The sequence below is a fragment of the Virgibacillus natechei genome (genome assembly GCF_026013645.1).
Lineage (GTDB): Bacteria > Bacillota > Bacilli > Bacillales > Amphibacillaceae > Virgibacillus_L > Virgibacillus_L natechei.
Map to the genome: position 1 here is coordinate 1,153,429 of NZ_CP110224.1, position 57,671 is coordinate 1,211,099.

The 57,671-nt window shown below is 39.2% G+C and carries 51 protein-coding genes, 3 pseudogenes and 1 riboswitch (2 of these 55 only partly in view); of the genes and pseudogenes, 40 read left to right on the plus strand and 14 right to left on the minus strand.

The window, feature by feature from the left end; translation table 11 throughout:
- Together OLD84_RS06215 and manA are read left to right on the plus strand one after the other, a co-directional pair.
- Window positions 1-1,258, plus strand: partial view of a PTS fructose transporter subunit IIABC gene (locus tag OLD84_RS06215; RefSeq protein WP_209463613.1) — the 3' portion only. The gene continues 731 nt to the left of window position 1, outside the view; the window shows 1,258 of its 1,989 coding nt (coding positions 732-1,989); the start codon falls outside the window, past its left edge; the stop codon is at window positions 1,256-1,258.
- 77 nt (window positions 1,259-1,335) lie between these two features.
- Window positions 1,336-2,292 carry a mannose-6-phosphate isomerase, class I gene (manA, locus tag OLD84_RS06220; protein WP_209463612.1) on the plus strand — a complete coding sequence of 319 codons (957 nt, stop codon included), beginning with the start codon at window positions 1,336-1,338 and terminating at the stop codon, window positions 2,290-2,292.
- Between the two features lie 790 nt (window positions 2,293-3,082).
- Here the strand turns inward: manA and OLD84_RS06225 are convergent.
- On the minus strand, window positions 3,083-4,312 hold the full coding sequence (locus OLD84_RS06225; RefSeq protein ID WP_264917220.1) for an IS4 family transposase: 1,230 nt from the start codon (window positions 4,310-4,312) through the stop codon (window positions 3,083-3,085).
- A 178-nt stretch (window positions 4,313-4,490) separates the two neighbouring features.
- On the opposite strand from OLD84_RS06225, the gene OLD84_RS06230 reads away from it, so the two are divergent.
- From OLD84_RS06230 to OLD84_RS06270, 9 genes are all read left to right on the plus strand, one after another.
- A complete protein-coding gene (locus OLD84_RS06230; RefSeq protein WP_209463191.1) occupies window positions 4,491-4,928 on the plus strand; it encodes a transposase in 438 nt (145 codons plus the stop codon).
- Window positions 4,929-6,122: 1,194 nt separating this feature from the next.
- Window positions 6,123-6,521, plus strand: coding sequence for a malonate transporter subunit MadL (gene madL / locus OLD84_RS06235; protein WP_209463192.1), 399 nt, complete (start codon window positions 6,123-6,125; stop codon window positions 6,519-6,521).
- The gene (gene madM / locus OLD84_RS06240; RefSeq protein WP_209463193.1) at window positions 6,518-7,285 is read left to right on the plus strand and encodes a malonate transporter subunit MadM; all 768 of its coding nucleotides are present in this window, start codon (window positions 6,518-6,520) and stop codon (window positions 7,283-7,285) included. Before madL ends, madM begins: the two co-directional genes overlap by 4 nt.
- Window positions 7,286-7,353: 68 nt before the next feature.
- Entirely contained in the window at window positions 7,354-8,271 is a 918-nt protein-coding gene (locus tag OLD84_RS06245) for an ACP S-malonyltransferase (protein ID WP_209463194.1), read from the plus strand.
- A gap of 2 nt (window positions 8,272-8,273) precedes the next feature.
- Entirely contained in the window at window positions 8,274-9,932 is a 1,659-nt protein-coding gene (gene mdcA / locus OLD84_RS06250; RefSeq protein ID WP_209463195.1) for a malonate decarboxylase subunit alpha, read from the plus strand.
- Window positions 9,929-10,765, plus strand: a complete 837-nt coding sequence (locus tag OLD84_RS06255; protein WP_209463196.1) for a triphosphoribosyl-dephospho-CoA synthase — start codon at window positions 9,929-9,931, stop codon at window positions 10,763-10,765. The genes mdcA and OLD84_RS06255 overlap by 4 nt, the downstream gene beginning before the upstream one ends.
- Before the next feature lie 15 nt (window positions 10,766-10,780).
- Window positions 10,781-11,080 (plus strand): malonate decarboxylase subunit delta, encoded by a 300-nt coding sequence (locus OLD84_RS06260; RefSeq protein WP_209463197.1) that lies wholly within the window; start codon window positions 10,781-10,783, stop codon window positions 11,078-11,080.
- The gene (locus OLD84_RS06265) at window positions 11,073-12,761 is read left to right on the plus strand and encodes a biotin-independent malonate decarboxylase subunit beta (RefSeq protein ID WP_209463198.1); all 1,689 of its coding nucleotides are present in this window, start codon (window positions 11,073-11,075) and stop codon (window positions 12,759-12,761) included. The genes OLD84_RS06260 and OLD84_RS06265 overlap by 8 nt, the downstream gene beginning before the upstream one ends.
- A gap of 73 nt (window positions 12,762-12,834) precedes the next feature.
- Window positions 12,835-13,470: a GntR family transcriptional regulator gene (locus OLD84_RS06270; protein ID WP_209463199.1), complete on the plus strand. Its 636-nt coding sequence runs from the start codon at window positions 12,835-12,837 to the stop codon at window positions 13,468-13,470.
- A 346-nt stretch (window positions 13,471-13,816) separates the two neighbouring features.
- On the opposite strand, the gene OLD84_RS06275 is transcribed toward OLD84_RS06270, so the two are convergent.
- Complete coding sequence (locus OLD84_RS06275; RefSeq protein ID WP_209463200.1) at window positions 13,817-14,425, minus strand: malonate decarboxylase holo-ACP synthase; 609 nt, start codon at window positions 14,423-14,425, stop codon at window positions 13,817-13,819.
- Window positions 14,426-14,523: 98 nt separating this feature from the next.
- A complete protein-coding gene (locus OLD84_RS06280) occupies window positions 14,524-15,531 on the minus strand; it encodes a LacI family DNA-binding transcriptional regulator (RefSeq protein ID WP_209463201.1) in 1,008 nt (335 codons plus the stop codon).
- A 218-nt stretch (window positions 15,532-15,749) separates the two neighbouring features.
- Between OLD84_RS06280 and hisD the strand changes: the two genes are divergently transcribed.
- On the plus strand, window positions 15,750-17,024 hold the full coding sequence (gene hisD, locus OLD84_RS06285) for a histidinol dehydrogenase (RefSeq protein WP_209463202.1): 1,275 nt from the start codon (window positions 15,750-15,752) through the stop codon (window positions 17,022-17,024).
- Window positions 17,025-17,131: 107 nt separating this feature from the next.
- Window positions 17,132-18,451 carry a GntP family permease gene (locus OLD84_RS06290; protein ID WP_209463203.1) on the plus strand — a complete coding sequence of 440 codons (1,320 nt, stop codon included), beginning with the start codon at window positions 17,132-17,134 and terminating at the stop codon, window positions 18,449-18,451.
- A gap of 274 nt (window positions 18,452-18,725) precedes the next feature.
- Here OLD84_RS06290 and OLD84_RS06295 read toward each other — a convergent pair.
- A pseudogene (locus tag OLD84_RS06295) lies at window positions 18,726-19,043 on the minus strand (FAD-binding protein); the annotation flags it as partial.
- Window positions 19,044-19,124: 81 nt separating this feature from the next.
- Between OLD84_RS06295 and OLD84_RS06300 the strand changes: the two are divergent.
- The 10 genes from OLD84_RS06300 (at window position 19,125) to OLD84_RS06345 (ending at window position 29,275) form a co-directional block, all read left to right on the plus strand.
- Complete coding sequence (locus OLD84_RS06300; RefSeq protein ID WP_209463204.1) at window positions 19,125-19,283, plus strand: transketolase-like TK C-terminal-containing protein; 159 nt, start codon at window positions 19,125-19,127, stop codon at window positions 19,281-19,283.
- A gap of 625 nt (window positions 19,284-19,908) precedes the next feature.
- Window positions 19,909-20,205 carry a YhdT family protein gene (locus tag OLD84_RS06305; RefSeq protein WP_209463205.1) on the plus strand — a complete coding sequence of 99 codons (297 nt, stop codon included), beginning with the start codon at window positions 19,909-19,911 and terminating at the stop codon, window positions 20,203-20,205.
- Window positions 20,202-21,671: a sodium/pantothenate symporter gene (gene panF / locus OLD84_RS06310; protein ID WP_209463206.1), complete on the plus strand. Its 1,470-nt coding sequence runs from the start codon at window positions 20,202-20,204 to the stop codon at window positions 21,669-21,671. The genes OLD84_RS06305 and panF overlap by 4 nt, the downstream gene beginning before the upstream one ends.
- 14 nt (window positions 21,672-21,685) lie before the next feature.
- A complete protein-coding gene (locus OLD84_RS06315; protein ID WP_209463207.1) occupies window positions 21,686-22,921 on the plus strand; it encodes a M20 family metallopeptidase in 1,236 nt (411 codons plus the stop codon).
- Between the two features lie 117 nt (window positions 22,922-23,038).
- Entirely contained in the window at window positions 23,039-24,100 is a 1,062-nt protein-coding gene (locus OLD84_RS06320; RefSeq protein WP_209463208.1) for a tartrate dehydrogenase, read from the plus strand.
- A 13-nt stretch (window positions 24,101-24,113) separates the two neighbouring features.
- Entirely contained in the window at window positions 24,114-24,863 is a 750-nt protein-coding gene (locus OLD84_RS06325; protein ID WP_209463209.1) for an SDR family NAD(P)-dependent oxidoreductase, read from the plus strand.
- A gap of 38 nt (window positions 24,864-24,901) precedes the next feature.
- A complete protein-coding gene (locus OLD84_RS06330; RefSeq protein WP_209463210.1) occupies window positions 24,902-26,344 on the plus strand; it encodes an aldehyde dehydrogenase family protein in 1,443 nt (480 codons plus the stop codon).
- Window positions 26,345-26,901: 557 nt separating this feature from the next.
- Window positions 26,902-27,027, plus strand: a complete 126-nt coding sequence (locus OLD84_RS06335; RefSeq protein WP_264917313.1) for a hypothetical protein — start codon at window positions 26,902-26,904, stop codon at window positions 27,025-27,027.
- A gap of 87 nt (window positions 27,028-27,114) precedes the next feature.
- Window positions 27,115-28,785 carry a sodium/proline symporter gene (locus tag OLD84_RS06340; protein ID WP_209463211.1) on the plus strand — a complete coding sequence of 557 codons (1,671 nt, stop codon included), beginning with the start codon at window positions 27,115-27,117 and terminating at the stop codon, window positions 28,783-28,785.
- Between the two features lie 4 nt (window positions 28,786-28,789).
- Window positions 28,790-29,275 (plus strand): hypothetical protein, encoded by a 486-nt coding sequence (locus OLD84_RS06345; protein WP_209463212.1) that lies wholly within the window; start codon window positions 28,790-28,792, stop codon window positions 29,273-29,275.
- A gap of 92 nt (window positions 29,276-29,367) precedes the next feature.
- On the opposite strand, the gene OLD84_RS06350 is transcribed toward OLD84_RS06345, so the two are convergent.
- On the minus strand, window positions 29,368-31,029 hold the full coding sequence (locus tag OLD84_RS06350) for a PucR family transcriptional regulator ligand-binding domain-containing protein (RefSeq protein WP_209463213.1): 1,662 nt from the start codon (window positions 31,027-31,029) through the stop codon (window positions 29,368-29,370).
- A gap of 253 nt (window positions 31,030-31,282) precedes the next feature.
- Here OLD84_RS06350 and OLD84_RS06355 point away from each other — a divergent pair, with 253 nt between their 5' ends.
- From OLD84_RS06355 to OLD84_RS06365, 3 genes are read left to right on the plus strand one after another with little or no spacing between them, the layout of a single operon-like run.
- Window positions 31,283-32,644, plus strand: a complete 1,362-nt coding sequence (locus OLD84_RS06355) for an aspartate aminotransferase family protein (RefSeq protein WP_209463214.1) — start codon at window positions 31,283-31,285, stop codon at window positions 32,642-32,644.
- 57 nt (window positions 32,645-32,701) lie between these two features.
- Window positions 32,702-33,844 carry an alanine dehydrogenase gene (gene ald, locus OLD84_RS06360; protein WP_209463215.1) on the plus strand — a complete coding sequence of 381 codons (1,143 nt, stop codon included), beginning with the start codon at window positions 32,702-32,704 and terminating at the stop codon, window positions 33,842-33,844.
- Window positions 33,845-33,862: 18 nt separating this feature from the next.
- The gene (locus tag OLD84_RS06365; protein WP_209463216.1) at window positions 33,863-35,323 is read left to right on the plus strand and encodes a CoA-acylating methylmalonate-semialdehyde dehydrogenase; all 1,461 of its coding nucleotides are present in this window, start codon (window positions 33,863-33,865) and stop codon (window positions 35,321-35,323) included.
- A gap of 338 nt (window positions 35,324-35,661) precedes the next feature.
- On the opposite strand, the gene OLD84_RS06370 is transcribed toward OLD84_RS06365, so the two are convergent.
- Window positions 35,662-35,778 (minus strand): putative holin-like toxin, encoded by a 117-nt coding sequence (locus OLD84_RS06370; RefSeq protein ID WP_245301570.1) that lies wholly within the window; start codon window positions 35,776-35,778, stop codon window positions 35,662-35,664.
- Window positions 35,779-36,120: 342 nt separating this feature from the next.
- Here OLD84_RS06370 and OLD84_RS06380 point away from each other — a divergent pair, with 342 nt between their 5' ends.
- Window positions 36,121-36,297 carry a hypothetical protein gene (locus OLD84_RS06380; protein WP_209463218.1) on the plus strand — a complete coding sequence of 59 codons (177 nt, stop codon included), beginning with the start codon at window positions 36,121-36,123 and terminating at the stop codon, window positions 36,295-36,297.
- A 152-nt stretch (window positions 36,298-36,449) separates the two neighbouring features.
- Here the strand turns inward: OLD84_RS06380 and OLD84_RS06385 are convergent, their stop codons facing one another.
- Window positions 36,450-37,334, minus strand: coding sequence for a LysR substrate-binding domain-containing protein (locus OLD84_RS06385; RefSeq protein WP_209463219.1), 885 nt, complete (start codon window positions 37,332-37,334; stop codon window positions 36,450-36,452).
- 156 nt (window positions 37,335-37,490) lie between these two features.
- Here OLD84_RS06385 and OLD84_RS06390 point away from each other — a divergent pair, with 156 nt between their 5' ends.
- Together OLD84_RS06390 and OLD84_RS06395 are read left to right on the plus strand one after the other, a co-directional pair.
- On the plus strand, window positions 37,491-39,668 hold the full coding sequence (locus tag OLD84_RS06390; protein ID WP_209463220.1) for a malate synthase G: 2,178 nt from the start codon (window positions 37,491-37,493) through the stop codon (window positions 39,666-39,668).
- Window positions 39,669-39,900: 232 nt separating this feature from the next.
- Window positions 39,901-40,059 carry a hypothetical protein gene (locus OLD84_RS06395; protein WP_209463221.1) on the plus strand — a complete coding sequence of 53 codons (159 nt, stop codon included), beginning with the start codon at window positions 39,901-39,903 and terminating at the stop codon, window positions 40,057-40,059.
- 77 nt (window positions 40,060-40,136) lie between these two features.
- Here the strand turns inward: OLD84_RS06395 and OLD84_RS06400 are convergent.
- The 3 genes and pseudogenes from OLD84_RS06400 to OLD84_RS06410 form a co-directional block, all read right to left on the minus strand.
- Window positions 40,137-40,385, minus strand: a pseudogene (locus OLD84_RS06400) (MFS transporter); the annotation flags it as partial.
- Window positions 40,360-41,207, minus strand: a pseudogene (locus tag OLD84_RS06405) (arsenic resistance protein); the annotation flags it as partial. The pseudogenes OLD84_RS06400 and OLD84_RS06405, both read right to left, overlap by 26 nt.
- 390 nt (window positions 41,208-41,597) lie before the next feature.
- Complete coding sequence (locus OLD84_RS06410; protein ID WP_209463222.1) at window positions 41,598-42,386, minus strand: HAD family hydrolase; 789 nt, start codon at window positions 42,384-42,386, stop codon at window positions 41,598-41,600.
- Between the two features lie 231 nt (window positions 42,387-42,617).
- On the opposite strand from OLD84_RS06410, the gene OLD84_RS06415 reads away from it, so the two are divergent.
- Window positions 42,618-42,836, plus strand: coding sequence for a hypothetical protein (locus OLD84_RS06415; protein WP_209463223.1), 219 nt, complete (start codon window positions 42,618-42,620; stop codon window positions 42,834-42,836).
- 173 nt (window positions 42,837-43,009) lie between these two features.
- On the opposite strand, the gene OLD84_RS06420 is transcribed toward OLD84_RS06415, so the two are convergent.
- A complete protein-coding gene (locus tag OLD84_RS06420) occupies window positions 43,010-43,690 on the minus strand; it encodes a peptidylprolyl isomerase (protein ID WP_209463224.1) in 681 nt (226 codons plus the stop codon).
- Between the two features lie 207 nt (window positions 43,691-43,897).
- Between OLD84_RS06420 and OLD84_RS06425 the strand changes: the two genes are divergently transcribed.
- The gene (locus OLD84_RS06425; RefSeq protein ID WP_209463225.1) at window positions 43,898-44,083 is read left to right on the plus strand and encodes a hypothetical protein; all 186 of its coding nucleotides are present in this window, start codon (window positions 43,898-43,900) and stop codon (window positions 44,081-44,083) included.
- A 135-nt stretch (window positions 44,084-44,218) separates the two neighbouring features.
- Here OLD84_RS06425 and OLD84_RS06430 read toward each other — a convergent pair whose 3' ends face one another.
- On the minus strand, window positions 44,219-45,832 hold the full coding sequence (locus OLD84_RS06430) for a sodium:solute symporter family protein (protein ID WP_209463226.1): 1,614 nt from the start codon (window positions 45,830-45,832) through the stop codon (window positions 44,219-44,221).
- A gap of 163 nt (window positions 45,833-45,995) precedes the next feature.
- Window positions 45,996-46,110, minus strand: a riboswitch (SAM riboswitch).
- Window positions 46,111-46,448: 338 nt separating this feature from the next.
- Between OLD84_RS06430 and OLD84_RS06435 the strand changes: the two genes are divergently transcribed.
- The 3 genes from OLD84_RS06435 to OLD84_RS06445 all read left to right on the plus strand — a co-directional run bounded on the left by OLD84_RS06435 (window position 46,449) and on the right by OLD84_RS06445 (window position 50,056).
- Window positions 46,449-47,033, plus strand: a complete 585-nt coding sequence (locus tag OLD84_RS06435) for a TetR/AcrR family transcriptional regulator (RefSeq protein WP_209463227.1) — start codon at window positions 46,449-46,451, stop codon at window positions 47,031-47,033.
- Window positions 47,034-47,100: 67 nt separating this feature from the next.
- Entirely contained in the window at window positions 47,101-49,551 is a 2,451-nt protein-coding gene (locus tag OLD84_RS06440) for a YhgE/Pip domain-containing protein (RefSeq protein WP_209463228.1), read from the plus strand.
- Between the two features lie 73 nt (window positions 49,552-49,624).
- Entirely contained in the window at window positions 49,625-50,056 is a 432-nt protein-coding gene (locus tag OLD84_RS06445) for a universal stress protein (protein WP_209463229.1), read from the plus strand.
- A gap of 52 nt (window positions 50,057-50,108) precedes the next feature.
- On the opposite strand, the gene OLD84_RS06450 is transcribed toward OLD84_RS06445, so the two are convergent.
- Complete coding sequence (locus OLD84_RS06450) at window positions 50,109-50,651, minus strand: M48 family metallopeptidase (RefSeq protein ID WP_209463230.1); 543 nt, start codon at window positions 50,649-50,651, stop codon at window positions 50,109-50,111.
- 261 nt (window positions 50,652-50,912) lie between these two features.
- On the opposite strand from OLD84_RS06450, the gene OLD84_RS06455 reads away from it, so the two are divergent.
- From OLD84_RS06455 to OLD84_RS06475, 5 genes are all read left to right on the plus strand, one after another.
- Window positions 50,913-52,103 carry a 3D domain-containing protein gene (locus tag OLD84_RS06455; RefSeq protein WP_209463231.1) on the plus strand — a complete coding sequence of 397 codons (1,191 nt, stop codon included), beginning with the start codon at window positions 50,913-50,915 and terminating at the stop codon, window positions 52,101-52,103.
- Window positions 52,104-52,265: 162 nt separating this feature from the next.
- A complete protein-coding gene (locus tag OLD84_RS06460) occupies window positions 52,266-52,409 on the plus strand; it encodes a nitroreductase family protein (protein ID WP_209463232.1) in 144 nt (47 codons plus the stop codon).
- A 24-nt stretch (window positions 52,410-52,433) separates the two neighbouring features.
- Complete coding sequence (locus OLD84_RS06465; protein WP_209463233.1) at window positions 52,434-53,087, plus strand: carboxymuconolactone decarboxylase family protein; 654 nt, start codon at window positions 52,434-52,436, stop codon at window positions 53,085-53,087.
- A gap of 387 nt (window positions 53,088-53,474) precedes the next feature.
- A complete protein-coding gene (locus OLD84_RS06470) occupies window positions 53,475-54,257 on the plus strand; it encodes an HAD family hydrolase (RefSeq protein ID WP_209463234.1) in 783 nt (260 codons plus the stop codon).
- A gap of 106 nt (window positions 54,258-54,363) precedes the next feature.
- The gene (locus tag OLD84_RS06475) at window positions 54,364-54,945 is read left to right on the plus strand and encodes a CBO0543 family protein (RefSeq protein WP_209463235.1); all 582 of its coding nucleotides are present in this window, start codon (window positions 54,364-54,366) and stop codon (window positions 54,943-54,945) included.
- A gap of 179 nt (window positions 54,946-55,124) precedes the next feature.
- Here OLD84_RS06475 and serA read toward each other — a convergent pair whose 3' ends face one another.
- On the minus strand, window positions 55,125-56,711 hold the full coding sequence (gene serA / locus OLD84_RS06480; protein ID WP_209463236.1) for a phosphoglycerate dehydrogenase: 1,587 nt from the start codon (window positions 56,709-56,711) through the stop codon (window positions 55,125-55,127).
- A gap of 572 nt (window positions 56,712-57,283) precedes the next feature.
- On the opposite strand from serA, the gene proB reads away from it, so the two are divergent.
- A protein-coding gene (gene proB / locus OLD84_RS06485) for a glutamate 5-kinase (protein WP_209463237.1) crosses the window boundary here: on the plus strand, window positions 57,284-57,671 show its start. The gene runs 713 nt beyond the window's last position; only the first 388 of its 1,101 coding nucleotides appear in the window; it begins with the start codon at window positions 57,284-57,286; its stop codon lies off the right edge, out of view.

Genomic DNA, 57,671 nt, shown 5'->3' on the forward strand with positions numbered 1-57,671 from the left:
TATTAAGAAAGTGAAAGTGCCGAATGCGATACAGCCGGTTATGCCAATTATTTTTATACCTGTCCTTTCTACGTTAATTGTAGGAATGCTATTTATATTCGTTGTAGGTGCGCCTGTAGCGCAGGTTTTCGAATCATTAACAATCTGGTTAGAAGGAATGCAGGGTGCAAGCTCGATTTTCTTAGCACTCATACTGGGGGCTATGATTGCTGTTGATATGGGGGGACCTTTTAATAAAGTGGCCTTTCTATTTGGTGCTGCTATGATTGCAGAAGGTAATTTCTCAATCATGGGACCGATTGCGGTTGCTATTTGTATTCCACCAATTGGAATGGGACTAGCAACATTCCTCAGGAAACGGAAATACCAGTCAACGGAAAGAGAAGCTGGAAAAGCTACATTTACGATGGGTCTATTTGGTATTACAGAAGGAGCTATCCCGTTCGCAGCACAGGACCCGCTTCGTGTTATTCCAAGTATTATGGTTGGTTCTATGACTGGTTCTGTCATCGCAATGATGGCAAGTGTGGGAAATCAGGTAGCGCATGGTGGACCGATTGTTGCGGTACTGGGAGCTGTCAACAATGTGGTTATGTTCTTTGTTGCAGCAATTGTTGGTTCGATTGTTACTGCATTAATGGTAAATTTTTTGAAAAAAGACGTTTCATTGGAAAATTCAGCAGTCGTAGCTGGGGGTGCTGGCACTATGGATGACGAAGCGGATCAAGGTAAGTCTGATCAGGATCCGGATTCGGATTCGGATTCGGCGGAGTCAGTCTCCGAGCAAGAGCCGGTTGAGATTAATAAACTCACTGATATTACAACCATTGATTTGATAAACACCGATTTAACTGGAAGTAGTCGGGATGACGTAATTGAAGAGTTGATCAACAAACTGGACGGATCCAATCTATTAAAATCTGCACAAGCATTTAAACAAGCTATCATAGCGCGTGAAAATGAAGGCACGACCGGACTTGGAATGAACATTGCGATACCACATGGCAAGTCTTCAGCTGTCAAACGCCCAGCAGTTGCATTTGGTATCAAAAATGATGGCGTAGACTGGCAGAGTATGGACGGTACGGATGCAAAACTGATTTTTATGATTGCCGTACCAGAAGAAAGTGCAGGAGATGATCACTTGAAAATTTTACAAATGCTGTCACGACAATTGATGGACGAGGATTTTAGAGAAAAGCTATTACACGTTACTTCGAAAGAAGAAGCATATGAACTGTTGGATACGATTAAGTAGTGGGATTTGAGATTATATAAAAAGAGGGCAGTTCTTTTGCTCTCTTTTTTAAACGAAAGATGAATGGAGGAAAAAAGATGTACCATGAACCAATTTTTTTGCAACCGGTATTTCAGGAGCGTATATGGGGTGGGAAAAAGCTGCAAACCGAGTATGGTTATGATATCCCTTTTGAAAAAACAGGAGAAGCGTGGGTGATTTCGGCCCATCCAAATGGTGCAAGTGTGATTAAAAATGGCCCGTTGGAAGGTCGAACACTAGCTGATGCATGGAATGACCATGGCGAACTATTTCATAAACAAGCCGATAATCAGGAAGCCTATCCATTGCTGGTGAAAATTTTAGATGCGGACGATGATCTATCTGTACAAGTGCATCCGAATGATACATTTGCACGCGAAGTAGAGGATCACCCCTATGGAAAAACGGAGTGTTGGTATGTCCTAAGTGCCGAACCGGATTCAAAACTTGTTATAGGCCATCATGCCAGTAACCGCGAAGAATTGGAGAGCATGATGGACGCGGGAGAATGGGATGATTTATTGCAGTATGTAAACGTACAGGCAGGTGATTTCTTCTATGTACCAAGCGGCATGATTCATGCGATCGGAAAAGGAATCGTTATTCTGGAAACGCAGCAAAGCTCTGATATAACCTATCGCGTGTATGATTATGACCGAACCGATGTTGCAGGAAAAAAACGGGAATTGCATCTGGATCGAGCCAAGCAAGTGACGACAGTACCGCATCAGAAATCAAACGTGGGTCAACAGGAATCAATGGTGGAAGACCTCAAAATTAAAAAACTCGTGGAAGAGTCCTATTTCACGGTTTACCATTGGGAACTTAATGGCAAGGTTTCGCGGAAGCTAGAAGCGGATTTCTTGCAGGTTAGTGTGGTTGATGGACGCGCAGAGATTGTAGTTGACGGGAAGGCCTTTGCAATTGAGAAGGGAAGTAATTTTATTTTGCCGTATGGTGTAAAAACATATGAACTTTCTGGAGAAGCGGAATTTGTTGTTTCTCATATTTAAGAGAGATGTATGATGAATCAGGCCCTATTGTTGAATAGGGCCTGAGATATGGTGTAAGGAAAAGAAGCTGCATCTATAAAATTGTACATCTATGGCAGATATGGTTTAAAACTGCATAGTAGGGATATTACAAATATGGTACTTGTGGTATTTCTCATTGAAAGGATTCTGTAACTAACCTAATAATAGGCTTAAGCTTATAGTTTTTTGACAGTGGCTCTACAATATCCATGATCCATGTTTTCAAATTAAATCAGTATCATTCGTGTATAATAAAAAACTCAGTAGATATTAGTGGATAACCACTAACCAATAACTGTTATGAGAGAGCTAACGATTATTCAAGAATCTAATTAGGTGCCCAGTATGCCAATCGTATTTTCTCAAAAAGGATCTTGTCGTTTTGGATATTATGAATACGATTACACATTCTCGTTTTGTTTAACAAGAAGACTTGCTTGCTAATTAAGGATTTGGCGAGGACTTTGTCAAAGATCATCCGTTGGCTAACGAAATCGATACCCTGGCTGTGGACGGCGCTTATTATCGTCAGGAAACTATTCAACACGCGGAGGAGAAAGGCCTTGAAATCAACTTTCCCCAAATGACCGGCCGTTCTGTACCGCACTAGCGTTGCATAAAAAAGTTTTGAAAAAGTCAACTATTAAATTTCAGGCCCAATAACGGATATCTCAATTTTCTGATATATACTTTGTTTTATTTATGAAAAAAAGACAATAGGCGCTAAAGGTAGCCCTTCATCCATTTTCTGAATTTTATATACTATTCATTAAATAATTGGATCATATAGTTGATCATCTAAGTGCAAAACATCTCCAGATTCGTATTGTGCTAAGGTTTCTTCAAAGATTTTTTCGTGCTCTTGCCGTCGTCTTCCACTGGATGTGCGTTCAGGTGCCTTGAATACGTTGGAAATAAAAGTTGTCATTGATTTAGACCAGCAATCACTAATCCAGTGAAGCATTTGCATAAGTGTACCTTTATAGCCTATTTTGTTTTTCATCAAAAGCGTTAAGCAGAACACAATCATAGCTAAGTATAGTTGGTTATATACGGCATTTTCACTTTTTCCATACAACTTTTTGATAATGAGATGTTGCTTTACCCATTTGAAAAAAAGTTCAATTTGCCAGCGATTACGATAAATATCACTGATTTCCTGTGCACTCAGTTTCGCATCATTACACACAATTCTAATTTGATTTCCTTCACTGTCTCGTGTTTCTACTAATTGAACTGGTTTTTTCATGTTTCCCATTTTCACGATGGCATGACGGGTGATTGGAGAAGAACTGTCAACGGGTAATTCTTCGATTACATGTACCACCGTATTCTTTTTAATGCGTGTAGCAAAACGAATATTATTTTTCGAGTAATCGTCAAATTTATCAAAGTTGAAATAGCCTCGATCCCATACATGAAGCACGTTTTTATCCGGCACAATCAATGCATCCAGCTGTGTTTCATCTGCAGGTCTTGCCGGTGTAAGAATAACTTTATTTGGGTAAGAAAGATCATCGCAAAAGGAAATGGAGGTATGCATCTTCACCCCAGCTTTTGTATCTCGAAAATCTGCCCACTCATATTGACTCAGACACATTGAAATGGTTGATGAATCAATCAGATGAAGCTTTCCAAGTTCTTTGCTTACCATTCTCGGTCCAAGTGTATGATGCAGTTTTTGAATTAAATGATGGAGGATTACCTCAAACATTTCGTGTGGGATCTCCCTATTTTTTCGGGAAAGTTGTGATTTATTAATACTTTCTATGCCCACTAATCTTTGAACTGTTTTCTGACGTTTAATCGTGTCACTTACTCGCTGAAGATTATCTAGTTCTTTTAGTTGTGCATAGATAAAAGTTTTCGTATATGCCAGTACATCGAACTTTTTGACATACTTATCAAGCCCGACGTGGTCAATCATTTTTTGAATTACTTTTGAATCTAATGGATGAATGTATTCCTTGAATACAGTTTTTATGGTATTATTGTCCATGGTTGCTCCTTATAATTAGGGATTTGGACAGGACTACCATACCCTAATTATAAGGTTTTTTTATGCATTTTTAAAGTGAAAATTACCATTACTCTTAATTTTCAACTAAATAAATCGCTTGACTTTTGTATGAAAAGTTTATGCAACGCTAGTGTCTGTACCGGAGGACTACGTTGGTGTGGATAAGTTCGAAATTGATCCGGAAACGCGCGAGATCACAAGTTGTCCACAAGGGTATAAGCCAAGTGTGTCTATTTATGATGCCGAAAAAGAAATATACACAGCCAAATTCTACAAAGAACATTGCCAAGCATGCCCGCTCTTGAACCAGTGCCAAGTAAAAGAACAAAAGAAAGCCTACCACGTTTCATTCAGCGAAAAGAAAAGACGTACCGACCAAACACGTGCCAAGATTGGAACAGAAAGACATCGGGAACTTTCTAACTTTCGGGCAGGTGTGGAAGGTGTGCCATCTGTCTTAAAACGAGCGTGTCCATGGGAGCATTTGCCTGTCAGGGGACAAGTGCGTCAAAAAACATGGATATTTGCCTCCATCATCGCCCAAAACTTCAAAAGATGGCCCCAGCCACTATATAGGTGGTTAAGGGCTTTTTAACTTCATAAAAATTAGCAGATCGCTAAAAATGGCGCTAAATTTTTATGAAAAGGCCCTGAAACAAAATTAAAACATCGTAGTTTTTGGGTGCTAACCGTTCAATGAAATCATTCATTAGCTAACATAAAGGTTTTCTGTCTTATCCTTCCAACCCACCGATCTTATTAAGTATTAAGTATCATACTCCCACTTTTATCTCATCCTACTTTGTTTAATACTCTTATTATAGAGCGTGTTCAAAAAGGTACGGTACGGTGGTTACCCCCAAAGCACTCTATTTTAAAAAGGCTGAGTCTGAAATTGACATCCATATCTTCATAATTGGAAATGAAAGTAATTTATTAGAAAACTATTAAAGTAATTGAATATTCATATACTTATTAAAAAAGAACATACTTTCCCCTTGGCCATAAACAGATTTTTTAAAACTGTTCGATGAGGGTGAAAATCAGACAGCTAAAGTAAAGGTATTTGTTCAACCTGCTGTATTTGCAATTCCTTTATATTTTCAACATGATTGGTGGGAAAAACCGTTGCCCGGACATGCTTGATGATGGATAAGTGATTTTGATTCTCAAAGCCTTTCAAGCCTATGCCCATTTGAAAAACAATTCATTTGCCACCGTTTTCGCGATAGAGGTCACTGGTGTGCACTGATTTTCGCAATCAAAATTTTGTTCTCTTCGCTATCTAAAGCTTCTACCAATTGTAAGAGGCGATTCACATTTCCGGTTTTCACTATGCATCATTACCTATAAAAGCTCAGTCGGTATATCACCCAGATTTAGGAAAAGTTGGGGTTTACTAATACTTCTATTCGCCCAGAATTTTCTAATCCTTTGAGTTGGGTGTAAATAAAAGTAGTGATAAATGTTAGGCCATCAAGCTTTTTGACATACTTATCGATTCCTGGATGGTCATTCACTTTTTGTATAACTCTTGTGTCTGGTGGGAGTCTTTCAACCAATCACGAATGGTTTGATGAAGCTATCCCTTCGGTTATTATCTATTTCTGATCCAGCTCGAAGTAGCACTGACGCTAAATAAATTGTTGATAAATTATAGACGCAATTTATGGAATAATTAATATTATCAAAATATTGTTTGACTTCTCTTTTAATAATCAGTATCATATTCATTAGCAAATAGTCGACTGTATGCAATTTTGTAAGCGATTACCAAGGGGAGGGTTTTATGGTTATTTATGGTGTATCCTTGTTAGCTGTGTGTACAATTGTCGGTATCATTCTTGGAGAAGTGTTCGGATTTGTGATTGGTGTGCAAGCTAATGTTGGTGGAGTAGGGATCGCAATGCTCATTTTGGTTCTCGTTATAGATGCTTTTAAAAAACGAGGACGCTTAAGCATGCCGACCCAAGACGGGTTATCGTTCTGGGGAGCGATGTATATCCCAATTGTTGTAGCGATGGCTGCTAATCAAAATGTGGTAGGAGCAATAGAAGGTGGCCCGTTAGCGATAACCGCTGGTGTTTCTGCCGTAATTGCGGGATTCTTATTTGTTCCTCTCATTAGCAAAATTGGAAGAAACCGAAAGGATACTTATGATCCTGGAGAGGATAGAAGAATACTATGAGTGATGATTTATTTAATGTGTTTGTCGATAATGGCCTAGTATTCGCTTTTGCACTTATAGGTGCGATTATGTTTGTTGCATACCTTATCTCACGTTATTTAACACGCGGTCATGTCCATGGATCAGCGATTGCAATTGTTCTTGGACTCGTTCTAGCATACATTGGCGGAGTTCATTCCGGTGGCGACAGTGGGATAGCCGATGTTCAATTATTTACAGGAATAAGTCTATTGGGTGGTGCCATGATGCGCGATTTTGCCATTGTTGCCACTGCTTTCGGTGCAAGTATGAATGAACTAAAACGGGCAGGCTTAGTTGGGGTGATTTCTCTTTTCGTAGGAGTTATTCTATCGTTTGTCGTTGGAATAGTCATTGGATTGATGTTCGGATACACCGACGCAATTAGTTTAACAACCATCGGGGCTGGGGCAGCCACCTATATTGCCGGTCCTGTTACGGGCTCTGCTATTGGTGCTAGCTCTGAGGTAATCACCTTAAGTATTGCAGCTGGACTAATGAAATCTGTGCTTACAATGTCCGCAACACCTTTTGTAGCAAAATACATTGGTTTAAACAATCCTCGCTCTGCAATTGTTTTCGGCGGTTTATTGGGGACAACGAGCGGTGTTTCTGGAGGACTAGCGGCCACGAATCCAAAACTTGTTCCCTATGGGGCGTTGACTGCTACTTTTTATACGGGACTCAGCTGTTTGCTAGGCCCATCGGTTATATTTCTAATCATGAGAGCTACTTTCGGCGTTTAAATTTTTCCTTTATAAATAATCTAGGGTTAACTATATGGTTGATTACAATTGCTAGGAGGTGAGGTAAATTGGTTACATTTTTATTTCCAGGTCAAGGTTCACAATTCCCAAACATGTTGCACTCCCTTCCAAACCACACGAAAATATATGAAGTGATAGAAAGAGCTGGTGCTTGTTTAGATGAAAATCCTTATGATTGGTGTGTACCTAGTGCCCTTATATCAACCAGAAATATACAACTATCCATGCTTACCATGGGTGTAAGTTGTGCACGAGCACTCATGGCAGAAGGCGTTACACCTAAATTTGTTGCTGGGCATTCTGTGGGAGCATACGCTGCTGCAGTGATTTCAAATGTGCTCTCTTTCGAGGATGCACTTCAGGTTGTGAAGTACCGTGGAGAAGAGATGGAAGCAGCTTTCCCCGTAGGTTATGGTATGGGGGTTATTCAAGGATTGCCTTTTAACGTTGTTGATATCCTATTGAAAGAATGTCGTGATAAAGGCCATACTGTTTATATTGCTAACGAAAATTCCGCCAGTCAAATTGCTATTTCTGGGTATCGAGACAGTATTGAGTACGCTTTTAAAATAGCTAGTAAAAAGGGGGCAAGAGGGGTGCAATGGTTAGATGTTAGTATCCCTTCTCATTGTCCGTTATTCTCAGAATTAGGGAAAAGTCTCGATCAAAAACTAGATACTTTGGACATCGCAAGCCCCGAAGTACCTTATATCGCAAATAGGACAGCGAGAATGCTGAGTGATCCAGTATCTATCCAAAGAGATCTAGCATTTAATATTGAGGCGCCAGTGCGTTGGCATGATGGTATGACTATGTTATATGAACGTGGTGTTCGTCAATTTGTGCAACTTCCTCCTGGGGATGTTTACACAGACCTAATCAACCAAAATTTTGAAGAAGCACGTGCACTTTCAGTAGTAAATAATGTGGAATCATTAACAAATTTTCTTAGAAGGGATAGATAACAATGATTCAAAATTCTAATCTTAAACGTTCATGGACAACGAGAAGAGATGAAAAAAATGAGCGCATGCAAAAGGCTGATCCTCATTTAGAGGGGAAATATGTTGCGACTGATCATATTACTGAAGTACTAGAGACATTGATTCAGCCGAAAGATAGAGTTGTTTTAGAAGGAAATAACCAAAAACAAGCTTCATTTCTATCAACTGCACTTGCTAGTGTAAATTCAGATATAGTAAAAGAGCTTCATATGATTATGTCCAGTATTTCGAGGCCTGAACATCTTGATATCTTTGAAAAAGGAATCGCCAACCGAATAGATTTCGCCTTCGCAGGGCCACAAAGCTTACGTGTGGCTCAAATGATTGATGATGGTCAAATGGAAATGGGAAATATCCATACTTATTTAGAATTATACGGTCGCTTATTTATTGATTTAATTCCTTCTATTGCACTTGTAGCTGCTGACAAGGCAGATGAAGCTGGAAATCTTTATACAGGTGCAAATACGGAAGAGACCCCCACAATTATAGAAGCTACTGCTTTTCGTCAAGGCATCGTCATTGTTCAAGTGAATGAGCAAGTGGAAGAATTACCAAGAGTGGATATACCTGCTTCATGGGTTGATGTCATCGTTGTCGCTAAAGACCCCTACCAACTTGAAGCATTGTTTACACGAAACCCCCGTCATATTTCAGAGATTCAAATATTAATGGCAATGATCACGATACGAGGAGTCTATGAAAAGCATCAAGTTCAATCATTAAATCACGGAATCGGATTCAATACAGCCGCTATTGAGTTACTTCTGCCAACCTATGGTGAATCGCTCGGTTTACGAGGTAAGATTTGTCAGCATTGGGCTGTGAATCCACATCCCACGCTTATTCCTGCAATAGAAAGTGGTTGGATAGATAGCATTCACTGTTTCGGTGGAGAGCGAGGTATGGAAGAATATATTTCAGCTCGTTCAGATGTTTTTTTTCTCGGCCGAGATGGAACACTTAGGTCGAATCGGACACTCTCTCAAATGGCAGGCCAATATGCCGTTGACCTCTTTATAGGTTCTACTCTGCAAATGGATTACGAAGGGAACTCGTCCACAGTTACTAAGGGTCGTCTAGCAGGGTTTGGTGGTGCACCGAATATGGGGCATGACCCTAAAGGAAGACGTCACTCGACCCCCGCATGGCTTGATATGATGAAACCGGAAGAAACGTTGGTTCGGGGTAAAAAACTTGTTGTTCAAATGATGGAGACACATCAGCAAGGAAATAACCCAGTTTTCGTGGAACGGCTTGATGCTATTGATGTAGCGAAAGAGGCCAACTTAGATATACCTCCGGTTATGATATATGGTGAAGATGTGACTCATCTCGTTACCGAGGAGGGGGTTGCTTATCTCTATAAAACTAATAGTATCGCTGAGCGAAAAGAAGCAATTGCTGCCGTAGCAGGTGTTACTCCTGCTGGGCAAGAGCAAAGCTTGAAGCAAAAAGAACGGTTACGCTCACAGGGTATCGTGGCCTATCCTGAAGATCTAGGCATTCGTCGCTCTGATGCCAAGCGTTCTCTATTAGCTGCACAAAGCGTAGAAGACTTGGTAACTTGGTCTGACGACTTATATGACCCCCCACAACAATTCAGGAGCTATTGGTCATGAGTATTGTAAATACGTCAAATAATATCTCAGATGGTTTAAGAGGTAAACAAGCGACAGAATCTTTGCTTGCGGAAGTTCGATTAACTCCTAAACCAGGTTTAGTTGACCGTTGTGACAGTGGATCCCATAGTGATATGAATCTTGCGCTCATGGAAAGCTCCGCACTATCATTAGAATTAATGTTTAAACGAATCGCTAATATTTCAATGAATAAACATCCTTCCCAATATTTGCGGGAAAGGATAGCCGAAATTGGTCGTAAAGGCGAGGTAGAAATGCTTCATGCTACTGGAGGTGTAAATACACACAAGGGTGCAATATGGGCTCTTGGATTATTAACAGCTGCTTCTGTTTTCTTAACGCCGTTTGTTAAGAATAGTCGTGATGTTTGTCGTCTTGCGGCTGAACTTGCCCGCTTTCCAGACGATTGTTATCAGGGAAACAGAGATACAAATGGCATAAAAGTGCAAAAGCAATATAATGTAGATGGTGCTAAGGGCGAAGCAACAAATGGGTTCCCTCATATCATTAATATCGGTCTACCAATGCTCCAAAACACACGCATGCAAGGGTTTAGTGAAAATACAGCACAGCTTTATACCCTATTTGCTATTATGGCTGAACTTGATGATACGTGTATTCTTTATCGAGGTGGTTATTCGGCTTTGACAATCGTCAAGAAAAGGGCTAGTAAAATTATTGAACACAACAAGCTAAACTGGAATGAACTTAAACGTCTAAATAAAGAAATGATTGAAATGGGAGTATCCCCTGGTGGTAGTGCTGATCTATTAGCAGCTACATTATTTTTAGATAAGATAGAAAATCAATAAAAGGAGGTTTCCCAGATGGAAACAATAAAATTTTCTTATCAGGCTAAAACACCATTGAAAAAGCTCGTTCATGTAGGGGTAGTAGGATCTGGAGATTTGGAAATTCTAATGGAGCCACAGGATCTGCAAGAGACCCACGTGTATATTCGTACAGGAACAAAAGGATTTGCAGGAACATGGGAGGCGATTTTGGATCGTTTTTTTTCAACTCATGATCTTGCTGCTTCTATAGAGATTAATGATTTTGGAGCAACGCCAGGAGTAGTTAATCTCCGTTTGGAACAGGCATGGGAGGTGAGCCAACAACATGAATAATCTTGGAAAAAGAGTAAGTTTTGTAGAGTGTAATGCACGAGAAAGAGCGGAACAACTTCTAGATTCGAGTTCATTTCGCGAAATACTAGGTCCTTTTGATCGTATGGCTTCACCGCATTTGGAAAAACAAGGAATTGTTCCACAGAACGATGATGGCGTTATTGTAGCAAAGGGAGAAATGGATGGGGAATCAGCGGTAGTTATATCCATCGAAAGTGGATTTCAAGGAGGTGGAATTGGGGAAGTCTCCGGAGCTAAGATTGCAGCAGCTTTAGAGATGGTTTTAGAAGATTATTATAACGGTATTAAAACACGTCCAGTGATAATTCTTGACACTGGAGGAATCCGTCTTCAAGAGGCCAACTATGGATTGTTGGCCATCGCAGAGATCCAGGCATCGGTTGTCGCTCTAAGGAAATATGTATCTGTAATCGGTGTAATTCCGGGGAAAATAGGTAGCTTTGGTGGTATGTCTATCACTGCGGGCTTGTTTGATAAATTGATTATGACTACTGAAGGTCGTCTCGGTTTGAATGGACCAGAAGTCGTTGAACAAGAAGCAGGCATCTCCGAATTGGACAGTAAAGACCGTCCTCTTATTTGGAAAAGCATTGGAGGCGCACAGCGTGTGGCTACATCACTAGCAGATGAGCTCGTTGAAGACGATGTAAAGCAAATCGCCACTTCGGTAAGAAAGGCGTTCGCAAATCAACTATCTAAATCAAAATGTACTCAAATAGAACAAAACCTTTCTTTACTTAAACAAGTCGATCCTAATAAAGACATTACACCTAATAATTTTCGGCAGCTTGTTTCTACATCACGGAGGTTTGTTGAATTTGACGCAAAGCAATCTCCTCCAGAAGCTAGCAGCCGCGGGCAAAAATGGTTTTATGCTTTAACGTCACTTAAATGTCCTAAAACAAAAGGGGCACCAACTGTTTGGTATGGAGATGCCAATCTGGGGGACGAATCAGCACGTTACATTACCGTAGGGCCAGATCCCCATAATCCTTTTTCGCGAGTAAGAGAAGGAGAAATTGGATTAGAAGAAGGGTGGGCGCTTGCTCAAGCAATTAAAGAAGTTGTAGCTGCTGATGCGAGCAAAGATCAACGTCGCCCTATCATAGCGATCGTTGACGTTCCGAGTCAGGCATATGGCTATAAGGAGGAGTTATTGGGTATACACCAAGCTTTTGCGGCTGCCGTGAATGCATATGCAGAGGCGCGTATTGCAGGTCATCCGATTGTAGCTCTACTTGTAGGAAAAGCCATTTCGGGGGCATTCCTTAGCCATGGGTTGCAAGCCAACCGTTTAATCGCATTCGATAATGAAGAAGTCAATGTACACGTTATGTCTAAGGGATCAGCGGCAAGGGTGACGAAACGAACAATTGATGAGCTGGAGCGGGTCACTAAAGATGCACCTGCAATGGCATATGATATTCATTCCTTCCAAACACTAGGAGCATTACATGAACTTGTTGGTGGTATACATGCTGATCAACCTACTAAACAGGATGTGGATAGTGTTAGTAATAGGCTGCAACAAGCGGTTGATGATATCCTATCAAAAGAAAATCGTAGTTTAAAGAATAGACTACATTCATCACTAGCTAAGAAAAGTCGAGCTCTCTCTATCAAAGTAAGAGAAGAAATGTTGAAACAATGGTATGATTAACACGAGGGGATCCTTTCTTTGGGTCTTCTTATCATAATATCACTAGTAGACCATTGGTGGGGGTAAGTAGACTATGGCAAATCAAATTAATAAGGATGCACTTTCACATCAGATTGCTGCATATATCACTGAACAAATTATCTCTGGTGAGCTTAAGCCAGGTGATAAGCTTATAGAGAATAGCTATGCAGAGACTTATGGTATCAGTCGGGCACCTATTCGTGATGCTTTCTATATTTTAACGTTAGAGGGACTTGTGGAAAAACCTCCACGGAAGGCTGCGCTTGTACGTAAATATTCACAAACTGAAATCTTCGATCTTTTGGAAATCCGGAACTTTCTAGAGTCATTAGCAATGAAAAGAATTGTGACTGCTGGTATCGATGAAGGTGGTTTAAAATTGATGAATAAAAAGCTTGAGGAAATGCAAAATGAAAAAGCTCCTGGTAAGTATGCAAGGCTTAATCATTCTTTTCACCAACACATTATAGATATGAGTAGAAGTCAAATGATCAATGACATATATAATCGTCTCGGAACCCCATTATTAACTGTACAAAGCAATTCTTTCTCTAAGGAAGGGAAAATTACTAAATCTCTGAAAGAACATTTTTTACTCATACAATACCTGCAGTCCAATGAACTAAAAAAAGCACAACAATTATTGGAAAAACACAATGATGATGTACTAAAAGATTATATGAAATAGAGCAACAATGAAATGAACCATGAAATGATTTATCCCAAATTGAAATTTGGTAATTGTCCTAATCTATCAAGGTTGCTTTCTGTTCTTAGATTACCTCTCCCATTCTTTAGAATAGCCACTTGGCATTCGCCGAGTTAGATGGTATAAGAGATCCCTTGTACCATCTTTTTGATTCCCTTCCTATTGTGTAGAGGTTTTTATTTTAGCTAGGATTCCTAACTGGAAGTATGTATCAAAAATTGTTAAATAGAGAACTTATACTACAAATCGAAATCAAATGGTGGAATTTTCTGATTTAATAAGCGTTAGCAACATATTAAATACCCTTGCGTCGCACTTTAATTCATCAAATCCACCTCCAGGGGTCGTCTACAAGCTGCGGTAAATTTGCTGTTTTGAGCAATACCCCTCTACCCTTTGCCCACTCCCTTAGTGAAAAGGCTCCTACAGGTAATAGCACTTGTGCATCAATAAACATTGAAAAGGTGCTTAATTTTTCAAGTAAAGTTCGCGCCTCATCTATCCCCAAAGTTTCCTGCGGCGTTATCACAATATCAAAGTCACTATCTAACGTCGTAACTTTTTGCCCTGATACCATTTCAAAACCTACACTTCCAGCTGGCCCCCATTCTAAAGCATCATCAAACAATGATTTTAACCCCTTAAATGTTCTTTTTGCCTCGGATAAGTGTAAGTATTCGGGCCCTAACTTCGTAAGATCAGCTGGTCGATAATGAGCCTTCACGCTTGTTGGCATTATATAAGCCGCGTACCGCTGTGCTTTATTAGACCCTCGTATTCCAACTGGGATTTTTACTCCAGATGTTGTTCCCCATCTCACGACGACAATAGGCGAAGTTGATAAGGATGTTTTTACCCATTCAGGAATATCTTCATAATCACTAGTTTGTAGATCCCCCCAGCTAGATATTAGCAATAAGTCATGTGGTTTCATTATTAACACCTTCTTTCGTGATTTGTAGGATCGGTTGAACTTTAATATAATGCATTCTTTGAGCAGTTCGACTTCTTTGTTTTGCCCCCTCACATCCCTCATGAGTGGTTTGGCCCGGTTGTCCCACGGATGATCAGCTTCGGCTCCAGGGTCAGCTGCATAAATTTTCTCTTCTCTTCTGATTCTGTTTTCATCAAGTGTATTAGTTGTTCAATTGCATACATTCCCATTGGTTTATCAGATTCATGTGACAATGTCGTCATTTGAATCGCTTTATGTGCGGTTATACCAATATCGTCCATCCCGCAAATACTAAAATGTTCCGGTATTTGGTACCCCATTTGGAGTAAATAATTTTGACAATGAAGGGCAATTGAATCGGTAGCTGCAAAAATTGCCGTCGGTCTATCCTCTAGCAATAATAATTCCTTAACAGCTTGTACCACGGATTCTTCTGTCGTATTGGTTTCTTTCACCCACGCTTGATTCACCGGATGATTTGTTGTTTCCATTGCCTCTTGGTATCCTTCCAATCTACCCTGGAACGTTGACGCATAGGTTGGCCCTCCAATCCAGGCAATTTTTGAATGGCCCAGCTCTAATAAATGGTCTGCGGCGAGTTTGCCGGCCTTTTTATTATTTACTTCCACGTAATTTCCTTCTGATTGATAACGGCGGTTAAACATGACAAAAGGCACTTTCGAATTAACAAGTTCATCATAAATTGGATCGTCTACAAAAATGGATGATAAAATAATGCCATCTACCTGCTGTTTCAAAACTTCCTCATAAACGGAAAGATTATCCCCCTGATCTTCAAAATAAACAAGCGTGTGGTACCCTTGCTCTTTCGCATAGTTAACAATAGCCGTTGTGGAGTCAACAAAAAAAGGATTATGCAGGGGGCCGGATATCAAAGCGATATATTCCGTTTTTTGCTGCTTCAAACTGCGTGCGACCAAATTAGGGCGGTAGTTTAGCTTTTTCATTGCCTTTTGCACTTTATTTAGTGTTTCTTTATTTACTTTTGTCGGGCTATTCAATACACGGGAGACGGTTGGCTGTGAAACACCTGCCTCTTTTGCAACATCCTTTGAAGAAACCATGATTTTCCCTCCGGTTTTAAATACGTATTCATTATGAATTTTAATCGCTTTATATCAGGGTGTCAACGGGTGATAGGGTGATTTTATTGGTGTTAATTGCGTTTGGTAGATAGATATTTCAAAAATTAACCGTTTACAAAAATAACTTAATAAATTACAATGAATACGTATTCAAGAAAATAAATCATTCATCAACACACAAAGGAGCATATATATTTATGGCAACTTTTTTAAAAACAGGAAGAACCGATCAGGAAAAACAGGAAGCAGATTCTAAGGTACAGCAAGCGGTAAGTACTATTATCAAGGATGTAGAAGATAAAGGAGATGAGGCAGTCCGAGAGCTATCAGAGAAGTTCGATAAATGGTCTCCGGAAAGCTTTCTACTTTCGACAGAAACAATTGAAAAAGTGATAAATGATTTACCAGCTGAGGTAATTGATGATATCAAATTTGCACAGAACCAGATTCAAAATTTCGCGCAGCACCAGCGGGAAGCGTTGAAGGATATTGAGGTGGAGACACGGCCAGGAATCTTTCTTGGACATAAAAATAATCCTGTTAACAGTGTTGGCTGCTATATACCTGGAGGACGTTATCCAATGGTAGCTTCTTCCCACATGAGTATTTTGACAGCCAAAGTTGCAGGTGTTGAGCGTGTGATTGCATGTACACCTCCATCGAATGGCGAAATACCAGCCGCAACAGTAGCTGCTATGCATATGGCGGGTGCAGATGAAATTTACTTGCTCGGTGGTGTGCAGGCAATGGCAGCTATGGCTGTTGGAACCCAAAGCATCAATCATGTCGATATGATTGTTGGACCGGGAAATGCGTTTGTTGCGGAAGCAAAACGTCAACTTTATGGGCGTGTGGGAATTGATTTACTTGCAGGCCCTACGGAAACACTAGTGATTGCAGACCATACAGCCGATGTTGAAATGGTGGCAACAGATCTCCTTGGTCAGGCAGAGCACGGGCCGACTTCACCTGGTGCATTGATAACAACCTCCAAAGAGCTGGCTGAATCGCTGGAGGATGAAATTGCAAAACAGTTAAAAACATTATCAACAGCTGATGTGGCGGAAGTAGCATGGAGAGATAACGGTACGATTATCGTGGTTGACGATATAGAGGAAGCGGTGGAAGAAGCAGACAAGCTTGCCTACGAACATGTCGAAGTCCTTACCGAAGATCCGGATTACTTCTTAAATAATATGACGAATTATGGTGCGCTATTCCTTGGACCGGAAACAAATGTAGCCTATGGAGATAAGGTAATTGGCACAAATCATACACTTCCAACCAAACAAGCTGCTAAATATACTGGTGGTCTATGGGTAGGAAAATTCCTAAAAACTTGTACTTACCAGCGTGCTACACGTAAAGCCAGTGCAGAAATAGGAAAGTATGCGGAACGTTTATGTGAACTGGAAGGGTTTATGGGGCACAAAGAACAGGCTTCACTTCGTGTCCGTCGTTACGATAAATAGGTAAGCCAACTGGACGACTGGGGGAGATGGCAAATACTGCCGGATCCCACCTTGTTTTATACTGTAAAGGTGTAAAGCATATACTGTAAATGAAATGGGGAACTTTTATGCTTAGTATAATTGGTTTAATAGGGGGGTTAATTTTACTAATCACCCTTACCATGCGCGGTATGAACTTGTTGATTGCGGCACCTTTAAGTGCTTTATTTCTAGCTGTATTAAGTGGATTACCGATGTTCCCTCAGCTTGTAGCGGAAGGGGAAGCAAATTTCGTCGGAGACTATATGGATGGGTTCTCAGGTTTTGTAGCATCCTGGTTTTTAATGTTTCTACTTGGTTCGGTTTTTGGAAAAGTTATGGAAGACAGTCGATCGGCGGAGAGTGTCTCTAAATGGGTGATTGATCGCATTGGTATTAAATATGCCGTACTTGCTGTGGTTGCTGCCTGTGCTGTTTTAACGTACGGAGGAGTAAGTCTATTTATTGTTGGGTTCACCGTTTTTCCAATTGCTCTCAGCCTATTCAAACAGGCAAATTTGCCAAGGAGGTTTATTCCTGCGGCTCTTGCTTTTGGTTCCGTAACATTTACTATGACGTCAGCAGGGTCACCAGAAATACAAAATTGGATTCCTATCCCACATCTTGGGACAAGTCCTTATGCCGGGTGGGAAGTCAGCTTAATTGCTGCTATATTTATGATGATAACCGGTTATATCTGGTTAAAATGGATGATAAACCGAGCTACAAAAAATGGAGAAAAATTCGATGAACGAGAGGATGACCCGGAAGAAGTAGAACGTGATTTGCCAAATCCATTACTGTCCGGGGTACCATTACTAGTTGTTCTCATCATTGCTTTTATATTCCATGATACATTAGAAACTTCCGCTCTCATCATAGCCTTGGCAGGTGGTGTTTTTACCGCGTGGTTATTGAACCGCCGCTATCTCGAAAATGTATGGACATCAGCTTCCAACGGGACATTTGGAGCGTTGATGGCGATAGCAAACACTGCTGCGGTAGTAGGATTCGGTACGGTAGCCCGTTCAACACCAGCGTTTGAGACAGCTGTGGATACGATGACAAGTGTACCGGGAGATCCGTTAATTGGAGCCGCGATCGCTGTATTATCAATTGTAGGTCTTACAGGATCTGCTTCTGGTGGTATGGAAATCGCCTTGCCAATCCTTGGACCGGAATACTTAAGTCAGGGAGTTAATGCGGAGGCGCTACACCGTGTCTCTGCACTTTCTTCCGGAGCTTTGGATTCTTTACCACACGGTGGATACACGGTAACCACGATTCGTGTTATTTGTGGAGAAACACATAAATCAGCCTATCCAGCTGTTGCTGCCGTGACGGTGATTGTTCCAATGCTTGGTGTTATTCTGTCCCTTGTTCTTTTTTCTATGGGAGTTGGGATTTAATATAGAGATGTTATGAATCTGTTTTACAATGAAATCTAGTGTAAAAAATAGATCCAGTCATTTGGCTGGATCTATTTTTGTATAAACTAAGGGAGGCGCGGATTCAAAAGGGAGAAGTGCCAAAGGTATCAACTATTTTTGGGGCCGTTCCTTTCATCTGAACAACATTCATTTTTTCACAGCTGTAACGTAATATGCGCGATTATGCAATTGTGTGGTTCACTTATACTCCTTATGCTTTAACTGGCCGAACATACGAAGTTGCAGACTCTCCCTATAATTTTCCAAATACTGCACCTGACCCTGACATCAGACCAGAGCGACCTGGATAGTTATGGTAGAACAATCCACCAATCATTTCCCCCGCTGCAAACAACCCGGAATGGGTGTCTCTTGTTTATCCAACACTTCCCCGTTTTCATTTACATTGATGCCTCCAAAGGTGAAGGTAATACCGCGTGTTATTGGATATGCATATAAAGGTGCTTGTTCAAAACGTAAAGCCCAGTTACTTTTGGGAGGGTTCATCTTTTATACTTGGGTTATATGAGCCTTCTTGTACAGCTATATTATATTGATCAACTTTTACTAGGGAGGATTTATAATGAGTGAATTAAGCAAAGAATAAAGATGAAGTAATTCCACCACACGTAAAAAATGCCTTGCAATTGAAATGGCTTCCCCGTTTGGTTGGGAACGCTACATTGGTGATGAAGGTGAAGTACTTGGAATCAATACGTTCGGTGCTTCGGCAAAAGGTGAAAAAATAATGGAAGAGTATGGTTTTACGGTTGGGAATGTGGTTAGGCGTGTTGAGGGGTTAGTGGAGTAGTATCCAGTAGTGTGTTAGTTCTCGATTGTGTTTTACTATTTTAGTTGGAATTAAATTATAGTATGGATGAAACTGTTAGACCTGATGAGAATAAACTTTCTCTTGGGGCTAACAGCTTTTATTTACATAATACTTTTTTATATGCATAAGTGTGGGCTTGGCACTTTCAGATAATAAAGGGTACAGAGTTTCGATATTGTTGAGGGGTGAATCACTGCTACTCCCAACTTATTATAGAAGTGAAAATTTAGAATGATTATTGAATAGTTTTCCAAATGTCTGCTTAACGTTAATAATTAGTTTTAAGAATTAAAAAACGTGCGTTATCATGTTCCTTTTACTCTTCTTTCTTTTGGCATTCCAAAAAATCTACAATTTCCATGTTAACGTTATGTTGTATATAACGTAGTAGTGTTTTAACATTATGTCTAATGTGTTTTATTTATTAAATATATATAATAATAATCAATATATTTAATAAATTTGCTGTTTTGGAAAACTATTTACCTATGAAGATATAAAGTTACCTCCAATTCATAGCAAACGATAGTCTGTGCAACTAGTGCCCCTGCTATAGGAAAAAATTTGAATAAAACTATTTACATATTAAGGAGGAGTACATGGAATGAAAAACAAAAGGGAAGCGCAAGAGCCTCGTTTTGCAGTCGCTAACCGTGAAGCATTAATAGGTTGTGCTTTAGCTGCATTTAATATCATGTGGTGGTACGGATTCGCTTATGGTTTAGGATCAAAGCCCCCTGAGGAGTACACTTATGTATTAGGATTCCCAGCATGGTTCTTTTATAGCTGTATTGTGGGATTTCTAGTAATGGTTCTTCTAATTTCTTTAGTGGTTAAGTTTGTCTTAAAAGACGTGTCGCTTGAAGATGTGGAAGAAGAGGATGAGGTGAACTCGGCATGAATTGGGCAGTAGTAACGCCGTTGTTAATTTTTATCTTTATTATATTTCTCATTGGGATTTGGTCTAATCGAAAAATGTCTAAAGCTTCTTCTTTTCTTAGTGATTATTTTCTTGGGAGTCGTGAATTTGGAGGAATCGTTTTAGCAATGACTATGGTTGCTACATATGGTAGCGCTTCCAGTTTTCTGGGAGGGCCAGGTGCTGCATATTCCATTGGGTTTGGTTGGGTGTTGCTAGCGATGACACAAGTAGCCACAGGGTATTTTGTGCTACTTATTTTAGGTAAAAAGTTTGCTATTGTAACAAGAAGGTATAACGCGGTTACACTAATTGATTTTTTAAAGGAAAGATATAAAAGTACTCCTGTGGTTTTAGTATCTGCTTTTAGCATCATTATCTTCTTATTTGCTGCAATGGCTGCACAGTGGGTTGGTGGGGCCTATTTAATCCAATCATTAACAGGATTATCCTATACCGCTGCTTTATTTATTTTCACGGTATCTGTTCTCATTTATGTAACGATTGGAGGATTTCGTGCTGTTGCCATAACAGATACGATACAAGGGATCGTGATGTTCTTTGGAACATTTGTGTTACTTATTGCTGTAATTGTTGCAGGTGGAGGTTTATCAAATATTTTCTCTGATTTAATGGCTGAAAATCCTAATTTAATAACGCCATTTGGTCAGGACGGACAATTGACGGCTGCATATGTATCTTCTTATTGGATACTTGTAGGAGTTGGTGTGATAGCTTTACCTCAAGTAGCAGTCAGGACTATGTCTTACCGGAATTCAAAGGCTATGCATCGTGCGATAATCATAGGAACGGTTGTAGTTGGTGTTATTATGCTTAATATGCACTTAATTGGTGTATTTGCTAGACCTGTTTTACCAGGGATTGATGTAGCTGACCAGGTTATTCCATTAATTGCCTTAGATGTATTGCCGGCATGGCTTGCTGGGATAATATTAGCTGCACCTTTAGCAGCGATGATGTCAACAGTGGATTCCCTATTGTTAATCGTTAGCTCTTCCGTAGTGAAGGACGTTTATATTAATTATATTAAACCACAAGCAACCAATGAAAACGTAAAAAAGGTAAGTATGGGTGTTACAGGGATAATTGGTACGGTTGCATTTCTGTTAGCTATAAACCCACCTGAATTGCTAATCTTTTTAAATTTATTTGCTTTTGGTGGATTACAAGCGGCATTTATGTGGCCACTTGTATTAGGACTATATTGGAAGCGAGCAAATAAATATGGTGCTATTGCGTCCATGTTTACTGGTATAAGCTCTTATATAGCAATACATTTCTATAATGAATCCTATGGTGATTTATTAGGTGTACATGCAGTAACAATACCAATCTTCTTATCATTTTTTATTTTTATAATATTCAGCTTTATATTTAAAAAGGAAGCCTATGAATTTCCAACACAAAGGATTAAAAAACAAGCATAAGGAGAAGTGAAGTTATGAATTTAACTAAAGCCAATATAGCAAAGAGGGATTATGAACGTGCAGTCTCCCTTACACAGCAACTCGTTAGGATACCAAGTGTTTATCGCCCCGGAGATCCTGATGGAAATGAAGAAAAGGTGGCACATTATGTTGCAGATTATTTACGGAATATTGGAATTGAGGTTCATGTAGAGGAAGTTGTTCCAGGAAGACCAAATATCATAGGTGTTGTTGATTCCGGTAAACCCGGGAAAACACTTTTATTTGAAGGACATACAGACGTGGTAACAGAAGGAGATCGTTCAAGTTGGAAATATGATCCTTTTGGAGCTGAAATTATTGACGGGAAAATGTTTGGTAGAGGAACAAATGATACAAAAGGGAATCTTGCCTGTATGATTACTGCTGTTCAATCCATTCTGGAAGATAAAGAGAGTTTTACTGGAAAAATTATATTATGTATACCAGTAGATGAGGAAAGTATGATGATCGGGATAAAACACTTTATTAAACAAGGATGGGCGGATGAAGTTGATGGGGCAATTATTTGTGAGCCTGAGGAAAATCAAATCTGTATTGCTCAACGTGGGGCTCTACGCGTGAAAATCACGGTTCATGGAAAAATGGCTCATGGTGCCATTTCTTGGAGTGGTATTAATCCCAACTGGAGGATGGCGAAAATTATTACCGCATTAGAGCAAATGGAAAAAGAAGAGCAGGACAAACATGGAGAGCACCCTTATCTAAAATGGCCAAGTATCACTCCGACTATTTTACAGGCTCCAGACAAAGGAGATGCACAGATTAATGTTATTCCAGAACGCTGTATGACAACATTGGATATTCGTACGATTCCAAATCAGGATCATCAGGATCTGCTCAAAAAAATTGACCAGATATTTGCCTCACTAAAAGAAACGGATGCAGATTTCAAAGCGGAATATGAAGTAATTGAGGATCGTCCTGCTACCGAAACAGATAAAGATAATCCAGTAGTCACTGCAGTTTATCATGCAGTAACAGATGTGTTAGATGAAAAACCACGATATAACGGTGTTCCAGGTGCAACAGATGGTACATTCCTGCATATCCATGGAGTGCCAATTGTAACAATAGGAGCTGGTGATAGGGAAATTCCTCATCAAAAAAATGAATATGTTGATATTGAGGAATTAGGTCAGACGACAGAAATCTATAGAAATGCAGCATTGCATTTTCTAAATGATAAAGAAAACCGAAGTATTTATTAGAATAGCCATTATTTAGGAGGAATTAAATTTGAAGTGATAAATTGGATAAATGGTGTCAGGCTCTGGTTTGGCACCATTTTATTTTTTGTGTTAGGTAAATAAAAGGGGGGGGATTTTATGCGAGCATTGAATATTGCGGTTTTACCAGGAGACGGTATCGGCCCTGAAGTAACGAAGGAAGCTATAAAAGTGTTGCAAGCTTTGGCGGATATCGATTCAACGTTTACTTATGAAACAAAGGAGTTTCATTGGAATAGCGATTATTACTTAAAAACCGGCCAAATGATGCCTGAGGATGGACTGGAACAACTAAAAACGTTTGACAGTATTCTGTTTGGGGCTATCGGAGATAATCGTGTTCCTGATCAAATATCGGTTTGGGATCTAATTATGCCAATCAGAAAAAACTTTCAGCAATATGTGAATTTCAGGCCTATAAAGTTGTTAAAAGGATTGGAAGGTCCATTAAAAAATAATGCGTCAATTGATTTTGTAATTATTAGAGAAAATGGTGAAGGAGAATATTCAAATGTGGGCGGTATGATGTTTCAAGGGGAAAATCGGGAAATGTCTGTACAGAATACAATCATGACTAGACAGGGTGTTACCCAGATTGCTGAATTTGCCTATAAGTATGTGCGGGATCACAGCTTGGACAAAGTTACCAATGCAACGAAATCCAATGCGATTATCCATTCTATGAAATTTTGGGATCAGGTAGTTGAAGAAACAGCGAAGAAACATTCGGATATTTCTTATGAACGGTATTATATTGATGCCTTAGCAGCCTATTTTGTTCAACGCCCGGAGGATTTCCAAGTCGTTTTAGCATCCAATTTATTTGGGGACATATTATCTGATTTAGGCTCAGCTATTGTAGGGGGGTTAGGTCTGGCACCTTCCGGGAATATAAATCCTTCTCATGAATATCCATCGATGTTTGAAGCAGTCCACGGATCTGCACCTGATATAGCAGGGAGAGGGATAGCAAACCCGATTGCACAAATATGGTCTGCAGCCCTTTTGCTAGAACATATAGGTAGAAAAGATTTGCATGATAACATTCTTGCTGCAATTGAAGCGTTACTCGTTGAGAGAAAAATCCTGACACCGGATTTGGGAGGAACAGCAACGACTGTAGAAGTCGGGGATGCCATTGTGGAAAAACTTTATAAATAATGGAGGGAAGGGTATGTCATTTAGTAATAAAACCATAATTGTGACCGGTGCAGGTGGTGGAATGGGCAAAGCAACTGTAGAATTATTACTGAAAGAAAATGCGAATGTTGTAGGGTGTGATCTTCACATAGATTCCCTAGTGGCATTTGAAGACCAAAGTCAATTCTTATCTTTTGAAGGTAATTTATTAAATGAAAACAATGTAAAGGATATTTTTGAGAAGACTGTTCAAACATTTGGGCAAATTGATGGACTTGTTAATATAGCGGGGGTTGCACAAAGTGCGACACCTATTGAGGAGATTAGCTTAGATGAGTGGCATAAAATAATGGACATGAATATGACAATGACATTTTTAACCTGCCGTGAAGCTGCTATTTATATGAAGAAAAGACAACAGGGAGCTATTGTAAACATCGGATCTGTTTCAACAACAAGACCCAGACCTGGATTACAGGCCTACGTTGGATCCAAAGGAGCCGTGGAGTCTTTTACAAAAGCGTTGGCATTGGAACTCTCTCCCGATCATATTAAAGTTAATGTACTGCACCCAGGGCCTGCTGATACTGAGATGCTTGGACAATTTACAAAGCAGGGGGAAAATGTGAATGATACGAAAAAAGCAGTTTTTGAAAGTAGTGTTCCACTAGGAAAGTTATTGCAACCAACAGATATTGCTCAATCGATTAAATTTTTACTTTCAGATGAAGCGAATATGATCACGGGCAGTGTCTTACATGTGGATGGTGGGAGAAGTATATGAATTGGATTGCTCGATGAGATTTAACGGAGGTTATAGTTATGGAAATATTACAGATGTATATAAATGGTAAATGGGTGAATAGCAAGAATGGAAAAAATATCGAAGTGAAAAATCCCTCAAGTGGAGAAGTGATAGCCACAATCCCCCGTGGAGAAGGTGAGGATGTGGATAAAGCTGTAAAGTCTGCAAAGCAGGCGTTTAACAGTGAAGCATGGCGCAATGTAAAACCACATGAACGGGGCGATCTTTTATTTCAGATAGCTGAAAAAATAAAAGAAAACCGAGATGAATTGGCTGAATTGGAAACCGCTGACGTTGGCAAACCACTGACTCAAGGGTATGCGGATATTGACGCTGCCATCCGCTACTTTCAATTTTATGGAGGCGCAGCTGATAAAGTAATGGGAGATACTATTCCCATAGAGGACGGAATCATTGATTATACGGTCAGGGAGCCTGTCGGAGTGACTGCACATATTGTTCCATGGAATTATCCGATTCAAATTTTATCTAGAAGTGTGGCCGCAGCGATTGCCATGGGAAATACGGTCGTTGTAAAAAGTGCGGAAGATACACCGCTGACAGCAATGAAAATAGCGCAGTATTTTGACGAACTGGATATTCCAGACGGCGTGTTCAATCATGTGACTGGGTATGGTGCTGATGCTGGCGCAGCATTATCATCAAACCCTTTGATTAACCATGCTACATTTACAGGATCTGTACAGACAGGTACAGCCGTTGCAACCGCTGCGACAAAAAATGTCGTTCCTGTGACGTTAGAACTTGGCGGTAAATCCCCTAATGTTGTGTTTTCCGATTGTGATAACGAGAATACGGTTGAGGGTGTTGTTAAAGCCATTATTCAAAATGCAGGCCAAACTTGTTCAGCGGGTTCTAGATTACTTGTTGAAGAATCTTTTAAAGATGAGTTCTTAGAGAAGGTAGTTAATAGATTTAAAGAATTATCCATTGGTGCTGGCTTACAGGATAAAGATATTGGGCCTATTTTGAATGAGAAACAATGTAATCGTATACTGGATTTTCTTGAAGTAGCAAAAGATGAAGGCAAAATTTTGGTTGGTGGAAAGCAAGTAACGGTTGAAGGTTATGAGGGAGGCTTTTATCTGGAACCGACAATTATTGATGGGGTGAGCCCGAATAGCAAACTAGCTCAGGAAGAGATATTTGGTCCAGTCTTAGCAGTTTTTACATTTAAGGATACTGAAGAAGCTCTACACTTAGCTAATAGTACAGATTACGGCTTAGTTACCGGAATATGGACACAAGATATTAGTCGAGCACATTACCTGGCAAGTCGGATTGATTCAGGGCAAGTATTTATTAATAATTATGGTGCTGGTGGCGGTGTGCAAATGCCTTTTGGCGGTTATAAAAGAAGCGGATTCGGTAGGGAAAAAGGCTGGATCGCTTTGTATAATTATACGCAGTTGAAGAATGTTGCCATTAAGTATAACTAATAAAAAAGAAAATCAACAACTTTATATAAAAATACGATGGGTTTGTTGTTGGTTTAGTTTATCGTTTGTGAAGCAACTGCTCATTTGAATGAACGTAATAACGTCTGTCGTCCTTTAGCTTCCCGTACACAACCTTGCGTCTGTATATAGGGATGAAAACAATGTGATATATGCAATTCCTTAAAGGCCCTCCTTTATTTGACTTGGCTTGCGAAACCTTTGTCATTATATTAAAAGAGGGCTTTTTTATCATGCTTACACCTATTTTCTACCCCCGTTTTTCCACACTTAGCATAAGTAAACTCTGAAGTTAAATAGGCAGAAGAATTTTCTGTTTTTATTTATCCGTTACAAAATGTCTTAATAAACCTATGAGAATTTGACACTATGTCTAGTATACTTCTCATCTGACGACAATATAATCACTAGTAACAAAGTATTTTGAAAACAATATATCTAATTTAAATCTAAAGTAAACAAACTCCAAAAAGATTTTAAATTTAGATTTATTGAAAGCGTTTAACAAGATTGTTTTTTAATAGAAGGAGGTCAAATCCATGTTTAATTTGCCTTGGGAAACCGCACTGTTAATGTTGCCTTGGCCAGTGATCTGGGTCACTTTGGCTTTAGTCATGTATTTCAAAATGCGGAGGGATGAAAAAAGTGGAGACACCGAAGAATAACATAACAACTTACTAGAATGGAGGAAATCGGAAAAGCAAAACGATATTTTAGAAAACAAAATTTCTTGAGGGAGGGAGTAATTGTTAATGAACTTAGACATTATCGTTTTTTTTATCTATTTACTTTCAATGCTAGGGATAGGGCTATATTTTACGAAAAAGGCATCAGCATCTGCTGATCACTATTTATTAGGTAATAGAAAAATCGGTGCTCCAGTTACTGCCATAAGCATGCAAAGTTCATCTATGAGCGGATTCATGTTTATGGGTGGGCCCGCTCAAGCATTCCAAGAAGGCTGGCATGCTCTGTGGTATGCTATAGGTGATGCTGGCGGATCCATCGTTAACCTGTCAGTACTGGGAAAAAGAATGAGAAGAATGTCACAACTATTAGGTGCTCTTTCACCAGTAGAATATTTAGAAAAAAGATTCGAAAGTACGGCAGTCCGTGTGTATGGAGCAGCTGTGGCAATCATATTTCTGTTTGCATATGCATTTGCACAGTTTATTGCTGCCGGCAAGGCATTAGAAACCATGTCAGGGTTTTCTTATGAATTGGCTCTTGTTATAGGTATTGGGGTTATAGTTGTTTATACTGTTGCTGGAGGATATCTGGCTGTTGCTTTCAGTGGCTTTGTACAAGGGGTTATTATGCTGATTGGTGTAAGTATAATTGGTGTCATGGTATTACCACAAGTAGGCGGTCTATCAGGATTAAATGAACAGCTTGCAGCGATTGACCCCACCTATCTCAGCATTTGGGGTAAGGATTTGATCTATTACGGACAGTGGGGAGTTATTCTGGGGGCAGTACTTATTTATGCTATCGGGTATATGGGACTGCCACACGTTTCCGTTAAACATATGTCCATGGAAGGTGCTGATACTACTAAAAATGCAATTTTGTGGTCAGCGGGATTTAATCAACTATTTACATTCACCCCTTATATACTAGGACTTTCTGCCATTATAATCATGCCTAACATTTCAGACCCTGAGATGGTTATTCCTGAGATGGTATATATGTTATTTCCAGGAATAGCAGCGGCGATTTTGCTCTCAGCCATTATGGCAGCCATTATGTCTACATGTGATGCCTTGCTTATGCAGGCTGGGACGACACTTTCACGTGATGTTTATAGCCGCTTTATTAATAAAAAGGCTAGCCATAAACAACAACTACTGGTGTCCAGGTTGTGTATTTTAATTGGGGGTGTCATCGGTATTGTTGTGGCTGTATACGAGCCACCAAGTGTATTTGCACTTGTCGTATTTGCTTTTGGCGTATTGGGGAATACATTTATGATTCCTTATATTGCTTCAGTTTATTCAAAAAATGCCAATAAAATTGGTGTGCTGTCTGCCATGGTAGGGGGATCTGTAACCAATATAGCGTGGGAATTATTCACGCTTCAAAATGCCACTGGTATACACCCATTCCTGGCCGGTTTACTAATTTCCTTAATTGCAATGCTGATTGGAAATAAGTTTGGGACGCCTCCTTCAGATCCAATTTTGGATGCATTTGATTTAGCTAAACAGAATAAAAGAATCCCTAAAAAATTGGAAAAAGGAATTTTTGAAGATTTGGCACCTGAAGCACGGAATATTTCCTACTTCCTTGAAACAAAAGAAGTGCAACGGAAAACAGTAGGAAAGCAGCCGAAATCAAACGAAATGCAACAGGAATCGTCGCTTGACAAATCGCGCAGACGTACAGTTGGAGATCCAAAAATCAGACTGAATTTAGAGGGATAATATCATGGGAGAAAAAATCTTAACACAATCAATTAAATTTGAAAAGAAACAAATAGAAACAAGTCTCATGAAATTACACCCTGATGCAAAGTATTTGGCGGATAGAATTATCTATTATCCGTATTACTTTTTCGTCTATAATGTAAAAGCTAAAAGACTTTTTCTGCCAATGGACGAAAAAGTTGGTTGTGCGGTGGATGCTATTAGTGGGAGTGGTTCACTGGTGGATTTCAACCCGAAATTGGAAGAGGCCGAAATATTGGGTGAACAGCGAATGCAGAAACATCAGACGCTTGAAGACTGTTTACCCATTTCCGAAAGTTTTGTTTTTCGATCGTTATCTTTAAAAATGAGGATGATTTCTTTCTCACACGTCCAGGTAGAAAAACAACAATTGTTCTATCGGCCATTCTGGGTCGTTTACAATAAAAATGGAGATGGACAGGGTTTTATTGTGGATGGTGTAACAGGTCAGTACCATCCCTTATAATTTCAGAATAACCAAACTCCTCTTACCAGTTGATACCTGGAGTTTGGTTATTCAAATCATTTTATAAAATGGTACGGATCTGGAAAATCGTTTCACTCTACCAAATTTGTCGCATTTAACTTTCTATTTTCTTTACTAAGTCTGCTATTCATTAAAAGGTAGCCTTTTATAGCAGTTTCTATAGATATTCGGTTCATCGGTTCCATGAAATCTTTGCCTAGAATCAGTTCAATTTTATCTAGGCGGTGATATAGTGTTTGTCTAACAATAAATAAACGGTCAGCAGCCTCCTTTTTTGAACCGTTACACTCGAAGTAAATTTCAAGTGTCTTCAGAAACGCAGCATCCGTTTTATGGTCATGAGAAATTAAATCACCAATATGCTCATTAATATAAGATTCCAGATGTCCATCTTCTTGTATTTTAAAAAGGAGTTGATAAATACCTATATTTTCATAATAGAAGCATTTTGAGAGACCCGCATACTGTAATTGAAGGACTTCTTTTGCTTCTATATAGCCTATTGGTGCTCGAGAAATGTTTTGGTAAACGCTACTCACACCAATAGAAGTAGAGCTTCCATCTATAATATTCTTTTCATCCACGTTAAATATGTTATCAATTATATTTGATAGCCTGCTTGTTTCTTTTTTTTCTTTGTCTTCAGCAGTGAAGGAACATATTATGGCAATTTCATTCTTTTTAGCTGAAACGACTGGAAAAAAGCCTGATTGCTTAAATAGGGAACGAAACAGCATGGATCTTTGAACTTTTATTTCTTCCCAGTCCTCTTCCATATTTAATGGAGGGGCATTGGTTTGAATGATAAAAATTCGGTAATATAGATTTTCACTTATGGAAGGGAGGAAGGCTTGAAGTTCTTCTGCTTCATAATCTCGGCCCTGAAGCAAATTCTGCACTAATTTATCTTCCATATTTAGTTTTCTTTCTTCTATTGTTCTATTTCTTAATAAGATCTGTGCTATCGAGAGCGCAGCACGGTCTAATACAGAGAATAAAAATTCATCTGTTTGTTTGTCATCTATATGCAAACACAGATATCCCCAAACTTGTCCCAGTCCTACGACTGGCGTTAAAGCAAATGAATCATTATCAAATAAAATAGTTTTTGGTTGCATATTCACTGGATTAATATTTTTAAAATGTGTTTGAAGCAACAATTCTAAGTGCTTGGCTTCTGGAGGGTAATAATACGATTTTGCTTCATCGGTTAAGAAAAATGCTTTTTTGTTAAAACTGTTATGGAGCTGCTGTAAGATTTTTAAAATACCATTTGGAGCAAGAGATAGTTCGGTGAATTTCTTTGTCAATTCACTTAATTGGTTTAGCATTTGGTGATGCTGATTAATAATAAGTGTATGTAAATCCTGCGTAATATCAACGAACTTTACAATTTCTTCAAACACGATGATAGGGAAATGGTTTTCATCTGCTAATTGTTTTATTTGAGATGAAAGGCCAGAGAAATACGGCCCCCTTTCAATGCAAATTCCTGCAGCCTTTTTTTCAATCAATCTCTCATAGGTTGCCGTGGATGAATTAAGTTGAAGGTCTAAACCAGTACTAAGAATTAATTCATTCCCATTTATTAGCTTATCAAATTCCTTCGTTTCCAATATATGTGTCCATTTTATTTTTCTATTTAACCCTCCAGAACCTGCTAAAACTACAGCATTTTTAAATGTTTCTCTTGAAAGAACATCAGTAACAGTTGGCTCAAAATTATTGTTCAATTTAATCCCTCCAAAGTGTTAACTTAAAACCAGAATAGTTTAACACACTGTAAAATGAAAATATTATTAATTATCTGTATAGTTGATTATGAACGATGTAAAAAGCGCTGTCAAACAAAGATTTTAATAAACAGAAAGAAGTAAAGAGTGAGTATAGTCAAAACACATGTAATGAATGAGATGGACAGTTAGTAAATCTAATGAGGCTCTTAATGATTTGATTTTATCAATTTTTCGCAAGGAGAAGATGAATATGAAAACAGTAAAAAATGATACACAGTCACTTAATGAAAAGGATCGGGAAAATGTATGGCATCATATTTCTCCGTATAATGAAAAAAACTATCCCATGATTGCATCTGAAGCAAAGGGGTCTTGGATCACAGACCACCAAGGAAATAAATATCTGGACGCGATGTCCGGACTTTGGTGTGTAAACGTTGGTTATGGACGTGAAGAGTTGGCACGCGTTGCATACGAACAAATGAAAAAGATGGCTTATACATCCATGACACAAAGTCATGAGCCAGGAATTAAGCTTGCTGAAAAAATAAATGACATGTTAGATGATGACTATATGATTTTTTATTCCAATAGTGGATCTGATGCAAATGAGGTTGCTTTTAAAATCGCTCGGCAATACCACCAGCAAAATGGTGAATCTTCAAGGTATAAATTTATTTCCCGTTACAGAGCGTATCATGGCGGTTCCATGGGTGCACTGGCTGCAACGGGGCAGGCACTACGTAAATATAAGTATGAGCCACTCTCTTCTGGTTTTTTACATGTAGCCCCTCCCGATAATTACCGAAGGCCTGCTGGAATGTCTGTCGAGCAATATAATTTGCAACGGGCCGGGGAACTGGAAGATAAAATTATTTGGGAACAGAAAGAGACAATTGCTGGTATTATTATGGAACCGCTCATTACCGGGGGTGGCGTGCTAATCCCAGATCAAGTATATGTAAAAGAAGTCGAGAAAATCTGTAAGCGTCATGGAGTTTTACTAATTATAGATGAAGTGATTTGCGGTTTCGGTAGGACTGGTAAAGCGTTCGGCCATAAGCACTTTGATATTAAGCCAGACATTATTACCATGGCGAAAGGACTCACAAGTGGTTATCTGCCATTATCGGTCACAGCTGTTCGTAAAGACTTGTACGAATCATTTAAAAGTAGTGAGGATAATAGTCATTTTCGTCATGTCAATACATTTGGAGGAAATCCTACAGCCTGTGCCGTTGCTTTGAAAAACATTGAAATTATGGAACAAGAAAATCTAACGGACAGAGCCGCTGTTTTAGGTAATCGGCTTCAACAGGAACTTGAAGAGCTCAGGAGTCATCCGTATGTGGGGGATGTTCGGGGATTGGGATTTTTAATGGGGATTGAATTAGTCGAGGATAAAAATACAAAGGAACCAGCATCAGCAGAACGAATAGGGAAAATTATTGGAGACTGTAAAACAAATGGACTAATTATTGGAAAAAATGGAGATACCGTAGCAGGTTATAATAATATACTAACGTTAAGTCCACCACTATCGAGTACGGATGATGACTTGGGCTTCATCATTGATGTAGTGAAAAAAGTTTTTAAGGAGAATGAAGTTTAGAAGGTTACCTACTATAAAATGGGGGAAAGTTATTCAGCCAAAAATGGAGGGATATAAATGAAGATTGGTATACCGCGGGAAATAAAAAACAATGAAAACAGGGTGGCAATATCTCCTTCTGGTGTCTATTCAATTGTTAATTCGGGACACAAGGTTGTGATAGAGAGTCAAGCTGGAGTTGGATCAGGGTTCAGTGATGAAGAATACCAGGTGTCAGGGGCTGAGATTGTAAAGGATCCGAAAGAGGTATGGTCTCAGGAAATGGTTATGAAAGTAAAAGAACCACTCCCGGAAGAATACCACTACTTTTATCCAGGTTTACTGTTACTTACTTATCTTCATCTTTCTGCTGAGCCAGCTTTAACGAAGGAATTAATGGATTCGAAGGTAGTAAGTATTGCCTATGAAACTATCCAGGAAAAAGATGGTTCTCTTCCGTTACTGGCACCGATGAGTGAAGTTGCAGGTAGAATTGCAACTCAAATCGGAGCGCAATTTTTGGAAAGGCCAAAGGGAGGAAAAGGTATCCTTCTAAGTGGTATCCCTGGCGTTAATAGAGGTAAGGTAACGATCATAGGTGGTGGAGTCGTAGGAACAAACGCAGCTAAGATTGCCCTTGGATTAGGGGCTGAGGTAACTATTATTGATCTTAATGCAAATAGATTACGAGAGTTGGATCACTTATTTGGGAATCAGGTTAACACCGTTATATCAAATTCGTTTAATATAGCTGAGGCCGTAGCGGAATCTGATCTTGTCATTGGAGCTGTATTAATCCCGGGAACAAAAGCACCAAAATTGGTATCGGAAGACATGGTAAAGGCAATGAAGGAAAAGTCGGTTATCGTAGATGTTGCTATTGACCAAGGGGGAATTTTTGAAACGGCTGATAAAATATCCACCCATGATAATCCAACATATGAGAAGCATGGAGTCGTTCACTATGCTGTTGCCAATATGCCAGGAGCGGTTCCAAGAACATCTTCACTTGGATTAACCAATGTTACGCTTCCATATGCGCTCAAAATTGCCAACAAGGGATATGGTAAAGCAAGTTTAGAAGATGAATCTATTTTAAAGGGGATTAATACGATAAATGGATATGTAACATATAAAGCAGTCGCCGACGCTCATGGATTAGAGTATAAGAATCCAAACACGCTATTGTATGATAGAGAAACAGCAGCTCAATCATTATAAAATCTGGAGGTTATGTAAATGAGTCAAACAAAAGTAAAATCACTTCAAAACTATGTAGGTGGAAAATGGGTTGAAGCAGAATCGGATAAAACAGAAGCCGTATATAACCCAGCAACAGGAGAGGTTATCGCACATGTGCCGATCTCGTCATTGGATGATGTGGATCAAGCGGTAAACGTTGCGACGGAAGCTTTTCAAACCTGGAAAGAAGTACCGGTTCCGAAACGGGCGCGTATTTTATTTAAATATCAACAATTACTCGTAGATCACTGGGATGAGCTAGCTGAAATTATAACCATCGAAAACGGAAAAAGCTTTAAAGAAGCACAAGGGGAAGTCCAACGAGGTATTGAGAATGTTGAATTCGCTGCAGGCGCACCATCCTTAATGATGGGAGAACAATTGCCATCGATTGCTGAAGGCCTTGAATCAGGTGTTTACCAGTATCCAATTGGGGTTATCGGCGGAATCACACCATTTAATTTTCCGATGATGGTGCCAGCTTGGATGTTCCCAATAGCCATTGCAACTGGGAATACGTTCGTACTAAAACCATCCGAACGTACGCCATTACTTGCTAATCGTTTAGCTGAATTACTAGAAGAAGCGGGATTGCCTAAAGGTGTATTCAACATTGTTCATGGTGCACATGATGTGGTGAATGGTCTGCTTGATCATAAAGATGTAGCAGCCATCTCATTTGTTGGTTCACAGCCTGTTGCTGAGTATGTATACAAACGTGGAACAGATAACCTAAAACGTGTTCAAGCACTTTCAGGAGCGAAGAACCACTCTATCGTATTACGTGACGCAAATATGGATAATGCAACAACGCAAATTCTTAATGCTGCTTTTGGCTCAGCTGGAGAACGTTGCATGGCAGCCTCTGTTGTTGCTGTTGAAGAATCCGTTGCGGATGAATTCATTGAGCAGCTTACACAAAAAACAAATGAAATTAAAATTGGCAACGGCCTGGACGAAGGTGTTTTCCTGGGACCAGTTATCCGCGATAATCATAAAGAACGTACGTTAAATTATATTGAAACGGGAGAAAAAGAAGGAGCAAAACTCGTTCGTGATGGACGTAGTGATAAAGATGCTCAACGTGAAGGCTATTTCGTAGGGCCGACTATTTTTGACCATGTAACAACTGAAATGAAAATTTGGCAGGATGAAATGTTCGCACCTATTCTATCTATTGCCCGAGTCCAGGATCTTGATTCTGCTGTTGAACTAACAAATCAATCGCGCTTTGCTAATGGGGCATGTATTTTTACAAATGATGGAGGCAGTGTCCGCAAGTTCCGTGAAACAATTGATGCGGGTATGCTTGGTGTGAACATTGGTGTACCAGCACCAATGGCGTTCTTCCCGTTTTCTGGCTGGAAAGATTCCTTTTATGGGGATCTGCATGCAAATGGGAAAGATGGACTTAACTTTTATACGCGGAAGAAAGTTGTTACTACGAGATGGGTTTGATCCTGCTTGATTCATAACAGGTTTATAGATTAGATAAAAAATAATGATTGCGATTTAATTAAACCTTGAAAGGGTATGCTCTTTCAAGGTTTTGTTAATTATATTAATATTTTTCTTTACCGTTTATCTATCCATGGAATTATCTCTAGCTATATTCACTTATTAGAAAACTCAACATTCGCCAAGCCGATGTTTTCATTGACAGTATAAATAAATGAATTTATACTATACTTATAAATAAGGTGCCGAGTAGCATCAACTACCCGGCACCGGCAACTACAACTGCATCAAAAGCAGTTGGCCGTGTTTACCAAAAAAGAAGTAACAGCGACCCTGGTTTAGGAGCGGTTACTTCTTTTTTTTAGGTAAACGACAATTGTCACTGTTAGAGTCAAGTTAGCAATTTCGAGTAACCCAAACTGAGCTAACAGACTTAGTGTTTCATATGTCGTCATTCCCTGCCACCTCCTCTCATGAGGACTTAAAAAAGAGGAAATGGCCAACCGCTCACAATACCTATGTAGTTGCTGATTTTATATTAACATACCTTTTCATAGATTAATAGCAATAAAGAATAAATGTTCTCAATATTATATAAATGTAACTACCAATATTAAAAACCAGTCACCAACCACATGTCCCCAGCATTCTCTTCGATATTCACGCGTTTTAAATTCCTCACAGCCTGATTTAATCCTTCAGCAACAGACATGAATGAATCGTGATGTTCAATGCTAATCACATAGCCATAACCATACGTCCTGAGCGCACTAATAGTATAGAAGGTGAGTGAAGACATGATGCAACGGAATATAGAAAAATTTGATGATGCATTTCCTAACAGTGTATTTGCAATTCCATCTGCCCCTGAAGATCACTGTGTAAAAGTTGGCGCTATGATAGGATATTGCCGTGCAAACGGGGTAAAACTGCAGGATTTAACTGATGAAGAAAAGGAACAGTTTATTCGATAAGTGCTACTGTATAGGTGTTACACATTATAAGAGTTATAGATAAAATAAAATGATTCTAACAAAACCTTGAAAGGGTATACCCTTTCAAGGTTTTGTTAATTAGTATTCTTCTTTCCAAGCTTCGTACGCCTTATCCAAGCCTATATAATATTTTAAACCGTAAACGATTCCGACATGGTGATAAATTCACGTACAGCGAACGGCAAGTAGGTGTTCTTTCTCCAGATCATGCCTAACTCCAAATTAACAACAGGTCTGTTAAAAGGAATGGTGATAATTTCTTCATTGTTAATCTGGTCGCAGATTTTACTCGGTAATAAAGCAACACCTAACTTTGCTTCAACCATCTCAACCATAAAGTCTTTTTGCGAGCTTTCACAGACGATATTTGGATAAAAACCATGTTTTTCGCAAGTGTCAATAATACTGTCGTGTAAAGAGAAATCATTCCGGTACAAAATAAATGCCTCTTTTTTAATATGTGAAAAGTCGATTGTTCCTTTTATAGCCAAGGGATTGTCTTTTTGTACAATTAGCATTAACGGATCCTTTAATAGTTTAACAGTTTCAAAGTTACCTTTTTGAATGGGTACATTACAAACTAAACCAATGTCAAGTGTTCCTTCATCAACGCCATCTTTGATTTTGTTACTGCCAACTTCAGTTAAGATCAATTCAATGGAAGGATAGGCTTCTTTATATTGGCTGATTAATTTTGAAAAAAATGCAGCGCCAATAATCGGGGGGATTCCAATTTTAATTTCGCCTTTTTTTAAATCAATGACATCATTAAGTTCAGATGTTAAATTCTCAAACGCATACAGGACATGTTTCGCATTTGTTAAAAGGGCTTGGCCTGCATCCGTTAGATCCAATTGATTAGCCCCTCTATAAAAAAGCGGAGCACCGAGCTCGGTCTCCAGGTTTTTAATTGTTTTGCTTAATGATGGCTGGGAAATATGAAGGATGGATGCTGCTCTTGTAAAGTTCAACTGCTTCGCAACTTCTGCAAAATATTCAATCTGCCTTATGTCCATGATAGGCACCCTCTCAAGCCAATAATGTGTAATTGTGCCTTATTATACTACAAGGTATAGCCAAAAGGAATAACGTTCATGCAAAAAATGTATTTATGTTTCTAAGCTACTCTGTAATAGAATAGGAGTAGAATGAAGGAAGTGGAGGTATGACGAATGGTGGATTACGTGAAAAAGGGCAGTATTCAGGTTGCAAAAGAGCTTTATGACTTCGTTAATTTGGAGGCACTACCGGAAACAGGTCTTGACATCGAAACGTTTTGGGCGGATTTTGGGAAGCTTGTCTCCGATTTGGCTCCGAAAAATAAAGATTTGTTAGTGAAACGCGATGAATTTCAAAAGCAAATTGATGCTTGGCATAAAGAAAACAATGTATTTGATTATCATGAGTACAAGGCATTTTTGGAGCGCATTGGCTATTTAGAGCCTCAGGTAGAAGATTTTAGCATTACAACAGAAAATATTGACGACGTCATTACACGTCAAGCTGGGCCACAGCTTGTTGTACCGATTGATAATTCGCGCTATACGATCAATGCTGCTAACGCACGCTGGGGCTCACTTTATGATGCATTATACGGAACGGATGCAATTAGTGAAGAAGGCGGCGCCGAGAAGAAAGATTCATACAACCCTGTACGCGGCGACAAAGTCATTGCATTTGCAAAAAACTTCCTTGATGAACATGCACCGCTTAAGGTTTCATCACATACAGAAGCAAAAAAATATACAATCGTTAAGGGGAAATTAGAAGTCGTACTTAAAAACGGCGACACAACGGAGCTTAATGATGCTTCTAAATTTTCCGGCTACCAGGGGCAAGCGGAAGAGCCCAGTGCTGTCTTGCTGAAAAATAACGGCTTACATTTTGAAATTCAATTCGATCGAAATCATTCGATTGGAAAAACGGACGAAGCGGGCGTGAAGGATATTTACTTAGAGTCTGCAACTTCCTCCATTATGGACTGTGAAGATTCCATTGCAGCTGTAGACGCCGAGGATAAAACCCTCGTATACCGCAACTGGCTAGGCCTGAACAGAGGGGATTTAACATCTGTATTCACAAAAGGCGGAAAAGGTGTGACACGTACATTAAACCCTGACCGCACTTACACAGGCCCGAACGGCGAAGAAGTCATACTATCCGGTCGTGTGCTTATGTTTATCCGTAATGTTGGTCACTTAATGACAAACAATGCGATTCTGGATGAAAGTGGACAGGAAGTTCCTGAGGGTATGATGGATGGTGTGTTTACAAGCTTGATGGCTAAACACGGTCTCCTAGGAAACGGCCCATTGCAAAATTCGAAGGAAGGTTCTGTTTATATTGTTAAGCCGAAAATGCATGGTTCAAAAGAAGCTGCTTTCGCAAATGAATTATTTAACCGTGTAGAAGATATGCTTGATATGAAGCGCAATACACTCAAAATAGGGTTAATGGATGAAGAACGCCGTACCAGCTTGAATTTGAAAAATAGTATTCATGAGGTAAAAGAAAGAATTGTTTTCATTAATACAGGCTTCTTAGACCGTACAGGTGATGAAATCCATACATCAATGGAAGCAGGCCCAATGATCCGTAAAGGTGAAATGAAATCATCCACTTGGCTGAATGCCTATGAGAAAAATAACGTACGTGTTGGCTTAGCTGCTGGTTTAAAAGGGAAAGCGCAAATAGGTAAAGGAATGTGGGCTATGCCAGATTTGATGGATGCTATGCTTAAGCAAAAGAGAGGGCATTTACAGGCAGGTGGGAACACAGCTTGGGTTCCATCACCAACGGCAGCGACATTGCATGCCCTTCACTACCATGAAATTGATGTAAGAAAAGTACAAGTGGAGCTAGCAAAGGAAGTAAAAGATTACCGTGATGAAATTTTGCAAATTCCAGTAGTAGAAAATCCAATCTGGTCAGCAGAGGAAATACAGGAGGAGCTTGATAACAGTGCACAGACATTGCTTGGATACGTTGTTCGTTGGGTCGATCATGGTATCGGCTGTTCCAAAGTTCCTGATATTAACAATGTTGCGCTTATGGAAGACCGGGCAACATTGCGCATTTCCAGCCAAATGATTACAAACTGGCTGCACCATGATATTTGTACAGAGGAGCAAACATTAAATACGTTGAAGCGCATGGCCAAAATTGTTGACGAACAAAATGCAGGAGATGCATTATACCGTCCAATGACGCCTAACTTCGATGAATCGATCGCATTCCAAGCGGCTTGCGACCTTGTATTTAAAGGAAAAGATCAACCAAGTGGCTACACGGAGCCAATTCTTCACCGTCGTCGTCTTGAAGCGAAAGAAAGTAAGCATGTTATAGAATAGAGATAGGGGGAGGTGATTATATCACCCTCCATAGGAGTCGGTAGGGGAATGTTGCTTTAGAAGGTATTCAGTCCGATACCGCACCTATAAATAATGACGTAATAATATTTCAAATGGGCTTGCTATATTGACATTTTCACGTATATAAGGTATATAATAGTTAACAGAACTCACCACGCCTCTCACAGAAGCGGACACGGTGGGTCTTTTTTATTTCTAGGGGGAATTTGGGATGGAAAAAGATATCCATATAAAAAAGCCGACTACATTTTCTGAACAAATTGAATTAATTAAATTGAGAAATCTTAAAATGGAAGATTCTGCATTTGTGGAAGAAACGTTGAAGAGAATTAATTATTACAGACTCTCTTCATACTATGCTCATCATTAAAAAAGATAATGTATTGAAGGTACAACATCTAATTAGTTATTAGCTATACATGAGGTGGAAAAGTCAAATAAAACTTAAAATAAGAATATCGTTTTCCAACTTGCAATAGGCAAGAGTAGTATTGCGCCACCAGCCATTGGTGCGATCATTGACGCAACAGCATTGATGACCATTAAAAGCGAGAAAAATTTCGTAAGCTCTTTGCCGCTAAACACATCACGTACAACGGCACGAGAAAGAACAACCCCTGCAGCGGCGGTGAAACCCTATAAAAAACGTGCTGCAATCAATATTGTAATGTTTGGTGCAAATGCGCAAAGAAGAGACGATGGCAAGGACAGATAATTCAATCAAAGGTCCAATACCAAGGCCAGAGCAATGAGAGGCTGATCCGGGAATGCTGTTCCAGCTATAGCCACTTCAACTGGTGAGTTTCTGGCAACAATCGTCAAATTTAAACTAACCGAATCTTCATAAGAAAACTTTAAAAACCTACTAACCAGACACCCTATCACATAATTAATAACAAAAAACAGCAAAATTGGTATCATTAAAATGTAAATGACTCCTACGTTTTCAAGTAAGTAAGAACCTTGGGAAGCAAACATTGCCATAATGGTCAATGCTAAAAGAAAATCTGAGCATTTGCGAAAAAGGGAATAACTTTGTTGATTAAAACAGAATCTTTTCTTCTAAATAGGTATCGTGTAAGGTGCGCAAGTATGAAAGGAATAACCAACACAATCAAGACACTCTCTATAAGCGTTGTTATAGCTATCGTTTCAATGGTTCCAACAAAAAGTACTACATATACTGGCAGAAGCACTACTTGTAGAATTAAATTAATCGGTAAAATCGATACATTTCCTTTTGCTATGCCAGTAAACACGTGATACCAATCTGTACAGGGTGTCACCATAAGCATGATAAAACCAATCCATAAAGCTGAATGATCAGATAATAATACGGCTCCTAAGCCCCAAGCTAACAATGGTGTCCATATAAAATTAATGATGGTTGCTGGATCCGAGGAATTTAATATTGGAAAGAAGAGCCTTATTTAATCGTTGCAAGGGGATCGTTAAAAATAGTCCATATAGCATCATGAATAGAAACGGAATAACGAGAGTCTCCGCATATTGTTCAATTAGGTCTACTTGTCCTAATGAAAGACCTTAACCAACAGCAAATAGTATGATGAAAGCTTGTAGTTTCTCTATTGTTCCCATAAATGAATCTCTTTTCTCTTGAAAATTAGTTGTTTACACCTAACCTCCTACAGACGAGTATAATACAATCCATTAATTATTGCTTTTAAGAGGATGTTCAAAAAGGTTCGGAAACAACGACCTTTTGCTAAAACCGCCCAAATCCTGTGGGCAACGCAGAAGTAACCACAACACGCGTAAACTCGTTGGCTTGCTTTTCTGTTGTGTTTAATAACGGTACAAATAAAAATCCGAATCGTATCTGATTCGGTAAGGTTTCACTATATAATTAATGCACACGTTCCATATCCCTATCCTTTGCCTCACGCTTTATACAGCAAAAGAATTCACGAGGTAGCGCTCAATAAAGTCAGCTAAGCCGTCGGATTCATGATGCCCTGTAACAAAATCAGCTGCGTTTTTGACCGTTGAATCAGCGTTGGCCATGGCGACTCCAGTTCCGGAATTACGAAGCATTTGTATATCGTTTGGACCATCTCCTACTGTGATTACTTCGGATGGGTCTATTTCATAAGCTCGAAGTAATGTTATAATGGCTGACCATTTTGAAACCCCATGAGCGACCAGTTCAAATCCATCACTCCAATCAATAACAGCTGCTTCTTCTTTAAACAAATTCGACAGTTGCGAGCTAGGAGCACCTGTCCGAATACTGTATTTTAGCACATCCTGATAATCCACATTTCTCAAATTCCCTATATAACATGGCGGGACTCTGCCTTCTCTTGTCCATTCAGCTATTTCTGTAGTCATCCGGTTGCAATATAGGCCAGTAGCAGTGTGTACAAAAACGTTGTAGGAACTTTCTTCAGTTACTTGGTGAAATCGTTCCTCATCCAACATGACTGGTTTAATCTGAATCGCTCTTCCTGTTCGGCCATCATGAATGGAGGCTCCGTTTAAACAAATCATCGGTGTTTGCAATTTAAGCGCTCTGTGGTAAGGGGCTGTTATTTCGTATTGACGCCCGGTCGCAAGAAAAACCTTAATCCCTTGATTGATAAGCCTATCAATCGCTTCTGCATTACGCTGGGAAATCTCGTTCGAAGATGTTAGCAGTGTTCCGTCCATGTCAATAAATATCGCACGTGTATTCATTTTTATTTTTCCTCCTTTTCTTTGATACATACATTGTATCATCTGAATGTAAAGGCAACGTTAACGGACTGTATTTTTCACATTAAGTTTGTAATCAGGGGATTTTCTCTCTTTTCAGTAGTTTTTATCAGGTGGCAATTTGGGACCCGTGGTTAATAGTGTAATGCTAAACTTCCTAAAATAAGCGGTCAATCCCTTGTTGCAGAAGAATTCCGCGTAGCAGGGTACATATTGAAAGGCCGATATGAGTTAAAAGGTGAAGTCACCATTGTTAAGGATGACCTGGGATTAGCAAAAGGCGAGGTTATCATGGTTAAAGGTGATCTGGAAGTAGTAAAAAAAGAAGTGAAATCTCATAGTCTGCGTTTCAACAACTTAGAAAAGAAATTAGATTTGCTTACGTCGCAGAACAACTCATGCAGCCAAATGCTATCAACTAAAAATAGATAATACGAATGATAAACTAGATGAAAATATTGTGGCAAAATACGAAAGTGATTTTATTACAGAAAAAGTCCATTACCTAGAAAAAAGTTTTCAACTAATACAACAGTAATTCTTTAAATATATAGTAAACCTTGTAATTAGTAGCAGAGAAAATAATTCCCTGCTACTAATTCAAATTATTCCACTTCTGGTTCAGGATAGTCATACCCTTTCGTATCTACTTCGACAGACTCTATTTGTTGATCTTCAAGTGGTTTATCGGAATCATCTCGTTCTGCGTCAACAATGTTATCAACGACATCCATTCCTTCTGTTACTTCTCCAAAAGCAGCATAGTCTGTATCAAGATGTGGGGATTCTTCCGTCATAATGAAAAATTGTGATCCAGCAGAATTGGGATCATTCGTTCTGGACATGGAAAGAATTCCTCGATCATGCTGCAGGTTATTTTCAAATCCGTTTGAACTGAATTCCCCTGCAATAGAGTAGCCTGGTCCACCAGATCCATCACCTTCAGGATCTCCGCCCTGTATCATGAATCCAGGAACAACTCGGTGGAAAATTTGACCATTATAATAGTCATCTTCAATCAATGAAATGAAATTGGTGACTGTATTTGGAGCGATATCCGGATATAACTCAGCGATGATGTCTTCTTCATAATCTGCCATTGAAATGGTGACAATTGGATTTTCTTCAACATCTTCTAAGTATTCTGCTTGCTCACTTACTGAATCCTCTGCTGTCTCCATTTGTTCATCTGTTTGATCATTTTCTGATTGTCCTCCACAAGCAGCCATCATTATCATGAGTAACGCGACCGCCAGAAGTGAAAGTGTTTTGAACTTTTGTAGCATGATAAACCTCCAGTATAAGATTACAATTAATAGTATAGCAGGATAAATGTGCGATTACATTTAATTATGCGTTATCTGGGTTATTACTTTTTTTAAAAATAAAAGCAAAGATAGACCGACACACAAATTATACTTAAGGGTGGCGATGAACTGTACGTAGGTTGTCCCGATTGCATAAACTAGTAAGTATAGGGAAGGAGGTTTGAGATGAAGCCTTGTTGTCATCAAACCAATATACGTCAAATACGTGTTAATCAAATGTCGGGTGGATCATCTATTAATTATGGGGATTCGATTCATAAAGGACTGCAAGCCAATCAAAAGATTAACACCAGCGAATATGTTATTGGAGATGAATTTAGTTTTGCAAGCCCGGAAGAAGAGGAAGAGTAGGTTAGTAATCCCCACCCATTAGTGGGGATTATTCAAAAGAAAAAAACGAGCGTTCGCATAATTGAAACTAAATCTAAATTACGGTGTTAGGAGAGGAGTTGAGACTAGTAACCTCTCCCATTCAGTCATAAGAAGTCAAGCCCCCTTTTTTACATAAGTTTGGGAAACTTGCTTCTCTTTTACAAATAATAATGTAGTAATAAAGAAGGTGATGACTGCAGCGAATGCAAAGAGGCCGAATAGCCCTTGTTCATATAAAGGCTCGAAATATGCCACGTTGATTCCGATGAGAACAACTCCTGCAAATAAAAAGCTGAAACCTTTTACAGCAGTTCCCTTTGTTTGAATACTCCATTTTCCTAGTGTTGTTAAAACAGTAACTAGGATGATAACTGCAATATTGACGGACATTCCAACCCATACTGGGTGGATGTTAAGGAAAAATTGATCAGGTTCCCAACCTCCTAAGTGATACCATAATAACCCGGACACAAACCCGGTAGCAAGAGAGGCAATAACAGCGCTTCGAGTAACGAGCGGCCAGAATAAGGCTGCTACGACAGGGGCGAATGTGGCCGAGTTTCGTATCGTCCAGGCGAACACATTCCACCATGCTGATTGTTCCGTACGAAGGGTACCAAATAGAATCATTAGTCCTGTTAATAGTAAAAGAGACCACTTCGTATATTTCACTAACTGTTCGGGACTTGCTAGTGGAAAGATCGCACTTCCTGTATCTTTTCCTAAGCTAGTGGCACCGGAAAATTGACAAGGTGCTCCCCAGCCAAGCGCACATGCCCATATTCCAAGGAAAAATAAACCTACGAGCGGAGCCGGAAGTACTTCCATTAGGTACAGTGGCAAGGCGACTAAACCAAGGCCTTCATCCGGTACTACGACTGCAGCTGACAGTCCAAATAATATTCCAAAAAATATAAAAGGAAGACTCATTATTTGAGCGATAATTAGACCTTTTTGCCCTTCTTCCGGGGTACGAGCAGATAGGGCCATTTGAAATGCAGCCTGGGCCAGGATGACATTTACAAGAAACGTTCCGAACCATACTAAAATCACTTGAAGACCTGCCCCTCCAAAATCGAACATCTCAGGACGGTCGAATGCGAGCTGCTGTATTCCTGATATACCAGGATTGATAAAAAATGCAATAGCTCCAACAATGAACATCAATGTGAAAACGATCGTATTCATCGATTGTGTAAATGCAATGGCCCACATGCCGCCTGCCTGTAGGTATATAAATAATAAGAGCGCGGTGAATGCGATGGAAACGGATAAAGAAATCCCGGTAAAGACGTGAAAACCGGATGCAAATGCAATGGCAGTTGCAACCGACCACATTGGAAACGCAAATGCGGTAATAGCCCCTGATAAAGCTTTAGCCCCCCGGCCATACCGATCTCCAATTAACCCAGAAACAGTCGTTAACAATTTTTCTCGAAAAGGTTTAATAATTAAAAGCGCTATGATCAGCACTTGAATTGTTTCTGCTACTCCATACCATACCGCAGAAACACCAGTTAAATAAGAAAGTTCAACGATTGATATGTAAGTTGATCCTGAGAATAAACCAGTAATACAGAAGGCTACGGTCCACCATCTGAAGTTTCTTCCACCGACAAAGTACCCATCCCCGTGTGTTGCTTTTCGTTTTGCTCTATTACCTACTATGATTAAGATGAGCGTATAAATTAACGCAAAACTAATTGTCCAAATTCCATATGCTGTCATAACTTGTTCCCTACTCTCCATTTAATATATATATAAATGCTTGGTTAAAAGGCACAGATATATAATCCAACCATACCATCCTGTCCACCTGTCAAATTTCCTTTTAAATAGTAAAAGCCCCTTTCTCTGAAAAGAAAAAGGGGCAACATATCTAGTATTATCCCTTTTATCTTTCAGACATTGTCTGCTGGATTGGGCACCTTGTTATAAGAAAATTATACTTATAATGGTTGCCGCGGGCTCATAGGACCAAGTTCCTCCACCGCTCTCGATAAAAGATTTATTTAATTTTAGTTTTTAACAGTATAGAATGAGGATTCGAATTTGTCAAATTACTAATAGAGAAATAGAATCTATATTTACGATCAACAGATAATAGACATGTTCACAATTGGAATTAATGAATGTAACTCCTCAAGGAGAGGGCTTAGAAATTGAGTTTACTAGATTAGGAAGAAGCTCGGTTTACTGTGGCAATTAAAGAATAGTATAAATTATATAGTAAGCCTTGTAATAAATAATTAGCTATGATATAAATATAAAATGACCAATTTGGTATTATAGTCATTATCAAGTTTTTGAATTCACCTAATTTGAAGAAGGGCATGATTCATTAATGTTAGAAAATAAACGTGGACTCATTTTAGATTCAGCTGCTAATTCGTTTTCCATGTATGGCTTTAAAGGAACCACGATGGATAAAGTAGCTAGTCTTGCCGGGGTTGGCAAAGGAACCATTTATACAGTATTTGATAATAAGGAAGATTTATTTGATGCGGTTTTGCAGCAAATAATTATTGAGATGGAGCACATATTTTATAAATGTATACTTCCTGAGAAATCTGTTTCAGATAATCTTTATGAGGCATTAAACCAGTTGCTTGAATTTAGAAAAGAGCATCAGGTAATGATGAAGCTGACGTATGAGGTGCGAATGTTTGGTACGGATCATTCAAAACAGGCACTCGATAAGATAGAGGATGCTATTATACAGTGTGTTGAGTCGCAACTCATTCAAGCCGTTGAGCAGAAGAAAATCTATGCATCGGAACCGAGTATTACAGCATTTTTATTATATAAACTGTATATGAGTCTTGTTTTTGACTATGAAGAGAAGTATGGGCGGTTAGATAAAGATTTGATAGCCAAAATCTTTCAGCAGCATTTCATGTATGCGCTGATTCATAACAAAGAGATGTAAGTCTCTTTTTTTACTAATAAGTGACCAATTGAACAAAATGGTCAAAAATAAAATTTGGAGGGGAAATATGAAGGGAATAAGTCATGAACTGAGAGGTATTTTTGCATCCAAGAAATTAGTTATCGCACTAATGGGGATTATCTTGATGCCGCTATTATACGGAGGCTTGTTGATTTGGTCGTTCTGGGATCCGTATGGGGAAATTGAATCGCTTCCTGTAGCGGTAGTTAATGAGGATGAAGGCGCAATGCTAGAGGGAGAGGAAGTACAAGCGGGAGACGAATTTATAGCTAATCTTCAAGATGAAGCTGCATTGGACTTTCATTTTGTGAGCGAAGCAGAAGCCCGTCGAGGAATGAACGATTTTGAATACTATTTTTATGTGCATATTCCGGAGGTGTTTTCGGAAGACGTTATTAGTGTGATGGAAGATGAGCCGGCAAGAGGAACACTTTATTATGAAGTGAATGAAGATTATAATTTCGTTTCTTCGCAAATAGCGGACAGTGCTATTTCTGAGATGGAGGAGGAGTTATCGGAGGCATTAACATTTGCTTATGTCGAGGTTGCGAATGACTCTTTTAACACATTCAGTAACCATCTAAATGATATTGAAGACGGAACAGAATCATTGCTTGAAGCGAATTATACAGTTCTAGATGGAGCAGGGGATTTGAGTAGCGGTCTGGCTGAGTTAATGGATGGAGTAGGTGAACTTACTGAGGGAATAGAGCAATTAAATACAGGTGTTAAGCAGGCGGAAGCAGAATGGCTACATGTGACAGATACCCTTGAACACTCCGACCAAATGGAAGAAGGGAGGAGTACGTTCGCGTCAATCAGAGACAAAACGGAGGAAATAGAAGCTTTTCTGGAACATGGCGATACACATGCACTAGAAGAACAGCTGGATGAATGGCTAGATCTTGTGGAGACATTAAATCAATCACTGGATAGTTATTCCATAACAGAAAACCTAGACCATGTTGAATCGGTATACAAGGATATGGAGAAGGCACAACAGAGAATGGATGAAGTCGCGGAGAAACTTGAAAGAGAAGAAGAAGGTATGCAAGATGTATTTGATGAAAGCCTACAATTAGCAAATGACGTTGAGCAATTTTTGAATGAATTCACGGTGCTTGCATCGGAACCTATAGAAACGATTGAAGAGATGGAAGCTCATTATCATAAACTTCCAGACCTTCTGGATAATCATTTTCCTGAATGGGAGGAGAATGAAGAATTGGTTGCATGGTACGAAAGTGGTCTTGCGGACTTCGAGGGAGAACCGAATGATCAATATGAAATGGAAGAACAAGTAGATAATATGAATAGGCGTCTCGTTGAATTTCAAAATCAGATGGAGGAAGAGCAACAATCGATGGAATCTATTGTGGAGCCAATTGATGATGGCAAGCAAGAGATTAATAAAGTTGTAACGGCATTGGACACCTTCTATGACGGTTTGGATGAGGCGGAAGGAACTTTACATGCGTTGGAATCAACACTTCAGGATATTCAAGAGGCTGGAGAAGGGCTGCAATCATACGAGAACTTCAATACTATTGAAACAAAGGTTTATCAGTCGGTAGCTGAAGTAAATGATGGGCTAGATAACTTAGAATCTGTTTATCAGACGGCATTAAGCTATCAAGATGAAGTGACAAGTGGATTGGCACAGCTTTCTGAAGGAACAACGAATGCTAGTGATGGTGCTTCGAATTTGGAAGAAGGGATAATGGAAGCGAATAGTGGTGGAAAGGATTTGGTAAATGGACTGGAGGATGTCAGGGAAGGGACCAATGAAATTAATTCGAATATAGCTGAACTGGCTGAAGTTACGAATGGAATCTCCCCTTCAGCTGAGCAGGAAGAAATGGCATCTTCACCAATTGAATCCCAAAGTACGTTTGAAGAAAGCAATTACTCTTACGGGGAGGGCTTGACACCCTATTTTTTGTCTATTGGTCTTTATGTCGGAGCCCTTACGTTGTCGATTATTTATCCATTCCGAGAGGCGTTAGGTCCGCATGAAAATGGGAAACAATGGTTTCTTGGAAAACTTGGCGTTATTCTGATAGTGGCATCGCTACAGGTATCCGTTTTACTTGTGTTTCTTTTGTATATTCTTAATTTATCGGTCGAATCTCCACTGGCATTTATAGGCTTTACGTACCTGGTCAGCTTTGTGTTTATGAGTCTTATTTTTATGTTGGTGGGTGTGCTAGATAACCCTGGAAGGTTTATTGCAATTGTTTTATTAATTCTGCAGCTTGGTGGAAGCGGTGGAACCTTTCCGGTTGAACTTCTTGCTTCACCACTTCAAACAATTCATGGATGGCTACCAATGACTTACTCTGTACTAGGTTTTAGATCGGTTATTTTTATGGACTCACCCGTTCTATTAGGGCAGAGTATGGTGTTTTTAGTTACGATGGCGATTATAACACTAGCGATCACGTTCTACTTTTATCACAAAAAGTATCGTAAATTGGGGAATGATGTGGAAAGTTAAGGTATAAGCATGTTCCATTATGATATAATAAAGAGAGAAAGATGGTGCTCAATATGCAAGGGAGGGTTTCAAGATGACGAAGAAAATCCTTGTGGCTTATGATGGGTCTGAGCTAAGTAAAAAAGCAATCCATGAAGCAAAGTATCAATCGAAACAAGAGCCAGAAACAGAGGTTCATGTTATTTCGATCATTAGGCAAACGGGTCCAAACACAAATACGATTATATCCCGTAGTTTGGCGAATGAAGCAGCAGAAGAATTTCGTCCGCAAATGCAAAAGGTTAAAGAAGAATTTGATGCGGAAGGGATAGAGGTTCTAACAGAGGTTCTTGTTAGTAATCCATCAACGAATATAGGTGGGGAAATCTGTGAGTATGCAGCGAATAATGAGATTGATTTAATCATTATTGGAAGTCGTGGTCTAGGCGGCGTAAGGAAATTCCTTGGAAGTGTAAGTAACAATGTCGTTCAAAACGCTGGTTGCCCAGTTATGGTTGTTAAATAAAGTTTTAAAAATCCAGTTCACACTTCATTGAGCTGGATTTTTGTATGTAAATTTATAGAAATGAAAGCGAGCAAGTCTGCTCCTTCTGGTGTTGGAGGGAAAGTCCGTTAACGCGTAGCCATTCTTTTCTATATTCATAATCTGGAAGAATGAATTTGACGAGTTTCCAGAATTCCACTGAATGATCTTGAATGATTAAATGTGTCAATTCATGTACGATAACATAATCAAATACGTTTGAGGGTGCCATGATTAGTCGCCAATTGATGTAAATATCACCATCAGGCGTGCATGTACCCCTCCGTTTATGCTGTGTTCGAAGGTTGATTGATTTTGGCTGTACATTGAGAAGCGATTGATAATAGGTTGTGCGTTGCTGAAGCTTTTTTACCCCCTGCTTACGGTACCACCTAATCAGTTGTTTTTCCAATGTATCTTGTACCTGCTTTTGTGACCAGTTTTGAGGAACCGTGGCAATGAATCTGCCTTGGTAGAAAACAAGATTTGCTAATGTGATTGATATTTTCATGTCTCTGCGCTCTTGTCTGTATAGGATGTAGTCGATTGTTGTTGTGCCATATGTGAATGTGGGCATTGGATTACGAACCTCCCGCGGTTGCTTGTAAGTTTTATGATAGCATTTCTGTATAAAAATAGTTTTTCATTTCAATTCATTAATGGAAGAAGTGCGTTGTGGAGGTTTAACCGATGTTTTCCCAATAATCAGATGGTAGCAAACTATTAAATTTATTACCATTCGATAACGCTTGTAATCTACTTTTAATATTCGTGTAACCTAGTGCCTGGAAGAATGTGCTATTATAAGTTGAATTGAAAATTTAAGGGGGACTACATAGTGAAAAAATTAGTAGCTACGGTTGCTACAGGTGTCATTGTAGCTGGCGCTTCTTTATCAAATGTTTCAGCAGCGGAAGTTCAGGTTCAAAAAGGTGACAGCTTATGGAGTATAGCAAACGCATATAACACGACCGTTGACGACTTATTTGATGTAAATGATTTAAAGTCATCTCTTATTCATCCAAACCAAATACTAATCATTGACGAACAATACAAAGTAGAAAAAGGTGACACTTTATCCGGTATCGGAAACAAATTTGGTGTACGGGTAACTGATTTGAAAGAATGGAATAACCTTAAATCAGATCTCATCACAGTCGGTCAAACGTTAACTATTAAAGATACAAATGCTGAAAAGAAAGATGTAGCTGTTGCACAAGTACCTGATAATAAATCAGCCAATGTCAACGAATCATCTAACGAAAATAATCAGCCAAGTGAAGAAGTAGAAGCTGAAGCTGAAGCCGAAGCAGCTGCAAAAGCGCAGGAAGAAGCGGATGCTAAAGCCGCTGCAAAGGCAGAGAAAGAAGCTGAAGCCGAAGCAGCTGTAAAAGCGCAGGAAGAAGCGGATGCTAAAGCTGCTGCAAAGGCAGAGGAAGAAGCTGAAGCCGAAGCAGCTGAAAAAGCGCAGGAAGAAGCGGATGCTAAAGCCGCTGCAAAGGCAGAGGAAGAAGCTGAAGCCGAAGCAGCTGCAAAAGCGCAGGAAGAAGCGGACGCTAAAGCCGCTGCAAAGGCAGAGGAAGAAGCTGAGGCCGAAGCAGCTGCTAAAGCAAAAGAAGAAGCTGAAGCCAAAGCTGCTGCGGAAGCACAGGAAAAACCAAAAGCAGAATCAACTGAAACACAAGAAAAAACGCAGACTGTAACAAAAACGGAAGACAATACACAGGAAAATGCTAATGGTGAAACATTTTCTGTAACTTCTACAGCATATACAGCTGGTTGTGAAGGTTGCTCTGGTATTACATCAACAGGACTTGACTTAAATGCAAATCCGAATAAAAAGGTAATTGCTGTTGATCCAAGCGTTATTCCACTAGGCTCTAAAGTATATGTTGAAGGCTATGGCCATGCAGTAGCAGGCGACATCGGTGGCGCAATTAATGGTAATAAAATCGACGTTCATGTTCCAACAACCGAAGACGCATTTAGCTGGGGCGTACGTACAGTTGATGTAACTGTAGTAGAGTAGTAAATTAATAGAATTAGAATAAATAATAAAAGGAAAGCATCTTTATAATAAGATGCTTTCCTTTTTTCTTTGGCAGTAAAAATAAACGTTTACAAGCACGTTCCCTCATTCAAAAGCCGAAATTATGTTAGTATTGAATATAAACAGAAAAGGGTGACAAGTATGGATGTATTTCAAGCGATACAGAAACGTCGAGAAATCACCAAATACGAAGATCAACCAATTTCTGATGTGTTAAGAAAAGTAGAGGATGCAGGAATTTTTTCATCTACGGGAAATAATCTGCAGCCAGAAATTTTAAAATAAATTTTAACGAAGGGAAGTTTTACCATGTCTAATAGTTTCTATCAAAAAAGCCATATGGCACATTTAAACCAATTAAAAGATCTTGCTCCTGAGCAACTACAAGCATTCGCATCGTTTAATGAAGCAGTTTTGAAAGAGGGAGCGCTAACGAAAAAAGAGAAAGAAATCATCGCTGTAGCAATAGCTCATGTTACTGAATGTCCTTATTGCATTGATTCGCATACGCGAAACGCAAAAGCGGAAGGGGCTTCGCTTGAAGAGTTGACAGAAGCAGTATTTGTCGTTGCGGGTATCGAAGCAGGTGGAGCAGTAACGCACAGTACACATATGCATGGTGCAAAGGATGCGGAAGCCGGTGATGCGTTATATCTTCGCTCTAATCTAAAACAACTTGGTAATTTAAGTAAATATGCTCCTGAAGGATTCAAAGGATACGCTGGATTCAATACGGCAGCTATGAAAGCTGGTAAATTGAGTGTGAAATTCAAGGAAATTATTGCAGTGGCGGTAGCTCATGGCACGCAATGCCCATATTGCATTGAAATTCATACTCAAAATGCGGATAAAGAGGGAGCGACCAACGAAGAATTATCAGAAGCTGTTTTAGTGACATCTGCTCTACTTGCAGGTGGAGCCTATGCACACATGGCTAATATGATTGAAAGCTATGGGGAATAAGGAAATTAGTGATATCTCTACTTAAGTTACGTACAAGGAACTAGTCGTTGTATGTAACAAATTCAACGAATGTTAGATTATCTGTAAAACAATTTGACTATCAAAATGCGCTGATTTGATAGTCAATTTATTTGTAGACAAGAAAGTATAAACTTACCTAGCCTAACAAAGTAAAGAACACTTTTTAAAAATCCCTTTAACGAATGCCACGTTTTACGACAGATGCGTATAACAAACATCTGGTAGAATACTAGAATTTTACTTGTTAAATGGTTTTGCTATACTAATAGAGGATGTTCAAAAGGTCGGTTAAAAATGCCGACTCGGTTCTTTTTATCCTGCTTATTGAACACGCAAAAAACACACTAATAGAAAGGGGATGAGTAGATGATCAAAGCAATTCTGTTTGACCTGGATGATACGCTGCTTTGGGATGAGAAGAGTGTTGAAGAGACGTTTAAAGCAACTTGTGAGATTGCAGCGAAGAAATATGATATTGATCCTATTATGCTAGAAGAGAAGGTTCGTAAAAATGCTCGGGCGCTATACATGTCTTATGATACATATGATTTTACACAGATGATTGGGATAAATCCATTTGAAGGTCTGTGGGGTAATTTTATGGATGATGGTGAATCTTTTCGCAGATTAAGAGAGCTGGCTCCAGTGTATCGCAGAGATGCCTGGACGAGTGGGTTGAATGATTTAGGTATTGATGATCCAGCATTTGGCCATGAGCTGGCAGAGACTTTTCCCAAGATTCGAAGGGAAATGCCTTTTGTATACACGGATACCTTTCGCGTTTTAGATCAGTTAAGAGGGGAGTATCAATTATTGCTCCTTACCAATGGTTCTCCTGATCTGCAGCAAACTAAACTTGATATTACGCCGGAACTTGTGCCATATTTTGACCATATTGTCGTTTCAGGTGCTTTTGGAAAGGGGAAACCGGACGTGTCTATTTTTGAACATGCACTGGATCTTCTTTCTGTTCAAAAGGATGAGGCAGTAATGGTCGGAGATAATCTAATGACAGATATTCTAGGTGCATCGAGGGTAGGAATGGATTCAGTCTGGCTAAATCGCAAGCAAAACACGTCAAGGGATATCAATCCAACGTATGAAATCTCGGATTTGGAGAAGTTAGTTCCACTAGTTAAGAAGCTTTAAAGAAGTATTGATATGCTTATTTATATTTCCATTGTATTACGCTTACACATAGATTTGAATTACTTGTGAAAACTACATGTAACTTGTTGTATGAGGGGCGAATGTAATGGAAAAGAATCATTTAGAATCCTATCTAGAGATTAAATCATTGAAAGAGCAAGTAACCCAGTTAGAGGCAGATTACTGGTATATGTACTCTAATATTGAAACATGGGAATTTTGGGTGATGTTACTGTTATTTTTTATTATGCCATTAGTGGTTTTATACTTTTTAATCGATAGAAGTAAAATATTCTTATTAGGTTTCTATGGTTTTAATATTCATGTTTGGTTTGGCTATACAAACTCATGGGGAGATAGACAGGGATTGTGGGGATATCCACACGAACTTGCGCCTTTTCTTACAGGAAATATATCCCTAGAAGCTACATTGATTCCGGTAGCATTTATGTTGGTTTATCAATGGACATTAAATAATAACAAAAATTATTACCTTTATACACTAGGATTAACAATCTTTTTATCATTTATCATTAAACCAGTGCTAACGTTGCATGATTTGTTTGAATTACATAAAGGGGCTAACTTCTTACATTTATTTCTAATGTATATTGGGATATTCCTCTTTTCTAAATTGATTACAACTGTATTTATAAAGATGCAGAAAAACCAGATTCGTCCTACTTGATAGCTTTGAGTATCGTTTTTCATGACCACTACTTTTTTCTAGGCTGTTTTCTAAAAGATTGTTGTTATTATTATATTAAAAATTTCAACTGCGGACATAATAGCAACAAAAAGCCCTTTTCCTAAGTCAAAACAGCATGTGATCTGAATTCAAAGATCACATGCTGTTTAGCTTTTACTTCATAGGTCTATCCCTGTCACGTCATAAATTTCTTCTAATTGTTTTAATGTCTCTAGTTCATCCTGTTCCATATGCTTATCGACCGTCAGCACCATGATTGCATTCCCGCCGATATCGGATCGATCCACTTGCATGGTTGCAATATTGATATTGTGTTCTGCGAGAAGGGATCCCATCCTGCCAATCACACCTGGCTGGTCTTTATGATGAATGACAACGATATGTCCAACTGGTGTGACATCAACACTGTAATCATCTACTTTCACAATTCGTGGTCCCATACCATTTAACAAAGTTCCTGACACGCTTCTAGTTCCAGATTTTGTTTTGACCTCAACAGTTAGCAGATTGGTAAAGCCTTTCGTTGATGTCGTTTTACTTTCATGAACGGTTATTCCTTTTCTTTCGGCTAAATAAAGAGCATTCACGTCATTTACATGGTCGCCGAGATGTCGTTGCAGCAGTCCTTTTACCGTGTTTCGGGTTAACGGTGCTACTTCTAATTCAGATAAATCACCAGAGTAATAGATATTTACTTCTTCCGCTACATCTTGTGTTAAGCCAATCAGGAAGGAGCCTAGCTTTTCCGCTAAATTAAAGTAAGGTTCAATTTTATTCATAATTTCTCTTGGTACAGAAGGTAAGTTAACTGGATTTTTGACCAATCCACCTGTTAAAAAAGTTCCAACATCATGACTGACATCGACTGCCACATTTTCCTGTGCCTCAAAGGTGCTTGCGCCTAAGTGCGGTGTCGCAATTACTTCTGGTAGTTCCAGTAGTTTGTTATCCAGGAATGGTTCTTCCTCAAATACATCCAATGCAGCGCCCACGACTTTTTTGGAGATAATTGCGTCGTATAATGCTTCCTCATCAATGATTCCGCCACGAGCACAATTGATGATCTGCACGCCTTGTTTCATATTTTGAAAAGCTTCTGCATTAATCATATGCTTCGTTTCTTTCAACAAAGGAGTATGGATGGTAATAAAGTCTGCTGCTTTAAGAACCTCTTCAACTGTGCCATAACGAATCCCCATCTTTTCTGCTGTTTCTTCTGTTAGGAATGGGTCATATGCCATCACATTCATGCGTTGTCCTTTTGCTCTAGAGGATACTTCTGCACCAATTCTACCAAGACCGATTACGCCAAGTGTTTTGTTTTTCAGTTCCACTCCGACATACTTTTTTCGCTCCCATTGATGGTTTTTCAATGCGTTATAGGCCTGCGGAATTTTCCTTGATAGAGACATAATCATAGCCATTGTATGCTCTGCTGCTGAGTTTGTATTCCCATTAGGGGCATTGACAACAATAATGCCGTGTTCGGTAGCAGCATTTAAGTCGATATTATCTACTCCAACCCCTGCACGGGCGATAATTTTCAAGTTGGTAGCTTTCTCGATTATTTCGCTTGTAACTTGTGTCTGACTTCTAACTAGTAGCGCATCGAAATCAGCAATTTTTTCTCCTAGTTCATCTGGTGTTAAATTCGTATCGGTAATAATGTTCACATTTTCCAAGCTACGAAGGGGTTGAATACCTTCTTCACTAAGTGGATCCGCAATTAATATATGAAACGTCATTATGGTACCCCCTCTATCTATTGTCCTAAATAAATTTCTCGAGCTGCTCGTTTTCCTGTGCCAAGTAATTGGTGAAAGGCTTCGTGCACGTATGCAGGAAGAACGTTTTTAGACTTTCTCATTTGCCAGCAAAAACAAATTTCGTACATATAAATATTTCTAATGATATCAGATCTAGATTAGTTGTCAATGAATTTTGTTAATTAGCAATGAAAGTGTCGAAGGGTTCAGTCACTTATGGTCGCTGTTCCCCTTGACATAAAAGAGGATTCGGTTCATAATAATTCTAATAGATATAAATGAACGTTAACGAAGGATTAGTATGTGTATCTTGATGTAATAGAGAGCGGAATTTATGAGCTGAAAGGTTCCGCATGCAGACAAGCCATAGAACCTGCCTTCAGAGTCCCGTCGTAATAGTTGGGCGCTTCTTCAGCGTTATCGGAGTAAAGTGGAATGTGCAGGAACATTCAATAATGGTGGTACCGCGGAAGCGAAGCTCTTTCGTCCTTTTTACAAGGGATGAATGGGCTTTTTTTATGTCGTATTAAAAAAATCTAGGAGCAATCAACATGGGAAAAAAACGAATCGTTGTCAAAATAGGTAGTAGTTCTTTAACAAATGATAAAGGTGAAGTTGATCAGGGGAAATTAGCTGAACATATTCAAGCTCTGGCAGCTCTTCGCCAGGCAAATCATGAGGTTATTTTAGTTTCTTCGGGGGCAGTTGCGGCAGGCTTTACTGGATTAGGCTATTCTTCCAGACCTGTAACAATTAAAGGGAAGCAAGCGGCGGCGGCTGTAGGACAGGGATTGTTAATTCAATCCTATATTGAAAAATTAAAAGCGTTCAATCTTATTTCTGCGCAACTTTTATTAACGCGAAATGATTTTTCCAATCGGGAACGCTATCGAAATGCTTTTTCTACAATCACGGAGCTGTTGGAACGCGGAATCCTGC

Bases quoted from the DNA above. Each gene is read 5' to 3' on its own strand.
- OLD84_RS06325 (WP_209463209.1), top strand. From the start codon at position 24,114: ATGTCATTTAGTAATAAAACCATAATTGTGACCGGTGCAGGTGGTGGA.
- OLD84_RS06255 (WP_209463196.1), top strand. From the start codon at position 9,929: ATGAGTATTGTAAATACGTCAAATAATATCTCAGATGGTTTAAGAGGT.
- OLD84_RS06275 (WP_209463200.1), bottom strand. From the start codon at position 14,425: ATGAAACCACATGACTTATTGCTAATATCTAGCTGGGGGGATCTACAA.
- OLD84_RS06465 (WP_209463233.1), top strand. From the start codon at position 52,434: ATGTCTAATAGTTTCTATCAAAAAAGCCATATGGCACATTTAAACCAA.
- OLD84_RS06315 (WP_209463207.1), top strand. From the start codon at position 21,686: ATGAATTTAACTAAAGCCAATATAGCAAAGAGGGATTATGAACGTGCA.
- OLD84_RS06355 (WP_209463214.1), top strand. From the start codon at position 31,283: ATGAAAACAGTAAAAAATGATACACAGTCACTTAATGAAAAGGATCGG.
- OLD84_RS06305 (WP_209463205.1), top strand. From the start codon at position 19,909: ATGAAAAACAAAAGGGAAGCGCAAGAGCCTCGTTTTGCAGTCGCTAAC.
- mdcA (WP_209463195.1), top strand. From the start codon at position 8,274: ATGATTCAAAATTCTAATCTTAAACGTTCATGGACAACGAGAAGAGAT.
- OLD84_RS06410 (WP_209463222.1), bottom strand. From the start codon at position 42,386: ATGAATACACGTGCGATATTTATTGACATGGACGGAACACTGCTAACA.
- ald (WP_209463215.1), top strand. From the start codon at position 32,702: ATGAAGATTGGTATACCGCGGGAAATAAAAAACAATGAAAACAGGGTG.
- madL (WP_209463192.1), top strand. From the start codon at position 6,123: ATGGTTATTTATGGTGTATCCTTGTTAGCTGTGTGTACAATTGTCGGT.
- OLD84_RS06435 (WP_209463227.1), top strand. From the start codon at position 46,449: ATGTTAGAAAATAAACGTGGACTCATTTTAGATTCAGCTGCTAATTCG.
- OLD84_RS06420 (WP_209463224.1), bottom strand. From the start codon at position 43,690: ATGCTACAAAAGTTCAAAACACTTTCACTTCTGGCGGTCGCGTTACTC.
- OLD84_RS06390 (WP_209463220.1), top strand. From the start codon at position 37,491: ATGGTGGATTACGTGAAAAAGGGCAGTATTCAGGTTGCAAAAGAGCTT.
- OLD84_RS06430 (WP_209463226.1), bottom strand. From the start codon at position 45,832: ATGACAGCATATGGAATTTGGACAATTAGTTTTGCGTTAATTTATACG.
- OLD84_RS06340 (WP_209463211.1), top strand. From the start codon at position 27,115: ATGAACTTAGACATTATCGTTTTTTTTATCTATTTACTTTCAATGCTA.
- OLD84_RS06345 (WP_209463212.1), top strand. From the start codon at position 28,790: ATGGGAGAAAAAATCTTAACACAATCAATTAAATTTGAAAAGAAACAA.
- madM (WP_209463193.1), top strand. From the start codon at position 6,518: ATGAGTGATGATTTATTTAATGTGTTTGTCGATAATGGCCTAGTATTC.
- OLD84_RS06445 (WP_209463229.1), top strand. From the start codon at position 49,625: ATGACGAAGAAAATCCTTGTGGCTTATGATGGGTCTGAGCTAAGTAAA.
- OLD84_RS06475 (WP_209463235.1), top strand. From the start codon at position 54,364: ATGGAAAAGAATCATTTAGAATCCTATCTAGAGATTAAATCATTGAAA.
- OLD84_RS06440 (WP_209463228.1), top strand. From the start codon at position 47,101: ATGAAGGGAATAAGTCATGAACTGAGAGGTATTTTTGCATCCAAGAAA.
- OLD84_RS06290 (WP_209463203.1), top strand. From the start codon at position 17,132: ATGCTTAGTATAATTGGTTTAATAGGGGGGTTAATTTTACTAATCACC.
- OLD84_RS06320 (WP_209463208.1), top strand. From the start codon at position 23,039: ATGCGAGCATTGAATATTGCGGTTTTACCAGGAGACGGTATCGGCCCT.
- OLD84_RS06300 (WP_209463204.1), top strand. From the start codon at position 19,125: ATGGCTTCCCCGTTTGGTTGGGAACGCTACATTGGTGATGAAGGTGAA.
- OLD84_RS06470 (WP_209463234.1), top strand. From the start codon at position 53,475: ATGATCAAAGCAATTCTGTTTGACCTGGATGATACGCTGCTTTGGGAT.
- OLD84_RS06395 (WP_209463221.1), top strand. From the start codon at position 39,901: ATGGAAAAAGATATCCATATAAAAAAGCCGACTACATTTTCTGAACAA.
- OLD84_RS06270 (WP_209463199.1), top strand. From the start codon at position 12,835: ATGGCAAATCAAATTAATAAGGATGCACTTTCACATCAGATTGCTGCA.
- OLD84_RS06265 (WP_209463198.1), top strand. From the start codon at position 11,073: ATGAATAATCTTGGAAAAAGAGTAAGTTTTGTAGAGTGTAATGCACGA.
- serA (WP_209463236.1), bottom strand. From the start codon at position 56,711: ATGACGTTTCATATATTAATTGCGGATCCACTTAGTGAAGAAGGTATT.
- OLD84_RS06280 (WP_209463201.1), bottom strand. From the start codon at position 15,531: ATGGTTTCTTCAAAGGATGTTGCAAAAGAGGCAGGTGTTTCACAGCCA.
- hisD (WP_209463202.1), top strand. From the start codon at position 15,750: ATGGCAACTTTTTTAAAAACAGGAAGAACCGATCAGGAAAAACAGGAA.
- OLD84_RS06460 (WP_209463232.1), top strand. From the start codon at position 52,266: ATGGATGTATTTCAAGCGATACAGAAACGTCGAGAAATCACCAAATAC.
- OLD84_RS06225 (WP_264917220.1), bottom strand. From the start codon at position 4,312: ATGGACAATAATACCATAAAAACTGTATTCAAGGAATACATTCATCCA.
- panF (WP_209463206.1), top strand. From the start codon at position 20,202: ATGAATTGGGCAGTAGTAACGCCGTTGTTAATTTTTATCTTTATTATA.
- OLD84_RS06385 (WP_209463219.1), bottom strand. From the start codon at position 37,334: ATGGACATAAGGCAGATTGAATATTTTGCAGAAGTTGCGAAGCAGTTG.
- manA (WP_209463612.1), top strand. From the start codon at position 1,336: ATGTACCATGAACCAATTTTTTTGCAACCGGTATTTCAGGAGCGTATA.
- OLD84_RS06450 (WP_209463230.1), bottom strand. From the start codon at position 50,651: ATGCCCACATTCACATATGGCACAACAACAATCGACTACATCCTATAC.
- OLD84_RS06425 (WP_209463225.1), top strand. From the start codon at position 43,898: ATGAAGCCTTGTTGTCATCAAACCAATATACGTCAAATACGTGTTAAT.
- OLD84_RS06365 (WP_209463216.1), top strand. From the start codon at position 33,863: ATGAGTCAAACAAAAGTAAAATCACTTCAAAACTATGTAGGTGGAAAA.
- OLD84_RS06260 (WP_209463197.1), top strand. From the start codon at position 10,781: ATGGAAACAATAAAATTTTCTTATCAGGCTAAAACACCATTGAAAAAG.
- OLD84_RS06380 (WP_209463218.1), top strand. From the start codon at position 36,121: ATGATGCAACGGAATATAGAAAAATTTGATGATGCATTTCCTAACAGT.
- OLD84_RS06330 (WP_209463210.1), top strand. From the start codon at position 24,902: ATGGAAATATTACAGATGTATATAAATGGTAAATGGGTGAATAGCAAG.
- OLD84_RS06335 (WP_264917313.1), top strand. From the start codon at position 26,902: ATGTTTAATTTGCCTTGGGAAACCGCACTGTTAATGTTGCCTTGGCCA.
- OLD84_RS06370 (WP_245301570.1), bottom strand. From the start codon at position 35,778: ATGACGACATATGAAACACTAAGTCTGTTAGCTCAGTTTGGGTTACTC.